This is a genomic window from Rhodococcus sp. 1168 (assembly GCF_002091955.1).
Lineage (GTDB): Bacteria > Actinomycetota > Actinomycetes > Mycobacteriales > Mycobacteriaceae > Rhodococcoides.
Map to the genome: position 1 here is coordinate 5,001 of NZ_MKKY01000091.1, position 57,671 is coordinate 62,671.

At 61.6% G+C, this 57,671-nt stretch carries 50 protein-coding genes, 1 tRNA gene and 1 rRNA gene (1 of these 52 only partly in view); 18 read left to right on the forward strand and 34 right to left on the reverse strand.

All coding sequences use genetic code 11. The features are described 5' to 3' along the window. The 3 genes from BJI47_RS20780 to BJI47_RS20790 all read right to left on the reverse strand — a co-directional run. Positions 1–269: ribosomal RNA gene (locus tag BJI47_RS20780) — 16S ribosomal RNA — on the reverse strand; it reaches 1,249 nt to the left of the window's first position. Between the two features lie 570 nt (positions 270–839). Then, positions 840–2,120 (reverse strand): tyrosine--tRNA ligase, encoded by a 1,281-nt coding sequence (gene tyrS, locus BJI47_RS20785; RefSeq protein WP_088945523.1) that lies wholly within the window; start codon positions 2,118–2,120, stop codon positions 840–842. 38 nt (positions 2,121–2,158) lie between these two features. Next, a complete protein-coding gene (locus BJI47_RS20790) occupies positions 2,159–2,749 on the reverse strand; it encodes a DNA-3-methyladenine glycosylase (protein ID WP_088945857.1) in 591 nt (196 codons plus the stop codon). Between the two features lie 138 nt (positions 2,750–2,887). Between BJI47_RS20790 and BJI47_RS20795 the strand changes: the two genes are divergently transcribed. The 3 genes from BJI47_RS20795 to BJI47_RS20805 are packed head-to-tail and all read left to right on the forward strand — an operon-like array spanning position 2,888 to position 4,997. After that, positions 2,888–3,628 carry an ABC transporter ATP-binding protein gene (locus BJI47_RS20795; protein ID WP_088945524.1) on the forward strand — a complete coding sequence of 247 codons (741 nt, stop codon included), beginning with the start codon at positions 2,888–2,890 and terminating at the stop codon, positions 3,626–3,628. Continuing rightward, positions 3,625–4,380, forward strand: a complete 756-nt coding sequence (locus tag BJI47_RS20800; protein ID WP_088945525.1) for an ABC transporter permease — start codon at positions 3,625–3,627, stop codon at positions 4,378–4,380. The genes BJI47_RS20795 and BJI47_RS20800 overlap by 4 nt, the downstream gene beginning before the upstream one ends. Continuing rightward, entirely contained in the window at positions 4,377–4,997 is a 621-nt protein-coding gene (locus BJI47_RS20805; RefSeq protein ID WP_176224992.1) for a TetR family transcriptional regulator, read from the forward strand. The genes BJI47_RS20800 and BJI47_RS20805 overlap by 4 nt, the downstream gene beginning before the upstream one ends. Here the strand turns inward: BJI47_RS20805 and BJI47_RS20810 are convergent. The 17 genes from BJI47_RS20810 to infC all read right to left on the reverse strand — a co-directional run bounded on the left by BJI47_RS20810 (position 4,994) and on the right by infC (position 23,654). After that, a complete protein-coding gene (locus BJI47_RS20810) occupies positions 4,994–5,200 on the reverse strand; it encodes a Trm112 family protein (RefSeq protein WP_088945527.1) in 207 nt (68 codons plus the stop codon). The two genes, BJI47_RS20805 and BJI47_RS20810, sit on opposite strands and share 4 nt — an antisense overlap. A 106-nt stretch (positions 5,201–5,306) precedes the next feature. Beyond that, the gene (locus BJI47_RS20815) at positions 5,307–8,333 is read right to left on the reverse strand and encodes an AMP-binding protein (RefSeq protein ID WP_088945528.1); all 3,027 of its coding nucleotides are present in this window, start codon (positions 8,331–8,333) and stop codon (positions 5,307–5,309) included. A gap of 94 nt (positions 8,334–8,427) precedes the next feature. Beyond that, positions 8,428–9,876 (reverse strand): argininosuccinate lyase, encoded by a 1,449-nt coding sequence (argH, locus tag BJI47_RS20820; RefSeq protein WP_088945529.1) that lies wholly within the window; start codon positions 9,874–9,876, stop codon positions 8,428–8,430. Then, entirely contained in the window at positions 9,870–11,069 is a 1,200-nt protein-coding gene (locus BJI47_RS20825; RefSeq protein ID WP_088945530.1) for an argininosuccinate synthase, read from the reverse strand. The genes argH and BJI47_RS20825 overlap by 7 nt, the downstream gene beginning before the upstream one ends. A gap of 58 nt (positions 11,070–11,127) precedes the next feature. Next, complete coding sequence (locus tag BJI47_RS20830; RefSeq protein WP_088945858.1) at positions 11,128–11,616, reverse strand: arginine repressor; 489 nt, start codon at positions 11,614–11,616, stop codon at positions 11,128–11,130. Positions 11,617–11,648: 32 nt separating this feature from the next. Then, a complete protein-coding gene (gene argF, locus BJI47_RS20835; RefSeq protein ID WP_088945531.1) occupies positions 11,649–12,584 on the reverse strand; it encodes an ornithine carbamoyltransferase in 936 nt (311 codons plus the stop codon). A gap of 2 nt (positions 12,585–12,586) precedes the next feature. After that, positions 12,587–13,786 (reverse strand): acetylornithine transaminase, encoded by a 1,200-nt coding sequence (locus tag BJI47_RS20840; protein WP_088945532.1) that lies wholly within the window; start codon positions 13,784–13,786, stop codon positions 12,587–12,589. Continuing rightward, positions 13,783–14,691, reverse strand: coding sequence for an acetylglutamate kinase (gene argB / locus BJI47_RS20845; protein ID WP_088945533.1), 909 nt, complete (start codon positions 14,689–14,691; stop codon positions 13,783–13,785). Before argB ends, BJI47_RS20840 begins: the two co-directional genes overlap by 4 nt. Then, a complete protein-coding gene (gene argJ, locus BJI47_RS20850) occupies positions 14,688–15,914 on the reverse strand; it encodes a bifunctional glutamate N-acetyltransferase/amino-acid acetyltransferase ArgJ (RefSeq protein WP_088945534.1) in 1,227 nt (408 codons plus the stop codon). Before argJ ends, argB begins: the two co-directional genes overlap by 4 nt. After that, positions 15,911–16,981, reverse strand: a complete 1,071-nt coding sequence (gene argC / locus BJI47_RS20855; RefSeq protein WP_088945535.1) for an N-acetyl-gamma-glutamyl-phosphate reductase — start codon at positions 16,979–16,981, stop codon at positions 15,911–15,913. Before argC ends, argJ begins: the two co-directional genes overlap by 4 nt. A 55-nt stretch (positions 16,982–17,036) precedes the next feature. Further along, positions 17,037–17,555 carry a hypothetical protein gene (locus BJI47_RS20860; protein WP_088945859.1) on the reverse strand — a complete coding sequence of 173 codons (519 nt, stop codon included), beginning with the start codon at positions 17,553–17,555 and terminating at the stop codon, positions 17,037–17,039. Positions 17,556–17,617: 62 nt separating this feature from the next. Further along, the gene (gene pheT, locus BJI47_RS20865) at positions 17,618–20,104 is read right to left on the reverse strand and encodes a phenylalanine--tRNA ligase subunit beta (RefSeq protein WP_088945536.1); all 2,487 of its coding nucleotides are present in this window, start codon (positions 20,102–20,104) and stop codon (positions 17,618–17,620) included. A 73-nt stretch (positions 20,105–20,177) separates the two neighbouring features. Further along, complete coding sequence (gene pheS / locus BJI47_RS20870) at positions 20,178–21,248, reverse strand: phenylalanine--tRNA ligase subunit alpha (RefSeq protein WP_088945537.1); 1,071 nt, start codon at positions 21,246–21,248, stop codon at positions 20,178–20,180. A gap of 72 nt (positions 21,249–21,320) precedes the next feature. Continuing rightward, complete coding sequence (locus BJI47_RS20875) at positions 21,321–22,127, reverse strand: RNA methyltransferase (protein ID WP_088945538.1); 807 nt, start codon at positions 22,125–22,127, stop codon at positions 21,321–21,323. Positions 22,128–22,165: 38 nt separating this feature from the next. Continuing rightward, entirely contained in the window at positions 22,166–22,555 is a 390-nt protein-coding gene (gene rplT / locus BJI47_RS20880; protein WP_084346513.1) for a 50S ribosomal protein L20, read from the reverse strand. Positions 22,556–22,642: 87 nt separating this feature from the next. Continuing rightward, a complete protein-coding gene (gene rpmI, locus BJI47_RS20885; protein WP_088945860.1) occupies positions 22,643–22,837 on the reverse strand; it encodes a 50S ribosomal protein L35 in 195 nt (64 codons plus the stop codon). A gap of 106 nt (positions 22,838–22,943) precedes the next feature. Next, positions 22,944–23,654, reverse strand: a complete 711-nt coding sequence (gene infC / locus BJI47_RS20890) for a translation initiation factor IF-3 (protein WP_088945539.1) — start codon at positions 23,652–23,654, stop codon at positions 22,944–22,946. A gap of 478 nt (positions 23,655–24,132) precedes the next feature. Between infC and BJI47_RS20895 the strand changes: the two genes are divergently transcribed. Beyond that, the gene (locus BJI47_RS20895; RefSeq protein ID WP_088945861.1) at positions 24,133–24,495 is read left to right on the forward strand and encodes a DUF1844 domain-containing protein; all 363 of its coding nucleotides are present in this window, start codon (positions 24,133–24,135) and stop codon (positions 24,493–24,495) included. Between the two features lie 69 nt (positions 24,496–24,564). On the opposite strand, the gene uvrA is transcribed toward BJI47_RS20895, so the two are convergent. Beyond that, positions 24,565–27,489 carry an excinuclease ABC subunit UvrA gene (gene uvrA, locus BJI47_RS20900; RefSeq protein WP_088945862.1) on the reverse strand — a complete coding sequence of 975 codons (2,925 nt, stop codon included), beginning with the start codon at positions 27,487–27,489 and terminating at the stop codon, positions 24,565–24,567. Between the two features lie 197 nt (positions 27,490–27,686). Between uvrA and BJI47_RS20905 the strand changes: the two genes are divergently transcribed. The 3 genes from BJI47_RS20905 to BJI47_RS20915 all read left to right on the forward strand — a co-directional run bounded on the left by BJI47_RS20905 (position 27,687) and on the right by BJI47_RS20915 (position 32,169). Continuing rightward, positions 27,687–28,376, forward strand: a complete 690-nt coding sequence (locus BJI47_RS20905; protein ID WP_088945540.1) for an MBL fold metallo-hydrolase — start codon at positions 27,687–27,689, stop codon at positions 28,374–28,376. A gap of 136 nt (positions 28,377–28,512) precedes the next feature. Then, entirely contained in the window at positions 28,513–29,718 is a 1,206-nt protein-coding gene (locus tag BJI47_RS20910) for a DoxX family protein (RefSeq protein WP_088945541.1), read from the forward strand. 216 nt (positions 29,719–29,934) lie between these two features. Beyond that, positions 29,935–32,169, forward strand: a complete 2,235-nt coding sequence (locus BJI47_RS20915; RefSeq protein WP_088945863.1) for an ATP-binding domain-containing protein — start codon at positions 29,935–29,937, stop codon at positions 32,167–32,169. Positions 32,170–32,276: 107 nt separating this feature from the next. On the opposite strand, the gene BJI47_RS20920 is transcribed toward BJI47_RS20915, so the two are convergent. After that, positions 32,277–32,729 (reverse strand): universal stress protein, encoded by a 453-nt coding sequence (locus BJI47_RS20920; RefSeq protein WP_088945542.1) that lies wholly within the window; start codon positions 32,727–32,729, stop codon positions 32,277–32,279. Positions 32,730–32,972: 243 nt separating this feature from the next. Here BJI47_RS20920 and BJI47_RS20925 point away from each other — a divergent pair, with 243 nt between their 5' ends. Then, positions 32,973–35,834 (forward strand): alpha/beta fold hydrolase, encoded by a 2,862-nt coding sequence (locus BJI47_RS20925; protein ID WP_254900725.1) that lies wholly within the window; start codon positions 32,973–32,975, stop codon positions 35,832–35,834. Next, entirely contained in the window at positions 35,831–36,688 is an 858-nt protein-coding gene (locus BJI47_RS20930; protein WP_088945544.1) for an ABC transporter permease, read from the forward strand. The genes BJI47_RS20925 and BJI47_RS20930 overlap by 4 nt, the downstream gene beginning before the upstream one ends. A gap of 13 nt (positions 36,689–36,701) precedes the next feature. Here the strand turns inward: BJI47_RS20930 and BJI47_RS20935 are convergent, their stop codons facing one another. Then, entirely contained in the window at positions 36,702–37,565 is an 864-nt protein-coding gene (locus BJI47_RS20935) for a hypothetical protein (protein WP_088945545.1), read from the reverse strand. A gap of 92 nt (positions 37,566–37,657) precedes the next feature. Next, the gene (gene uvrB, locus BJI47_RS20940) at positions 37,658–39,820 is read right to left on the reverse strand and encodes an excinuclease ABC subunit UvrB (protein ID WP_084346522.1); all 2,163 of its coding nucleotides are present in this window, start codon (positions 39,818–39,820) and stop codon (positions 37,658–37,660) included. A 91-nt stretch (positions 39,821–39,911) separates the two neighbouring features. On the opposite strand from uvrB, the gene BJI47_RS20945 reads away from it, so the two are divergent. Continuing rightward, positions 39,912–40,460, forward strand: a complete 549-nt coding sequence (locus BJI47_RS20945; RefSeq protein WP_088945864.1) for a DUF402 domain-containing protein — start codon at positions 39,912–39,914, stop codon at positions 40,458–40,460. Here BJI47_RS20945 and coaE read toward each other — a convergent pair. Beyond that, positions 40,457–41,674, reverse strand: coding sequence for a dephospho-CoA kinase (coaE, locus tag BJI47_RS20950; RefSeq protein ID WP_088945865.1), 1,218 nt, complete (start codon positions 41,672–41,674; stop codon positions 40,457–40,459). The two genes, BJI47_RS20945 and coaE, sit on opposite strands and share 4 nt — an antisense overlap. Positions 41,675–41,805: 131 nt before the next feature. On the opposite strand from coaE, the gene BJI47_RS20955 reads away from it, so the two are divergent. After that, positions 41,806–42,015: a hypothetical protein gene (locus BJI47_RS20955; RefSeq protein ID WP_088945546.1), complete on the forward strand. Its 210-nt coding sequence runs from the start codon at positions 41,806–41,808 to the stop codon at positions 42,013–42,015. A 177-nt stretch (positions 42,016–42,192) separates the two neighbouring features. Here the strand turns inward: BJI47_RS20955 and rpsA are convergent, their stop codons facing one another. Then, positions 42,193–43,671 carry a 30S ribosomal protein S1 gene (rpsA, locus tag BJI47_RS20960; protein WP_084346524.1) on the reverse strand — a complete coding sequence of 493 codons (1,479 nt, stop codon included), beginning with the start codon at positions 43,669–43,671 and terminating at the stop codon, positions 42,193–42,195. 278 nt (positions 43,672–43,949) lie between these two features. On the opposite strand from rpsA, the gene BJI47_RS20965 reads away from it, so the two are divergent. Further along, positions 43,950–44,807 carry a class I SAM-dependent methyltransferase gene (locus BJI47_RS20965; protein ID WP_088945866.1) on the forward strand — a complete coding sequence of 286 codons (858 nt, stop codon included), beginning with the start codon at positions 43,950–43,952 and terminating at the stop codon, positions 44,805–44,807. Here the strand turns inward: BJI47_RS20965 and BJI47_RS20970 are convergent. From BJI47_RS20970 to BJI47_RS20985, 4 genes are all read right to left on the reverse strand, one after another. Further along, positions 44,804–45,556: an amino acid ABC transporter ATP-binding protein gene (locus tag BJI47_RS20970; RefSeq protein ID WP_084346526.1), complete on the reverse strand. Its 753-nt coding sequence runs from the start codon at positions 45,554–45,556 to the stop codon at positions 44,804–44,806. The genes BJI47_RS20965 and BJI47_RS20970 overlap by 4 nt on opposite strands. 5 nt (positions 45,557–45,561) lie before the next feature. Then, positions 45,562–46,530 carry an amino acid ABC transporter permease gene (locus BJI47_RS20975; RefSeq protein WP_088945547.1) on the reverse strand — a complete coding sequence of 323 codons (969 nt, stop codon included), beginning with the start codon at positions 46,528–46,530 and terminating at the stop codon, positions 45,562–45,564. 40 nt (positions 46,531–46,570) lie between these two features. Then, a complete protein-coding gene (locus BJI47_RS20980) occupies positions 46,571–47,485 on the reverse strand; it encodes an ABC transporter substrate-binding protein (RefSeq protein ID WP_088945548.1) in 915 nt (304 codons plus the stop codon). Positions 47,486–47,649: 164 nt separating this feature from the next. Then, on the reverse strand, positions 47,650–48,738 hold the full coding sequence (locus tag BJI47_RS20985; protein ID WP_088945867.1) for an isocitrate/isopropylmalate dehydrogenase family protein: 1,089 nt from the start codon (positions 48,736–48,738) through the stop codon (positions 47,650–47,652). A 20-nt stretch (positions 48,739–48,758) separates the two neighbouring features. On the opposite strand from BJI47_RS20985, the gene BJI47_RS20990 reads away from it, so the two are divergent. From BJI47_RS20990 to trxA, 3 genes are all read left to right on the forward strand, one after another. Beyond that, positions 48,759–49,283: a 2'-5' RNA ligase family protein gene (locus BJI47_RS20990; protein ID WP_088945549.1), complete on the forward strand. Its 525-nt coding sequence runs from the start codon at positions 48,759–48,761 to the stop codon at positions 49,281–49,283. 186 nt (positions 49,284–49,469) lie between these two features. Beyond that, on the forward strand, positions 49,470–50,468 hold the full coding sequence (locus tag BJI47_RS20995) for a GlxA family transcriptional regulator (RefSeq protein ID WP_088945550.1): 999 nt from the start codon (positions 49,470–49,472) through the stop codon (positions 50,466–50,468). Between the two features lie 92 nt (positions 50,469–50,560). Next, positions 50,561–50,938, forward strand: coding sequence for a thioredoxin (gene trxA, locus BJI47_RS21000; RefSeq protein ID WP_084346531.1), 378 nt, complete (start codon positions 50,561–50,563; stop codon positions 50,936–50,938). A 74-nt stretch (positions 50,939–51,012) separates the two neighbouring features. Here trxA and polA read toward each other — a convergent pair whose 3' ends face one another. Continuing rightward, entirely contained in the window at positions 51,013–53,754 is a 2,742-nt protein-coding gene (gene polA, locus BJI47_RS21005; RefSeq protein WP_088945551.1) for a DNA polymerase I, read from the reverse strand. 150 nt (positions 53,755–53,904) lie between these two features. Continuing rightward, positions 53,905–54,516, reverse strand: a complete 612-nt coding sequence (locus tag BJI47_RS21010; RefSeq protein WP_088945552.1) for an ANTAR domain-containing response regulator — start codon at positions 54,514–54,516, stop codon at positions 53,905–53,907. A 119-nt stretch (positions 54,517–54,635) separates the two neighbouring features. Between BJI47_RS21010 and BJI47_RS21015 the strand changes: the two genes are divergently transcribed. Further along, positions 54,636–54,712, forward strand: a tRNA-Leu gene (locus tag BJI47_RS21015). 92 nt (positions 54,713–54,804) lie between these two features. On the opposite strand, the gene BJI47_RS21020 is transcribed toward BJI47_RS21015, so the two are convergent. Next, positions 54,805–55,335 (reverse strand): hypothetical protein, encoded by a 531-nt coding sequence (locus BJI47_RS21020; protein WP_254900726.1) that lies wholly within the window; start codon positions 55,333–55,335, stop codon positions 54,805–54,807. After that, positions 55,293–56,459, reverse strand: coding sequence for a DUF2249 domain-containing protein (locus BJI47_RS21025; RefSeq protein ID WP_088945553.1), 1,167 nt, complete (start codon positions 56,457–56,459; stop codon positions 55,293–55,295). The genes BJI47_RS21020 and BJI47_RS21025 overlap by 43 nt, the downstream gene beginning before the upstream one ends. Positions 56,460–56,505: 46 nt before the next feature. Here BJI47_RS21025 and BJI47_RS21030 point away from each other — a divergent pair, with 46 nt between their 5' ends. After that, a complete protein-coding gene (locus BJI47_RS21030; protein ID WP_217808570.1) occupies positions 56,506–56,931 on the forward strand; it encodes a group III truncated hemoglobin in 426 nt (141 codons plus the stop codon). A gap of 35 nt (positions 56,932–56,966) precedes the next feature. Next, a complete protein-coding gene (locus BJI47_RS21035) occupies positions 56,967–57,629 on the forward strand; it encodes a metalloregulator ArsR/SmtB family transcription factor (protein WP_088945554.1) in 663 nt (220 codons plus the stop codon). The last annotated feature ends 42 nt before the right edge of the window (positions 57,630–57,671 follow it).

Consider the following 57,671-nt stretch of genomic DNA (forward strand, 5'->3'; position numbering starts at 1 on the left):
GCCTTGGTAGGCCATTACCCCACCAACAAGCTGATAGGCCGCGGGCCCATCCTGCACCGATAAATCTTTCCACCCACCCCCATGCGAGAGCAGGTCATATCCGGTATTAGACCCAGTTTCCCAGGCTTATCCCAGAGTGCAGGGCAGATCACCCACGTGTTACTCACCCGTTCGCCGCTCGTGTACCCCGAAGGGCCTTACCGCTCGACTTGCATGTGTTAAGCACGCCGCCAGCGTTCGTCCTGAGCCAGGATCAAACTCTCCGTAAAAGACTCTAGATATCACAGCCGAAGCTGCTAATCAGTCAAAGACATAAGAGCCAAATCACTAGCAAAAAAACTCAACTAGCTATAAAACAACACCCAACCATAACCACCACAAGCGGATGATCATCGACATCGGATGCTTTCACCAAATATAAAATTCGGCACTGACATTCATCGACACACTGTTGAGTTCTCAAAGAACACGCACACACCACACACCCACGAAAACAATGTTCTCGCAGCGCCTGGGGCAACCGTTCCAGTCTAGCTAATCCAAGCGACCGAGTCAATAACCCCGTCACATCGGACCACCCGGACACGACAACACCATCTTGCCGAACCAGGATTTTCAGTGCAAACCCCGTACAACCTCGTGTCCCGGTCCGTTAAGACCAGGTCGGTGTCCGGCTCGCTCTGACTTGGATAAAGTTACGCGAAGGAGAACAACGCGTCAAATCCCCAGGTCGTTGAAAGTCCGCAGGACAAACTCCGTGGTGGCGGGAGGTCCGGGCTAGTCTGTCCAGCGCATCCGCCCGAATCACACGGATGTGACTCCGGCCACCACATTGCCGCCTACAACGTTCCGGTGATCTGGACTCCGGCAAAATTTCGCTTACCACGGCGTACCACCAACCATTGCCCATGAAGAAGGTCGCCGGCACTCGGTGTCCAGTCCTCGGTTACGACCTTCTGGTTGTTCACCGATGCACCGCCTTCCTTTACCGCCCGCCGCGCCGCACCCTTACTGTCCGAGAGCCTGGTGGCTACGAGAAGATCGACAATCGTCTTGGGCTCGCCCTCGTGAACCTGTGCAATCGACGCTTCACGCAGTGCTGCAGCAAGAGTTGTCTCGTCGAGCTCTCCCAGTTCTGCGCGGCCGAACAACGCCTGGCTGGCAAGCTCCACCGCACGCGTGTTCGCTTCACCGTGAACCAGCGTCGTCATCTCGGCCGCAAGGCGCCGCTGCGCCTCGCGGGCATGGGGTCGCTCCGTGGTTGCGAGGTCAAGCTCATCCAGCTCGGCTCGGTCCAAGAAGGTGAACCAGCGGAGGTACTTCACCACGTCGGCGTCGCCGGTGTTCACGAAGTACTGGTACCAGGCGTACGGGCTGGTCATCTCGGGGTCGAGCCACAAGCTGCCGCCACCGGTGGACTTGCCGAACTTCTTTCCATCTGAAGACGTGACCAATGGGACCGTCATCCCATGCACGGACTGTGCGTCCTGACGCCTGTTCAGTTCCACCCCTGCGACGATGTTCCCCCACTGATCGGACCCGCCGATCTGTAGCGAACATCCGTACGTGCGCCTCAACTGCACATAGTCGTTCGCTTGTAGAAGCATGTAGCTGAACTCGGTGTACGACATACCGTCGCCGTCCAGGCGCTTCTTCACCGTGTCCCGCGCAAGCATCACATTGATGGAGAAATGCTTGCCGATGTCACGAAGGAAGTCGATCGCCGACAGCTCGCCGGTCCAGTTCAGGTTGTTCTCTACGATCGCGCCCGTCGGAGTTTCGTCGAATTCGACGAAACGCTCGAGCTGACCACGGATGCGATCGGACCAGTCACGCACGGTGTCGGAGGAGTTCATGGTCCGCTCCCCCACATCCCTGGGGTCGCCGATGAGGCCGGTCGCGCCGCCTGCCATGACGATGGGGCGGTGTCCTGCTCGTTGAAATCGTTTCAGCGCGAGCAACGGAACCAGGTGACCCGCATGCAGGCTGGGACCAGTCGGATCGAAGCCCGCATACAGAGTGATCGGACCCGCCTCGGTCGCCTTCTTCAACTCGTCCACATCGGTGGACTGCGCGATGAGCCCTCGCCAGGTCAATTCGTCGATTATGTTCTCACTCACGCGTTCGATTCTCCCGCATGTGCGTTACGACGCCGTCGTCAGGCCTCCGGCTCACCCACGAGTCGAGCCTTCGGACTCCGCCGGTAGCTCGATACCGCCGAAGACCCTCGAATCCAGAATCGCCATTCTCTTTCTGCCGCAACACTGACTCCTACGCGCGGGCCGGCGGCAATCTCATCGGGGCTCGCAGCAACCAAGGGCAGTGCCAGAGTTATCGGCGAATCTGCGTCGAGCAGCGCAGTTCCGTTGTCCTCGAGACCGATTCCGAGTGCGCTGCCGAGATTCCCGGGCCCCCTCGCCAAGGCGGCAGCCGATCGTGCCGCTGGACGCCGGGCCGTCACGATGTCGTGGCCGGCGACAACCTCGCCTGCCCGGAGGAGCACGGCGGCCGGCGTCCCGTCGGGACCACAGCTGACGTTCATACAGAGATGCATCCCGTAGCTGAGGTACACGTACAGGCGACCCGCCGGCCCGAACATCACCGCATTGCGGTTCGTCTGCCCGCGATACGAGTGTGCGGCCGGGTCGAACCACGGACCGTCGATCGGTCCGCCGTAGGCCTCTACCTCGACGATTCGAACAGTGACGCCTCCGGCGGTCAAAGTGCCACCGAGTATTCGTCGTGCCATCTCCGAGGGATCACCGTATTCGAGTTCTGCCAGGTCCACGCGTCCTATGATGCCGCCTCTTGACCGCCGACCGTCGACGGGGTTATAAATTCATCATGCGATGAAATCATTCAACGATGAGATCCAGGAGGCGCCGCCATGTCCGTCGATTCGGTGAATGCCGTCGATATAACGAACCTCACTGTTCGGCGGCGTAAGAAAGCAGCTCTCGATGATGTGAACTTGTCCATCCCGCGCGGCACCATCACGGGGCTTCTCGGACCCTCCGGTTGCGGAAAGTCAACGCTGATGCGGGCCATCGTCGGTACTCAAATAATCGAGAGCGGAACGGTCACCGTGCTCGGCTTGCCTGCCGGGTCCAAACAGCTGCGTTCCACTGTCGGCTACGTCGCGCAGACCCCCAGCGTTTACGGGGATCTCACCGTCCGCGAGAACGTCACATACTTTGCCGCGCTGTTCGGGCGACCAGCCGCTTCTGCGGACTCTGCCATCGAGTCCGTCGGGCTGACCGACCACGCGTCGTCGTTGGCGGGTGAATTGTCGGGCGGTCAATTGGGTCGGGTGTCACTGGCGAGTGCATTGGTCGCGCAGCCCGAATTCATCGTCCTCGACGAGCCGACCGTCGGACTGGATCCCGTCCTCCGTGCTGAGTTGTGGAAACGATTTGCTGACCTCGCCGCATCCGGCACCACCATTCTGGTGTCCAGTCACGCAATGGAAGAGGCCGATCACTGCAGTCGACTTATCTTGATGCGCGAAGGAAAAGTGCTGGCTCAGCTCAGTCCAGCCGAACTCCGCTCCAGGACGGGCGAAACCAGCCTCGAAAAAGCATTCCTCTCGTTGATCCTCTCCTCGGGAACGATCGAAGCGGCGTCATGAGCACGCGCGTCTACGCCGCGGGTACCGGTCGGATCCTGCGGCAACTGCGAGCAGATCGTCGAACCGTCGCGATGATCTTGCTGGTCCCATCCCTACTGATGGTGTTGCTTTACTTCCTGTACGCCAATGTTCCGACACCGGTCGGCCAGCAGTCGTTGTTCGACCGCATTGCAATCACGATGCTCGGCATCCTCCCGTTCGTGGTGATGTTCCTGATCACCTCCATCGCAATGCAACGCGAACGAACCTCGGGAACCCTCGAACGATTACTGACGACTCCGATGTCGAAGTTGGAGTTGTTGGCCAGTTACGGGTCGGCATTCTCCGTGGCCGCACTCGTTCAGGCCCTGCTCGCCTGCGCGGTGGCTTTCGGGGCACTCGGATTGACGACGGCCGGACCAGTCGTGTGGGTTCTCGTCATCGCCGTGCTCGTGGCGATGTCGGGAGTGTCGATCGGGCTACTGTGCAGCGCATTCGCGAGAACCGAGTTCCAAGCAGTTCAGTTCATGCCATTGGTAGTGCTTCCGCAGTTCTTCTTGTGTGGCTTGCTGGTTCCGCGGGATCAGATGCCGGACTGGCTGCACATCATCAGTAACTTTCTGCCACTCACCTACGCCGTCGATGCACTGCAAGAAGTCTCGCTGCACACCGGCGTTACTGGGCAAATGGGGGCCGACATCGCGGTAGTCGCCGGCTTCACCGTGCTCGCTCTTTGCGCTGGAGCGGCAACGCTGCGACGGAGAACCCCATGACCGAATCGGACGGTGTCGGAAGCAAACCAGGGCGAAGGCCCGGGCAATCGAAAACCCGGGAGGCGATCCTTGCGTCTGCTCGCACCCGGTTCGCGCGGTCCGGTTTCGATACGACCTCCATCCGCAGCGTCGCTGCCGACGCAGGTGTCGACTCTGCACTCGTCCACCACTACTTCGGCACCAAACGAGGCCTGTTCGTTGCAGCCATCGCACTCCCCGCAGACCCAGCAGAAGTTCTGGAGCCTGTCGCAGCTGCCGATAACGAAGACCTTGGACGCGCCCTGGCAACGGCAATTTTGGGAGTGTGGGACTCGGAAGACGGTGAAGCCGTAATCGCGGCGTTCCGATCCATGATCGCATCCGGGGACACCACGTTGATCAGTACATTTCTATTGCAGGTCGCACTCCGCGACGTCGCGAAGAGAGTCGACAGCCCAATCGGATCGGCGCTCGAACGCGTGAACCTCGTCGCGTCACAGATGGCTGGACTGCTGCTCACCCGACACATACTCGCGCTCGAACCACTGGCGTCGATGCCCGTCGCTCGGGTTGTCGACTGGGTAGCCCCAATCCTGCAGCGGTACCTCACAGGGCCGATGCCCGAAGGTAGCGACTAGGACTGTGCCCGCGCCACAATAGACTCGTGCTCGGCCTGGTCAACGTCGCGCGCCTCATCTACCAGCAACACCGGAATCCCATTCTCGATCGGGTAAGCACGCTGCAGCCGGGGGTTGTACAACAGTTCGTTCTCTACGAGTAACAACGGCCCCTTGTCCACGGGGCAAGCAAGAATGCTGAGAAGCGTCTGATCGATAGCCACTGAAGTCCTTCTCTCGGTGTTGTCCTACCTGGCCGGAGCGAAGTCCGTGCGATCAACTTATCCGATGACCGCTCCATCGCACCCTCGAGTGCCTACAGAGGGTCTGTCAGCTCTTCGTGAACTGTTCGGCTACAACCGCTTTGGTCAACCGTCGGTAAGACCCCGAGTCGGTGTCGTAGTACCAGGACCTGACACCCGGAGCCGGAACCCCAGCCTTCTGCAGTTCGGTCATCTTCGGCCGGAACGCACGAGAAAGCGAAATCTCGTCGACGATGTGGACGATGTCGGGACGCTGAGCCGGCAATAACACTGCCAGCACATCGCTTATGGTCTTGACCGGCAGCGAATTGTCCCCCCGCATGGACACCCCGCAGACTGCAATCTCGTCGACACGTCGATCCGACCGGTGATGTTCTCTGCTCGAGCCGATCGGATCGACGCCGTACACCACAACCGACACGACATCCTCCACGTCACCGAACGCGTCGATGATCGGCTGAGTGAAGACCGGTCCGCGTCGAGCCTTCACAACGGTGTCCTTGCGGTCGACGAGCCAGAAGTCCCCGTCGGAGTCGCGTCGGAATAGATTCTCCGTCGGAATCCACGAGTCTCCTGGCTGAAAGACATCGCGCATCAACGGACTGGTGACCTCGCCGTCGCTTCCCGGACGACCGAGTAGAAGGCCGACCTCGTCGTCTCGACACATACGAACGAAACCGTCTTCGTCCTCTTCGAGTCGACCGTTGATCGGATCGTAGGCGGCAAGTGCCACCCTGGCGCTCCCCGGAAGCGGTCGGCCCTTGGAGCCGATTTTCGAACCGCCGACGTTGGCGAGGATGACGTCGTTCTCGGTGGAGGCATAGAACTCGAGCACCCGGGCAGGCGCAAACCGCTCCAGCGTCCGCTTCCAAAGACCGACGGGCATTCCGGACCCGATGAAGAGTCGAACCGGATGAGCGAGGTCCAGAGCCGATAGCTCGTCGTCGAGGATCGCCTGCATCATCGCCCAGGTGTAGCTGATGACGGTGACCCCGTACCGAGATACTTCCTCGGCGAATCTGGTCGGTTCGAGACCACGCGAGAGCGCTATTCGCGAACCGCCGGCGAGCGCGCCACCCACGCTGACCAGCAATCCGGCGGAATGATGAAGAGGGGCAAGGCAATACACCGTGTCGCCACTACCCAAAGCGGCAGCGGTCGCAGTGCCGAACGCGGACAAAGCCCAACGATGGTTGGTGATGAAGCGCGGTTCCAACCCACGTTCGGTCGGGTTGAACATCACCACCGCGAGTTCCCGGGCACGGCCAGGATCCGGTGAATACCACGCGGGCAATCGCACCGAATCCGGATCGAACAATTCGAGATCGACGACATCGGAACCCGAGGGAATATCGAGAGTGCGAGCGTCGCCGCCACCTAGAACGAGCACGTTGGCGGCCAGCGAAGTCGCTGCCTTCATATTCTCGGGATCAGCGATGACGGTATCGACGTCGATCGCGCGCAGTGCGTTCTCGAGATCTCCACCCGGTGGGAAAAGTACTGCAACAGCGCCGATACGAGACAATGCTGCGATGGCTGCCAACGCGCTGGGGCGAGTGTCCATCAGTACACCGATGCGAGCGGATGGCCTGACACCCGAAGCGAGGAGCCCTCGGACCACGTTGTCGATACGAGCATTGACGGCCCGGTAGGTGTGGACCCGGTCGTCGAACAGGAAGCACTCGCCGTTGGGCGACTTTCGTCCCTGTTCCGCTATGAGTCGTCCTAGGCTCACGAGAGTGTGCGGTTGCATCTGACCCAGTCGCGCCAGCCTCGGCAAAGTCCGCACGGCCTCGGTGGAAATCTCGCGAGTGCCACGCACCGCGCCGGCGGCAGCCGAAGCAAGTCCACGACCGACCCCTACTCCAACCTCGGCAATCGAGGCTGCAGTGTGGATGATCCGGTTGCTCACCGACACACCGCTCTCAGTGTCCTGATGTTCGTCGTACATCATCTCGTGCGCCGCTTCGGGCTTGTCTGCCAGACCTTCACGCCAACGAATCCACTCCCCCGTCGTCGGCCACGTCTGCGATGCGGCCAAACTCCCTACTACGAGCCCGAAATGCCCTGCGCGAAGTGTACTTTCGTACACTTCTGCGCGCGGCGCCGCCCGCCTGATGCCCCGCACGGCCAGCGGTTGCCCGATGTCGTCGACCTCGCCGACGAACGCGAGAACCGGAACCGTCAGATTCGACAATGTGAGCAGGCGATCCTTGATGACGAACCCGCCGGTCATCATTCGGTTGTGCACCACGAATTGCTTCAAGAGCTCCGCAACAGCGGGACCCGACCACGCGACCCAGCCGTCGAGCGCCAAGAAACGACGCTGCGGTTCACGCGGAAGCAGTGCCTCGCGGTCGTGTAGTTGTCGGAGAAAATCGAGCCGGGATCGCACGGTCTTGGCTGGATCGAGAAGCTGAAATCCGGTACGGGCCATCCATCCGGACACCGCCAGCCGAGTGAAGACATGGTCGGCAAGGAACTCCGCGCCGCGCGTCGCCACTCCGGCCGGAATACCGAGCGGCAACGCTGCCAGAGTGTCGACGGGAGCGCCGAACGTGATGAGGCTGGCCAAGTTTCGTCCACCACGATAGGCAGCCGCTTGGTAACAGAACATTCCACCCTGGGAATAGCCGGCGAGGTGGACGTCACGTCCGGTGTGCCCGTGAACTTTGTCGATCACCTCACTGATGGCTACGACATGATCGGCGAGGGTACGACTCCAGCCGCCTTCCTCGGTGTCGGGCGAACCGAAATCGACGACCCACGGATCGAGGCCCATCCTGTGCAGAATTCCGGCGGCGCCATGTTCGGTGGTCACGTCGTATACGTCCGCCGACACCATCATCGGCGGAACGAGAACGACCGGCGGCCTGGAATCGCCACCCAAGGCGTCTGGAAAATACCGACGCAACTTGTACATCGGTTCTCGATCGACAATCTTGAAGGGAGATGGATCGACCTCGGTCTCGAGTCCACCCAAACGGAGGACTTCCAGTCCGTTCTGTGCAGTTGCGATCGCACGTCGCAACGGTCCGCGGACCGCGTCTGCATTCAGTCCCACAACTACAACTCCCGGTTCTATCCCCTGCATTTCGGGATACGGACTCCGACCGCCCTCTTGCCATGTTTTCGCAAGCTTGCCACACGCCTGTCCGAAATCCGGCGAACATCATTGTTTTTGCGTCTCAGTGCGCTCCGATGCCCGAATCGACCCAATTCCGCAGGCGCTCCGCCGTCGACCGAACTCCGTCCAACTGCATAGCGACCTGAACCGCAGCAGTCCCACCTCGTGAATCACGAGACGAGATGGACCCCTCGACGGTCAGAACGGTGCGCACCTCCGGCGTCAGAGCCGGGTCGATGGAGGACAACTCCTCATCAGTGAGTTCGTCCAAGCCCACACCGCGTGCCTCGGCTGCCTTGACACACGCACCTGCAGCCTCATGTGCCACCCGGAACGGAATGCCCTGACGAACCAGCCACTCGGCGATATCGGTGGCCAACGTGAAGCCCGCCGGCGCCAGTTCTGCCAGGCGATCGACATGAAAGTCGAGGGTCTGCACCAAACCGGCGAGAGCTGGAAGCAACAGCTCCAACTGTGCGACGGAGTCGAAGACCGGCTCCTTGTCCTCCTGCAAGTCCCTGTTGTACGCCAGAGGCTGAGCCTTCAGCGTTGCCAACAATCCCGTGAGATTTCCGATCAGCCGACCGGATTTGCCGCGCGTCAGCTCCGCGACGTCGGGATTCTTCTTCTGCGGCATGATCGAACTTCCGGTGGACCACGCGTCGGCCAGCGTCACGTAGCCGTACTCCGGCGTGCTCCAAGAAATGATCTCCTCAGCCAGACGGGAGAGGTCGACGGCCGTCATCGCCAAAACGAAAGCCGCCTCAGCGGCGAAATCACGTGAGGAAGTTGCATCGATCGAGTTCTCCGCCGAGGAATCGAAACCCAACTCCGCGGCAATCTTCTCCGGGCTCAACCCGAGCGAGGAACCAGCCAACGCCCCCGACCCGTAGGGCGACACAGCGGCCCTGACGTCGAAGTCCACGAACCGCTGAACATCTCGCAATAAGGGATGAGTGTGAGCGAGGAGATGATGTGCCAGCAGAACCGGCTGCGCCGCTTGCGAATGCGTCTTCCCTGGCATGACGGCGCTCGAATGCGACGCAGCCTGCGCTGCAAGGGAATCCACTACATCGAGCACGCCCGTCGACACTCGACGAACAGCGTCACGTAGCCACATCCGGAACAGCGTCGCGACTTGGTCGTTGCGTGAGCGGCCTGCCCGAAGACGTCCACCGACCTCGGCTCCCACCCGGTCGATCAGACCCCGTTCGAGTGCACCGTGGACATCCTCGTCGGACTCCGCTGCCACGAAGGCACCCGAGGCGACATCGTCGGCCAACCCCTGCAAACCGGCGAGCATCGTCTCGAGATCCTGAGCCGTCAGCAAACCTGCGCCATTGAGGACGCGGGCATGCGCCATCGACGCCCGAATGTCGTAGGGCGCGAGCACCCAGTCGAAATGCGTGGATTTACTCAGTGCGGCCATGGCCGCTGCGGGGCCGGACGCAAAGCGTCCGCCCCACAGCGACCCCTCGTTGGTGCCATGAGCCTCGGCCGAACTCACAATCCCAGATCCCGCTTGTGGGCGATCTTCGACGACAAACCATGAAGCTGAACGAAGCCCTTCGCGGACGACTGATCGAAAGTGTCGCCCTCGTCGTACGTCGCGAGGTTGAAGTCGTACAGCGACTTGTCGCTACGGCGTCCGTTGACGCTGATGGAACCCGCATGCAGCGCAAGGCGAATCTCGCCGGATACGTGCTCTTGGGTGTGCTCGTTGAACGTATCGAGCGCACCCTTGAGGGGGGAATACCACAGACCGTCGTACACCAACTCGGCCCACTTCTGATCGGTGTGCCGCTTGTAGCGTCCGAGCTCACGCTCGAGGGTGACGTGCTCGAGTTCCTCGTGCGCGCGGATCAGAACCATCGCACCGGGAGCCTCGTAGATCTCGCGGCTCTTGATGCCCACGAGACGGTCCTCTACGACGTCGAGACGACCGACACCCTGGGCGCCCGCCCGCGTGTTCAGTTCCTGGATCGCTTCGAGAACGGACACCGGACGGCCGTCGATGCTGACCGGACGGCCCTTGTCGAAGCCGATGATGAGTTCGTCCGGGGCTGTCCAGTTGGCCGATGGATCCTGGGTGTAGTCGTAAACGTCCTTCGTCGGGGCGTTCCACAGATCTTCGAGGAAGCCGGTCTCGACTGCACGGCCCCACACGTTCTGATCGATCGAGAAGGGTGACTTCTTGCTGACGTTGATGGGAATCTTGTTCTCTTCGGCGAACGCAATCGCCTTCTCCCTCGTCCAGGCGTAATCGCGAACGGGAGCGAGGACGTCGAGCTCGGGTGCGAGTGTGTTGAACCCGACCTCGAAGCGGACCTGGTCGTTGCCCTTACCGGTGCAACCGTGTGCGACGACTGTGCCGCCGTGCGAACGAGCAGCCTCGACGAGATGCTTGACGATCAGCGGACGGCTGATCGCAGACACCAGAGGGTAGCGATCCATGTACAGCGCATTGTTCTGAATCGTCGGCAAGCAGTACTCGTCGGCGAATTCGTCTCGCGCGTCGACGACGACGGCCTCGACAGCACCACAATCGAGGGCGCGCTGGCGCACGACCTCCATGTCCTCACCGCCCTGACCCAGATCGATGGCGACGGCGACGACCTCTTTACCGGTCTCTTTGCCTATCCAGCTGATGGCGACGGAGGTGTCCAATCCGCCCGAGTAGGCGAGAATGACGCGTTCGGCCATGATGTATGCGCTCCTTTGTAGCTGTGAATAATTCTCGGTTTTGCCGTCGACGGGACTGCTAATCCGCGCGTCTGGCCAATCTTTCCAGCTTGTCCGCGAGCTCTTGTCCGGTGAGTGGTTCGCGGGCGATCACCAAAATGGTGTCATCCCCGGCAATCGTTCCCACAACCTCCCTCAACGATGCCCGGTCGAGCGCGCTGGCTAGGTAGTGCGCAGCGCCCGGCGGAGTTCGGAGAACAGCTTGATTCCCGCTCCAGTCCGTCGATACAAGCAGTTCGCCGAGCATGCGAGTGAGTCGGTCCGTGCCGCCGGATACGCCTCGAACGGGGCTACCGTCCTCGGGTACCACGTAGACCCCGGCACCGCCGTCGGCCGCCCGAAGTTTGACGGCTCCGAGCTCGTCGAGATCGCGCGAGAGGGTCGCCTGGGTGACATCGATACCTTCGGCGACCAGCAACGATGCAAGCTCCGGCTGACTGCGCACCTGGTGTGTCGACAGCAGCGACACGATGCGCGCCTGCCTGCCCGCCCGCGTAGACGCCGTCAGCGGCATCGACGGCATCGACGACACCTGCTCGCTCACGGCCGTCGCGCCTGCTCTAGCAGCCAGACCAGCAGCGCTTTCTGTGCATGCAACCGGTTCTCGGCCTCGTCCCATACGACACTTCGAGGCCCGTCGAGAACTTCGTCGGTGATCTCCTCGCCTCGATGTGCGGGCAAGCAATGCAGCACGACGGCGTCGGGCTTGGCGAGCGCCAACAGCTCCGCATCGATCCGGTACGGCCGGAACGGTGCGACGCGATCGAGTCCGTCGTTCTCCTGGCCCATCGACGTCCACGTATCGGTAACCAGCGCGTCTGCGCCCGTCGCTGCAGCCTGGGGGTCGTCGGTGATCGTGATCGTGGCCCCCGTCTCCGCAGCGCGCGCCCTAGCCGCCTCGAGCACGTAGTCCCGCGGTGCGAACTCCTTCGGCGCAGCGATCGTCACATTGATTCCTGCGGTGACGCCGCCGAGTAGAAGTGAATGCGCCATGTTGTTCGCTCCGTCACCGAAGTACGCGAGTTCCAGGCCCGTCAACGAACCCTTCTGCTCGGCGAGAGTCTGCAGATCGGCGAGCACCTGGCACGGATGGAACTCGTCGGACAACGCATTGACGATCGGGACGGTGGCCCCCGACGCCATCTGTTCGAGTCGCTTCTGCCCGAATGTGCGCCACACGACCGCCTCGACGTAGCGCGAGAGCACCCTGCCGGTGTCCTGCAAAGTCTCTTCACGCCCTAGCTGAGTGTCGCGGCCATCGACGACGACAGCATGACCGCCGAGCTGTGCAATCCCGATCTCGAAGGAAAAACGAGTTCGAGTGGAATTCTTCTCGAAGATGACGCCGACGCCCTGGGGCCCCTCGAGTGGTCGCTTCGAGAAAGGAGCGCGTTTGAGTTCGGCGGCGATGGCGAGAACCTCGCCCTGCTGCTGCGGAGTCAGGTCGTCGTCCCGCAGGAAGTTGATCATTGCCATAACTATTCCGTTTCCTGTGCTGAATCGAGAAGTGCGGGAAGCGCTGCGACGAACGATGCAGCTTGGTCCTCGGTCAGTACAAGTGGTGGAGCGAGACGCAACACATCGGGCTGCGCCGCGTTGATCAGGAATCCGGCTTCACGTGCGGCCGACTCGACGGCGGGCGCGACGGGTTGGGTCAGCACCACACCGAGCAGCAGGCCTGCACCGCGGACTCGGTCGACGAGAGGGTGATTCAAGTCCTCGATCGAATGAATGAGCAGCTTCCCCATCCGATCTGCATGCGATATCAGATCGTCCTGTGCGATTGTGCGCAGGACAGCGAGGGCAGCGGCCGCGCACACGGGATTGCCACCGAACGTCGTGCCGTGCTTTCCCGGGTGCAGCAAGGTGGCCGCCTCGCCGATACCGATACATGCACCGATCGGCAATCCACCACCGAGGCCCTTGGCGAGCGTGATGACGTCCGGCACAATTCCCACGGCCTGGTGCGCGTAGAACCACCCGGTGCGGCCGATGCCGGTCTGGACCTCGTCCAGAACCAACAGAGCGCCGTGACGGGCCGTGATCTCGCGAGCTGCAACGAGATACCCCTCGGGGGGAACGACAACGCCTCCCTCACCCATGATGGGTTCGAGGAACACCGCTGCAGTATCGGAATCAACAGCAGCCTCGAGTGCCGCGACATCGCCGTACGGCACGTGTTGAACGCCTGCAGGCATCGGCTCGAACGGTGCACGCTTGTCCGGCTGCCCTGTCAACGCCAACGCACCCATCGTGCGCCCATGGAACGCCTTCTCGGCCGCGATGATGTTCGGACGACCGGTCAACCGGGCAATCTTGAAGGCAGCCTCGTTGGCCTCCGTGCCCGAGTTGCACAGGAACACGCGACCCGACGTTTCCGCGCCGAGATTCGCGAGCAGCTGTTCGGCCAAAGCGATTCCAGGTTCGCTCGCATACAGATTCGACGTGTGCCCGAGGGTCGACAACTGTGTGGTCACGGCGTCGATGACGGCGGGATGCGCGTGACCGAGGATGTTGACAGCGATCCCAGCGAGCAGGTCGAGGTATTCCTTGCCGTCGGCGTCGGTGACGACAGCGCCCTGACCGCGGACCAGAGCGACACGTGGCACGCCGTAATTGTTCATCAGCGAGTTCGACCACCGCGCCTGGAGATCGGCGGTTGCGACATGGTCGGTCATAGCTGGTTTTCCTTCTCTGCTAGTTGGGCTGGATGGACCATCGTGCCGATTCCTTCGCCCGTGAAGAGTTCGACGAGAACCGAGTGCGGCACTCTGCCGTCGATGACGTGTGCCGACGGAACACCACCCAGAACTGCACGTAGGCAGGCTTCCATCTTGGGCACCATGCCCGCGTCGAGGGACGGCAGAAGCGCCGACAATGCGTCGACATCGATCTTCGACGTCAAAGACGAACGATCCGGCCAATCGGTGTACAGCCCTTCGACATCGGTGAGGACAACCAGTTTCTCGGCCCCGATGGCTTCCGCGAGCGCTGCCGCAGCAGTATCGGCATTGATGTTGTGCACGACGCCGTCGGCATCGGGTGCGATGGTGGAGACTACGGGAATCCGGCCCGCGGCAATGAGATCGAGCACGGCGTCCGGGTTGACCGAGGTGACGTCGCCGACGAGGCCGATGTCGGTTTCGATGCCGTCGACCATGACCGTGCGCTTCGACGCGGTGAAAAGATGTGCATCTTCCCCGGAGATGCCCACGGCGTAGGGGCCGTGACTGTTGATCAGACCGACGAGCTCACGACCTACCTGGCCGAACAGCACCATCCGTACGACATCCATGACCTCCGGGGTGGTGACGCGAAATCCCCCACGGAATTCCCCGGTCATGCCCAAGCGCGACAGCATCGCAGTTATCTGTGGTCCGCCGCCGTGAACGACGACAGGATGGATGCCGATGGTCCGCAGAAAGACCATGTCCGCGGCGAACGCACGCTTGAGATCGTCGTCGATCATGGCGTTGCCGCCGTACTTGACCACGATGATCTTGTCGTGAAACTTTTGCAGCCACGGCAGCGCACCCGCGAGCGTGTGCGCCTTCTGCGTAGCCGACAAATCCAACCCGGTCACGAGGAGTACGCCGAGTTCTCTTCGACGTAGGCATGTGAGAGATCGGTCGTGCGGATGACCACCGACTTCTCGCCGATACCCAGATCGATGGTCAACTCGATATCTTCTCCCGAGAGATCCACCTCGCGTGCGTCGGGAGCTCCGACACCATCGATGCACACCGGATGTCCGTTGAACGAGACGCAGAGTCGGTCGGGATCGAGCTCGATCGGCGCAATACCGATTGCGGCCAGCACCCGGCCCCAGTTCGGGTCCGAACCGAACAGCGCTGTTTTCACGAGACTGTCACGCGCGACGGTTCGGGCACCGATCAGTGCGTCGTCCTCCGATACGGCACCGGACACCTTGACGAGAATTCGCTTGGTGACGCCTTCTGCGTCGGCCATCAGCTGATCTGCCAGATCATCACAAACAGCAAGTACTGCGGCGTCGAGATCTTCCTGGGACGGCGTCACCCCGCTCGCGCCCGAGGACAGAAGCAACACGGTGTCGTTCGTGGACGTCGCGCCGTCGACATCGAGCCGATCGAAGGACAACCGGGTGGCGTTGCGCAGCGCTGTGTCGAGCTGGTCAGCGGTGGCAACGGCATCGGTCGTGACGACGCACAGCATCGTCGCGAGCGAGGGTGCGAGCATCCCTGCGCCCTTTGCCATTCCACCGACATTCCACTTGTCGACATGGTGAATCGCAGCTTGCTTGGGCACGGTGTCCGTCGTCATGATGGCATGTGCCGCATCGGTACCGCCGGAAATACCACCAGCAAGCTCATGGACCACCTCGGTGACACCGGGTATCAGTTTGTCCATCGGCAACCTGTCACCGATCAGCCCGGTAGAACACACTGCGACCTCGACAGCCCCCGTCTCGGTCCCCCAATTACTGAGCGCGCCGGCAACTTCCTCCGCGGTGCGATGCGCATCCTGAAATCCAGGTGCACCCGTGCAGGCGTTGGCACCACCCGAGTTCAGGATGACCGCACGGAGCTTTCCGGTACTCAGCACCTGTTGCGACCACAGCACGGGTGCAGCTTTGACCTTGTTGCGAGTGAACACGCCTGCCGCAGACAAATCCGGGCCCTCGTTGAAGACCAATGCAAGGTCGGTTCTACCGCTGACCTTGATACCTGCAGGGATCCCAGCGCCGCGAAAACCGGCGGAGGCCGTCACTCCCTGTGTCCGAACGAGCTTGCCCGGCAAGGCATGTGCATCAGCAAGACTGGTCACGGTGCAACTCCCACTGTCGAGAGACCGTCGGTCTCTGGTAATCCAAGGGCAAGATTCATCGATTGCACTGCGCCGCCTGCGGTGCCTTTGGCCAGGTTGTCGATCGCACCGATGACGACGAGCAAACCGGCATCGACATCGACCGACACACTGAGCTGCACTGCATTGGACCCGATCACAGCTCCGGTCTGCGGCAACCTGCCACCACCGAGTACGTGCACGAACGGTTCAGCGGCATAAGCCTTTTCGTACACCTCGATCGCCTGTTCCTGCGTCGCCGTCGTAACGGCCGTGCAGGTGGCGAGAATTCCGCGGGGCATGGGAGCGAGGATCGGAGTGAACGACACCGAGACTGGGACCGGGGACAGCGCAGAGAGGTTTTGAATGATCTCCGGCGTGTGCCGATGGGCACCGGCGACCGCGTAAGCCCGCACCGAGCCCATGACTTCGGACCCGAGCAAGTCCGCCTTCGGGGCGCGTCCGGCCCCCGAAGTTCCTGTTACGGCAACGACATTGACGCGAGGTTCGATAATGCCGGCAGCGACGGCCGGAGCGAGCGCAAGACTCGACACCGTCGGGTAGCACCCCGGCACAGCGATGCGCGTGGCACCGATGAGCTTCTCCCGTGCGCCCGGTAATTCGGGCAAACCGTAAGGCCATGTTCCCGCGTGCGGAGTCTTGTAGTACTTCTCCCAAGCGGATGGGTCGGTGAGACGAAAGTCGGCACCGCAATCGATGATGACGACGGTGTCGGGAAGCTGATTGGCGATTTCTGCGGACTTGCCGTGCGGAAGTCCCAGAAATACGACGTCGTGTCCGGCAAGTTCGTCGATGGTCGTTTCCGACAGCACGCGATCGGCGAGTGGCAGTAGATGGGGATGGAAGTCACCCAGCGCCGCGCCCGCGTTCCCTCCGGCGGTCAGCGATCCGATGGCGAGCGCTCCTGATCGCACGCCCGGATGTCCGAGCAACAATCGCAGAATCTCGCCGCCGGCGTATCCGCTCGCCCCCGCGACTGCAATTCTCAGCGGAGCTGACCGCTCACCGTCTTTCGTAGCATCAACCATGCGTTTGATTATGCACCATCATGCAAGCTCATTCATAGGTGGGGCGACGATCGGCTCAACTGTCCTTCATCGACCGTCGGATCTCCTCGAGCTTCTTTCGCCCCGACTCCTGGCGTTCGTCCCACTGTTCATCCAGCGTACGACCAGCCGGGCTGAGGTGATCGAGTTCCTCGGCGCCCAACGCGGTACCCGTCCGAAGCTCGATTTTGTCCCGAACGCTGTCCCACGTGGGAACACCCTCATCGCTGTACCCGGTCGGCGACTCCTGGGCCGAGTAACCGGAGCTCACACCTCCGGTCGATTGACCGATGCCGCCGTCATCGACAACTTCTGCATCGAGAATCCCCACCGGCGGATCACCGAGCGGTTGGTCGATTCGCGGTCGCGTCAATCCTGGAACGTCGACGTCCGGAACATCGCCTGGCTCGACATCACCAGTGGCCGTATCTATTTCGGTCAGTAAAGCCGATGCCGCGGCATGGACGGGCGCGAGAGCCGGACGGCCACCGACCGAAGCGAGCACTTCCCGCAACACCGCTACATCGGATCGATCTTCTGCACTACCAGTGCCCATGATTCCTCCTCTGTCCTTGACAGTCCGTGCCCCCACGCTACGGAAGAACGACGATTGACGTATCAGCTCCGCCAGCGCGCTCCGACTGCTTCTCCCGCTGCAGCAACTGCCGCATCGCGAGCCTCCGACGCCTGCGCCTCGGTCAACGTTCCTTCCGGACCGCGGAAGACGAGCGCAAAAGCCAGCGACTTCTTTCCTTCGCCGACCTGTTCGCCTTCATAGACGTCGAAAAGCCGAATGCTCTCGAGCAATTCACCCGCGCCGAACTTCAACGCCGATTCCACCTCGGAGGCCGGGACCGTGTCGGCAACCACGACAGCGACATCCTGCATCACCGCCGGGTACGGAGAGACCACCGGCGCCGGGAACGACTCGACGATCGGTAGCGCGTCCAGATTCATCTCGACCGCACACGTGCGCGCAGGCAATTCCGCCCGCTCGAGCACTGCCGGGTGCAGCTCCCCCGCGTAACCCACCACGACGCCGTCGACAACCAACTCCGCGCACCGCCCCGGATGCCACGGCAACTTCTGCGCCGCCCTCAATTCGATCTCGACCCCGGCTGCAGTCGCGACGGTTCTCGCCGCGGCGAAAGCGTCCGACGCCTCCACTGGTCGGCCCGGACCCCACGGACCGGCCGGCACACTGTGACCGGTGAGGACCGCACCAACATGAACGGGCTGATCCGGCAGCGATCCACGAAGGTGAGCAATCTCGGCCTCCGACGGCCGATTGTCTACGGCAATGGGCTCCACCGTGACGGTGTCGTCACCGGGCAGGACGACCTGCGCGATTCCGAACAACAGCACATCACGCTGACCACGAGCAACGTTGCGCGCGAGAATCTCGAGCAAGCCGGGAAGAATCGTCGACGCCAGTTCCGGCCGATCTGCTTCCAACGGATTGAGCACCGTGGTGGTTCGTCGACGTGCATCATCCGCCGGAAGGCCCCACGTATCGAAGACCCCGGCCGGAAGGAACACCGTCGGCAACACCTCGACGTAACCGGCGAATGCGAGCGACTTGCCGACTGCGCGCTTTCTCTTCTGCGTGGGGGTCAGTCCGCGGCCCGCGGGCGCTGAGGGCAATACGGATGGAATCTTCTCCAGACCCTCCAGTCGCAGAACTTCCTCGACGAGGTCCGCTGGCTGCTGCAGATCCGGCCGCCAGGTAGGCGGAGTCACGATGAGTTCACCGTGACCCGACTCGCTGACACCGACCTCGACGTCACAGCCGACCTGGGTGAGTCTGCGCGCCGCGACGCCGTTCGGATACGCCACCCCGGCGATGCGGTCGGGTAGATCGATATCCATCCGAACGGCCGGGAACACCACTGCCGATCCGACGTCGGTCAGCAGTGGTTCGATTCGGCCACCGGCGATGTCCACGAGCAGCTGAGCGGCACGATCGAGCGCCGCGACGGGCAGCGCGGAGTCCACCGTGCGCTCGAAACGCTTACTGGCCTCGCTCACCAATTTGTGACGTCTACCGGTCCGAAAGACCGCCAAGGGATCGAACGAGGCAGCTTCGAGAATCACATCTACGGTCTCGGCCCCGACCTCGGTCGATGCCCCACCCATGACTCCTGCCAGCGAAATCGCGCCGGAATCGTCGGCGATGACGACATCCTCTACGTCCAGAGTCCGCTCGACGTCGTCGAGAGTGGTGAGCTTCTCCCCCGCTTTTGCACGACGGACGACGATGTCACCCGACAACTTCGCAGCGTCGAACGCGTGCAGGGGCTGCCCCAGCTCGTGCAGAACGTAATTCGTCACATCGACCGCCGCCGAAATCGGCCGGACGCCCGCGAGAAGCAGACGACGCTGAATCCACCACGGCGTGACCGCAGCCGGATCGATTCCACTGACCTTCCGCAACGCGAACCGAGCGGCGTTCGAGCCTTTCTCGACCGTCGCAGGCCACGCTTCACCTTCGTTGTTCTGCACCGGGCCACTGGCCGGATCGGCGAATTCGAGGTCGAAGCTACTCGCAAGCTCTCGCGCGAGACCACGCACCGAGAACGCGTATCCACGGTCCGGTGTCACGTTGAGCTCGATGACCGAATCATCCAGACCCAGAACCACTTTGGCATCGTCGCCGGGTGTCGCAGTACCCTCGGGCAGGACCAGAATACCGGCATGATCACGGCCGAGACCGAGCTCCAGCGTCGAGCAGATCATGCCATTCGACGTCTTGCCGTACGTCTCACGCGCAGCAATGGCGAATCCACCAGGAAGCACGCTGCCGGGCAGCGCAGCCACGATCAGATCACCCTCGGCGAAGTTGCGTGCCCCGCAAACGATCTCCTGCGGTTCGTCTGCCCCGACGTCCACCGAACAGAACCGAATCGGCTTCTTGAATTCCGTCAACTCGGTGATCGACGAGACACGGCCGACGACCAGGGGCCCCGTCACCTGGTCGAGCGAATCGAGCTCCTCGACCTCGAAGCCGACCCGAACGAAGCCCTCGTCGAGTTCTTCCGGCGTCACTTTCCACTCCGGCGCCGTGCGCTGTAGAACCTCGGTCAACCAGGATTGTGGAACTCGCACGTCTGCTCAGCTCTTTCTGCGTGTCGAAAACGGTGGTGCCTCGCGGGCAGTCGGTAAAGAAACGTTGCGTCCGTCAGGCCTCGACGCCGAAGGGCAACGTGAAACGAATATCGCCCTCGACGATGTCGCGCATGTCGGGAATGTCGTTGCGGAACTGCAAAGTCCGCTCCAAGCCCATGCCGAAAGCAAATCCCGAGTACACCTCCGGATCGATTCCACTGGCACGCAGAACTTTGGGATTGACCATTCCGCAGCCGCCCCATTCCACCCAGCCGGCTCCGCCCTTCTTCTTCGGGAACCACACGTCCACCTCCGCCGAAGGCTCGGTGAACGGGAAGTAATTGGGACGCATACGCGTGCGCGTCTCGTCACCGAACAGTGCTCGCGCGAACGCGTCGAGAGTTCCACGCAGATGAGCCATCGTCAGCCCCTTGTCGATCGCAAGACCCTCCACCTGGTGGAACACCGGGGTGTGCGTCGAATCGAGCTCGTCGGTGCGAAAGGTTCTACCTGGGCAGACAATGTAAATCGGCAACTCGCGCGACAGCATCGAGCGCACCTGTACAGGCGAGGTATGAGTCCGAAGCACCTGACGTGAACCCTCGGGTGCGATATGGAACGTGTCCTGCATGGTGCGCGCAGGATGATCAGGCAGGAAGTTGAGCGCGTCGAAGTTGAAATGCTCGGTCTCGACTTCCGGACCCTCCTCCACTTCCCAGCCCATTGCGACGAAGACGTCCGCTACCTGGTCGGAAATGATCGTGATGGGGTGGCGAGCGCCCACCGGGCGCACATTCGACGGCAACGTCACGTCGATCGTCTCGGCCACGAGAATCGCCGCATCGCGCTCGGCGAGAAGAACCTCGCGACGCGCGTCGAACGCCCTCTGCACACGATCGCGCGCGACCTTGACTCGTTTACCGGCATCGGCCTTCTGATCCCCCGGAATCGAGCCGAGAGCACGCTGGGCAAGCGCCAGCGGCGCGCGGTTGCCGATGTGCTCGATCTTCACCTTCGACAACTCGTCCAGATCAGGTACGTCGGCGAAGGCCTTCTCCGCACCGTCGACTGCAGCAGCGAGTGCGGACTCCTCGAGCACGCTCGGATCGACAGGCTGGGCGTTGTCGCCATCTTTCTTCGCCACGAGAGGTGCAACTCCTTGATGGTGGTTGATGTCGTTCGAACGACTATGCCGATCCTAAGCGAGAAGGTCGGGTCAATTCTTGCCGGACCTGCGCTGAGCGCGGGCACTCGCGTACAAGCAGATAGCTGCCGCTGTCGCGAGGTTCAAGCTCTCGGCACGACCATGAATAGGAATCCTGACGCGATGATCGGCCGAGGCCGCCACAGCCGCGTCCAATCCGTGAGCTTCGTTGCCGAACAACCACGCCGTCGGCCCACTCAGCAGCTCGTCTGCATCATCGAGATCGATCTCACCATCGGCAGCGGTGGCGAAAATCTTCACTCCGCTCGCCCGCAGAGCATCGAGCCCCTGTTCGACCGAGCGTTCACGAGCGATCGGCAAGTGAAAAAGACTCCCCGCCGACGCGCGCACACACTTACCGTTGTGCGGATCGACCGAATCCCCCAGCAACACGACCGCATCGGCACCAACAGCGTCGGCGACCCGGATGACCGTGCCCGCGTTGCCCGGCTCCGATACCTCCACCGGAACAGCGATCAACGTGGGATCGACCCCGAGGGCATCGCCGAGGCCGACATCGACAAGTCGACAGACCGCAACGATCCCAGGCGGTGTCACCGTGTCGGAAAGAGCCTTCGCCGCTCGAGCGCTGATGGCTTGGGTGCGAAGTCCCGCGCTTCGGGCCGCATCGAGAACGCCGCCGTTGCGGTCCGCGGAATCCTCCGCATAGAACAACTCTCGGACGACGCCCGCACCGAGTGCCTCGGTCACCGAATTGGTTCCTTCGGCCAGGAACAGCCCCGACTTGCGACGCTCCGACGCGCGCAACAGCTTCACAGCCGAAACGACCCGTGGAGTCCGCTCGGTGAGCATGTCCACGGGCCGTTCAGGATCGAGATCGTCGTGCGTCAGCTTGCTCAGGCTGCTTCTCCAGCAGGAGCGTTGACGTCGGCAGGCAGTGCAGCCTTGGCGATGGCAACCAGGCCGGCGAAAGCCGGTGCGTCCGACACAGCGAGCTCGGCGAGGATCTTGCGGTCGACCTCGACGCCCCCGAGCCTCAGGCCCTGGATCAAGCGGTTGTACGTGATGTCGTTGGCGCGAGCTGCTGCGTTGATACGCGTGATCCACAGCCGACGGAAGTCACCCTTGCGTGCCTTACGGTCACGGTATGCGTAGGTGAGCGAGTGGAGCTGCTGCTCCTTGGCCTTGGTGTACAGACGTGAGCGCTGTCCGCGGTATCCCTTGGATGCCTCGAGAATCGAACGGCGCTTCTTCTGGGCGTTGACCGCCCGTTTTACGCGTGCCACTGGTAAATCCTGTCGATCTGGGGGCTTCTGAAAACCCCGAATGGTAATGGGAGACGCCGACCGAGACGGTCGACTACGAAGTCCAGATCAGATGCCGAGCAGGCGCTTGATCCGCGGCACGTCGGCCTTGGTCACAACTGCAACGCCGTCGAGACGACGGGTTCTCCTGCTGGACTTGTGCTCCAGCAAGTGGCGACGACCAGCCTTCTGGCGCATGATCTTGCCGCTGCCGGACACCTTGAATCGCTTCTTGGCGCCACTGTGAGTCTTCTGCTTGGGCATGGAGTCCTCAGTTCTGTGTTGCTCTTCGGTCTTGCTCGGCACGTCCGTGCCGATCTCGTCGGCAAAGAACGTCTTACGGGTCGTACTCGGTTCGGTAGCGCCGTCTCTAGTTGCTCGGCGGCGTTGCTGCTGCCGGAGCAGCCGGAGCCGGCTCTGCAGCGGCGGGTGCCGGAGCAGCCGGAGCCGAGGTGGTCGGCGCCGTGGCACGCTGAGCGGGCGGCGCCGCCGCACTTTCCTGTGCCTTGACGCGAGTCTTGGCTCCCTTGTGTGGGGCCAACACCATCGTCATGTTGCGACCGTCCTGCTTGGCCGAGGTCTCGACGAAGCCAAGATCTGCAACGTCTGCGCCCAGCCGCTGCAGCAGACGGAATCCGAGCTCCGGACGAGACTGCTCGCGTCCACGGAACATGATGGTGACCTTGACCTTCGACCCGGCTTCGAGGAAGCGAACCACGTTGCGCTTCTTGGTCTCGTAGTCGTGAGCATCGATCTTCGGGCGGAGCTTCTGCTCCTTGATCACGGTGAGAGTCTGGTTCTTGCGCGATTCGCGCGCCTTCTGCGCTGCCTCGTACTTGAACTTCCCGTAGTCCATGATCTTGCAGACCGGCGGACGAGCGTCGGGAGCCACTTCTACGAGATCGAGATCGGCTTCGAGAGCCAAGCGGAGTGCATCTTCAACACGCACGATGCCAACCTGTTCACCGCCAGGTCCGACTAAACGAACCTCGGGAACACGAATGCGATCGTTGATGCGAGTCTCAGTGCTGATGGGGCCTCCTAGGTAGTGCGGTGAGGGGTCTAGCCGACCGCCCGCCATTGGCACAGCCCGCCTGCCCGGGTCCTTCGACACTCATTGTCGGAGAACACTCTCTCCTACAACGAAAAAACCCTGCTCCAGCATTCCGCTGGTGCAGGGCCCGATGTCGACCGATCGACAAATACCGCAAACGTCGCAATATCGTCTCCTCCGAAGAGGAAGCCCCAGAAGCATCTCTGCTACTGCGGGCGACCGGACCGGAACCAGCTTGAACACTGAGTACCGGTGGGAGTCGGGCTCCACTTGCTGCCTCCGGACAGTGCACTCTCGTAAGAAAGAACACGCCGAAGACGGTCGATGAGGAACAGTACCAGCCATCCAGCGGTTTGGAGAAATCGACGCCGCCGGGCGCGGACCGAGGGCGTGAATGACGCGTTCAAGTGATCTGATCGTATGGATGGACCATTCAAGCGGTGTGGGCATTGCCGCGGGCACACCTGATGACAGTGCCTCACGCCAACGTGCCATCCTCGTGAGCATGACGAGCACCCCCGAACCTGTCAATGAAAGCGGCGAACCCGAAGTCCGCGAACTCGCCGACGTTCCCGCTGTCGAAGTAATCAGCCGCGCCGCTGTGATGCTGATGAGCTCCGCAGCCGAGAAGCTCGGCCTGTCCGAGCCGGACCCGTCGGAAAGCCCCTACCTCGATCTCGACGAAGCGCGACGAGTCATCACCGCACTCGCAGGGCTCGTAACGGCGTCGGTCGAGTACCTCGGACCACACGCCGGACCGATCCGCGAAGGGCTTCAGGCTCTACAGAAAGCATTCCGCGAAGCGTCCGCGCATCCCGACGAGCCAGGCAAAGGCCCCGGGGAGAAGTACACCGGCCCGGTGTACTGATCCGCGTCCTGCGCCTTTCCACTCGCCGGCCACCTTCGGCCCGCTTCGGCTGGACACCCATTGGGACGGTCAGACCGAAGCGGCCTTACGTGGTCGGCGCTTTTTGACCGGCACCTTCTTCGGCTGCGGCGCGGGTTCACGGGCCAGCGCCTCCTGCAGGAATTTCCCGGTGTAGCTTTCCGGAACTGCTGCTACTTCCTCTGGATTTCCTTCTGCCACAACGATTCCACCGCCATTGCCGCCCTCTGGGCCCATATCGATCACCCAGTCGGATACCTTGATGACATCGAGATTGTGCTCGATGACGATGACGGTGTTGCCCTTGTCTACGAGACCGTTGACCACACCGAGCAGCTTCCGAATATCCTCGAAATGCAGGCCGGTGGTCGGTTCGTCGAGAATGTAGACGGTACGTCCTGTCGACCGCTTCTGGAGTTCGGCAGCGAGCTTCACGCGCTGCGCCTCACCGCCGGACAGCGTCGTGGCGGGCTGACCGAGTCGGACGTAGCCGAGGCCGACCTCGACGAGCGTTTTGAGATACCGGTGGATGGAAGTGATGGCCTCGAAGAAGTCCGCTGCCTCCTCGATGGGCATATCGAGGACCTGCGCGATCGTCTTCCCCTTGTAGTGGACCTCGAGCGTCTCGCGGTTGTAGCGAGCGCCTTCGCACACTTCACAGGGAACGTAGACATCGGGAAGAAAGTTCATCTCGATCTTCAAGGTTCCATCACCGGAGCACGCCTCGCACCGACCGCCCTTCACGTTGAACGAGAAACGACCGGGCTGATAGCCGCGAACCTTCGCCTCGGTGGTGGATGCAAACAAGGTGCGAACCTTGTCGAACACGCCGGTGTAGGTGGCTGCGTTCGACCTCGGTGTACGTCCGATCGGAGACTGATCGACGCGCACGAGCTTGTCAAGTTGGTCCAAGCCGTTGATGCGGGTGTGACGGCCCGGCACCTGCCGCGCCCCATTGAGCTTGTTGGCCATGACGGTCGCCAAAATGTCGTTGACCAGCGTTGACTTACCCGAACCTGACACTCCGGTCACCGCAGTCAGCACTCCCAGGGGGAAGCTGACGTCGATGCCGCGCAGATTGTGTTCCCGAGCACCCACGACAGTTACCTGCCGCTTCTTGTCGACAACCCGTCGCGCATCGGGCAGTGGAATCTGCAAACGTCCCGACAGGTATGCGCCCGTCAACGATTCTTCCGAGGTGAGTAGATCCTCGTAGGAACCGCTGTGTACGACGCGGCCGCCGTGCTCACCGGCGAGCGGTCCGATGTCGACAACCCAGTCTGCAGTTCGAATTGTGTCCTCGTCGTGTTCGACGACGATCAAAGTATTGCCCAGATCGCGAAGCCTGGTCAGCGTGTCGATGAGCCGACGGTTGTCGCGCTGGTGCAACCCGATGGACGGTTCATCGAGCACGTACAGCACTCCGACGAGTCCGGACCCGATTTGCGTGGCGAGCCTGATGCGCTGAGCTTCCCCGCCGGAAAGCGAACCAGCAGGGCGCGACAGCGACAAATATTCGAGACCGACGTCGAGAAGGAAGCCGAGTCGCGCTTGAACTTCTCGAAGCACCTGACCGGCGATGGCTTCCTCTTTGGAACCCAGCGTGAGGCTGTTCAAGAAGTCTGCGGTTTCGGAGATGGATAGTTTGCAGACATCAGCGATCGACTTCGCACCGAAATCGCCCGCTTCGATCGTGACCGACAGAATCTCCGGACGCAGACGGTCTCCCCCGCAGGCAGGACAGGGAACGTCGCGCATGTAGCCGTCGTAGCGTTCCTTCATCTGTTCGGACTCGGTCTGCTCGAGCCTGCGATGCAAGAAAGGCATGACGCCTTCGAACTCTGCATAGTAAGAGCGGGTGCGACCGTAGCGGTTCTTGTACTTGACGTGAACCTGATGCTCGCTGCCCTCGAGAACTGCGCGCTTGACCTTGGCGGGCAGCTTGCTCCACGGCGCATCGAGGTCGAATTCCATGGCGTCGGCCAGCCCGGACAACAGGCGGCCGAAGTACTCCGAAGTCTGGCCCATCGACCACGGGGCGATTGCACCGTCGGCCAGCGAAAGATCCGGGTCAGGGACGACCAGCTCGGGGTCCACTTCCTTGCGCACGCCGAGACCGAGGCATTCGGAACACGCGCCGTACGGAGAGTTGAACGAGAAGGACCGTGGCTCCAGGTCGTCGATCGAGAGTGGGTGCGCGTTGGGACATGCGAGCTTCTCGGAGAATCGACGTTCGCGGTCAGGGGCATCCTCTTCCCGGTCGACGAAGTCGAGGACCACGATGCCGTCGGCGAGACGCAGTGCGGTCTCCACGGAGTCGGTAAGACGCTGTTTGGAGCCTGCCTTGACAGTGAGTCGGTCGACCACGACCTCGATGTCGTGCTTCTCCTGCTTCTTCAGCTTCGGAGGGTCGTTGAGCTGGTGAACTACGCCGTCGACACGGATACGCGAATAACCCTGAGTATTGAGGGAATCGAACAGGTCTACGAACTCACCCTTGCGGGTACGGACGACCGGTGCGAGGACCTGGAATTTGATCCCCTCTTCCATCTCCAACACCTGATCGACGATCTGCTGAGGGGTCTGCCGGGCGATCCTTTCGCCACAGACCGGACAGTGTGCCGTTCCAGCGCGAGCGAAGAGCAGGCGTAGATAGTCGTAAACCTCGGTGATGGTGCCCACAGTCGACCGCGGATTTCGGTTGGTCGACTTCTGATCGATGGAGACAGCAGGCGACAATCCCTCGATGAAGTCGACGTCCGGCTTGTCCATCTGTCCCAGAAACTGGCGCGCATACGCGGACAGCGACTCGACATAACGGCGCTGTCCTTCGGCGAAGATCGTGTCGAAGGCGAGCGAGGATTTGCCTGAACCCGAGAGACCTGTGAAGACGATGAGGCTGTCCCGAGGCAAATCGATGTCGACCCCTCGCAGGTTGTGTTCACGCGCACCCCGCACTATCAGGCGATCCGCCACAGTCTTCCCTTCTTGTCGAACGACCAGGCTGTCAGGCTCGTGTACCACCGACCTGATCAGTCGAACCGTCGCTCCATGGATGCATGCGTAAAGGCGAACCTCACGCAGTAGCAATGCTAGGCCGACCCTCTGACACGTTCTTCTGACTCGGAGGGCCGAACAGGGTTTGTAGTCGCGCCGACGGTAGCGTCCCCTAGATGGACGAGCACCTTATGGCCATCGACGACGACTACACCGGAGCAGTCTCCCCAGGATCATCGCCTGCGCGGCGCACGATCTCTAACGGAACCATCACCAAGATGTCCGTCGGCCCCATGGACAACAATGCCTATCTCATCGTTTGTTCCACCACCGGAGAATCGATGCTGATCGATGCTGCGAACGAAGCACCACGCCTGGCGCAGTTGATCGACGAGAACGCGCCAAGACTTTCACTCATCGTCACCACGCACCAACACGGTGATCACTGGCAGGCACTGGAAGACATCGCAGCGGGCACCGCCTCGCCGACTGCTGCGCACAGTTTGGATGCCGAACCACTACCGGTAACACCGGACCGCCTGCTGCAAGACGGAGACAGCATCGACGTGGGTGAACTCACGTTCGACGTCATCCATCTGCGAGGGCATACGCCTGGGTCGATCGCGTTGGCTCACACCGATGCCAAGGACGGCGTCGTTCACCTCTTCACCGGTGACTCACTCTTTCCAGGCGGTGTCGGAAAGACATCGGGGCCAGAGAACTTCGTACAACTCCTCGACGACGTGACCACGAAGCTGTTCGACCGGTTCGGTGACGATGCCATCGTCTACCCGGGCCACGGCAAGGACACGACGCTCGGTACCGAACGCCCTCACCTCGGCGAATGGCGAGAACGCGGTTGGTGAAACACCGTCACGCTTGAAACCGACCAAGCCTGGGTATGGCTACGCTGGAACAACGTGGTCGGTATGGGGGCCTTACTCCTGTGCTGCGCCGCGCGGAACATCTCCGTTCACTCACGAACTACGCAGGAGGCTGTCAATGCTTGTCCGCCGTATCGCCCGACCGCTGATGTCGACCATCTTCATCGCGGGGGGCATCGACGCGCTCCGGAACCCAACAGGCAGGGCGCAAGCCGCCACACCGTTGATCGAACAGGGCCAGGACGCGTTGCCGGACAGCGTCACTTCGAACCTCCCCAGCGATCCCGAGACACTTGTCCGGATCAACGGCGCGGTTCAGGTCGGTGGCGGTCTTTTGCTTGCCACCGGTAAGGCACCACGGATTGCCTCACTGGCGCTGGCTGGCAGCTTGATCCCTACGACCTATGTCGGCCATGCCTTCTGGAACGAGACCGATCCCGCTGCCAAAGCTGCGCAGCGCACTCAGTTCTTCAAGAACATCAGCTTGCTGGGCGGCCTGCTCATCGCTGCGGTCGACACCGAGGGCAAGCCATCCTTGGCGTGGCGGGGTCGCCGTGCCGCACGCAAGGCGTCCGCATCCGTTCAGTCTGCGCTGCCAGGCTCCCACGACACCGCAGATCGACTCGGTATCGCTTCAGACCGCGTGAAAGGGCTGGCTTCGGTTGCGGCGACTCGTAGCTCGCACTTCGCCGACGCTGCACAGCCCGTCGTATCCAAATGGGCCGACGTTGCAGCAGAAAAGAGCTCGGAATTCGCCGACGCCGCACAGCCCGTCGTATCCAAATGGGCCGACGTCGCAGCAGAAAAGAGCTCGGAATTCGCCGACGCCGCACAGCCGGTCCTCGCACGTTGGGCGCACAAAGCTGAAGACCGTGGCTCCGAGCTCGCGAAGGTCGCCCAGAAGCGCGGTTCCAAGCTCGCCGACAAGACAGCCGACCGTAGCTCCGAGCTCGCAAAGGTCGCACAAAAGCGCGGTTCCAAGCTCGCCGACAAGACAATCGACCGTAGCTCGAAGCTCGCCGATACGGCAGCCGAGCGCGGTGCCGTTTTGGCCGAACTTGCCCAGGACCGTGGCACCAAGTGGGCCAATCTTGCCACTGAGCGGGCAGCGGAATTGGCCGAACTAGCGCAGGACCGCGGCAGTAAGTGGGCCGAAGTCGCCGCCGATCGGACCGAAACACTCAGCAAGCGTGCGCGTAAGCGCGCAGCACAGCAGAGCCGGGACTTCGACAAGGCGACCGAGAAGGCTCAGGCCAAGCTCGAGAAGAATGTCGAGAAGGCCAGGAAAGAGCTGGACAAGCGCGTTCAGAAGTATTCCAAGTAGCCAATTCGACCGGCTGATCGAAAAGGGCCCCGTCCTGAACTGCGGTTCTGCGGCGGGGCTCTTTATTGTCGTAGACTGCTTGGGCGAATTTCGATTCACCGAGATTCGCTGCCGAACTCCCGAGGAGACCCTTTGCCGGACGACGGCCCCACAATCGCCGACAAGTCAGAAGTGGACACCCTGTCCGACCAGGATCGTGAGCAGTCGTACGTCACGATGCTCTACAACCAGTTGGACGCGCTTCGGCAGTACGCAAGCACACGGCTCAGTGCAGTACTCCTTGCAACCGGCGGCACTCCGCAGGCTCGCAGCGAGCGCGAATCGTTCAGTCAGATGTACAACGACGACATCGCAAAGTACGACGCCGCCGAAAACGGACTGTGCTTCGGCCGCATCGACCTCGCGCCCCAGTCCGAGGAGGACGGTGTCCGCTACATCGGGCGGGTGGGAATCCTGGACGAGGCGAACGATTACGAGTCACTTCTGCTCGACTGGCGCGCACCGATGGCCCGTCCGTTCTATCTTGCGACGCCCGCTGCGCCCGAAGACGTAGTCCGTCGCAGACACATCCGGACCCGTAGCCGCCGCGTCACCTCGATCGCCGACGAGTACCTCGATCTGGAGGCAGCCCAGCACGCGCGCCGCGATGCGACGGCGGCCGGAGTTGCGGGTGAGAGCGCGCTGTTGTCTGCACTCGAAGCAGCCCGCACCGGGCACATGAACGACATCGTCGAGACCATCCAGAGCGAACAGGACGCGATCATTCGATCGGAGCACCGCAGCGTGCTCGTCGTACAGGGCGGCCCGGGAACCGGTAAGACGGCCGTAGCCCTGCACCGTGCCGCCTATCTGCTCTACACCTATCGACAGCAGTTGGCGAAGAGTGGCGTTCTCATCATCGGTCCGAACGCCACGTTCCTCGACTACATCGGACAGGTACTGCCCTCGCTCGGCGAAACCGGTGTGCTGTTGTCGACTATCGGGAATCTGTATCCAGGAGTCCGGGCCACGGTGGAGGATTCGATCACCGCGGCCGAGGTGAAGGGCTCGACGTCGATGGTCGCCGTTCTGACCAAAGCAGTGCGCGATCGCCAAGAGATTCCGGCGGAGCCGACGCGCTTGCGCTTCGACACCTACGACATCATCCTCGACAAGAAGATCGTCTCGCGGGCACGCGGACGGGCGCGATCCTCGCGGCGCCCACACAACTTGGCGCGTCCGCTGTTCGTGTCCTCGGTGATCGATGGACTTGCACAGCAGCTCGCGGCAACTCTCGGGCAGAACCTCGTCGATGGTGGTAGTCTGCTCAGCCGCGAAGACATCGCCGACATGCGAGACGAAATGCGCGAAGACGCCGATGTGATGGCAGCAATCGACGCACTTTGGCCGGACCTGTCGCCACAGCAAGTTCTGTCGGAGCTGTTCGCATCCCCGGAGAGAATCGAGTCCGCTACCCCGAATCTGTCGCCGGCCGAACGGAACTCTTTACTTCGCGTGGGACGCGGATTCAGCGCAGGAGATGCACCTCTGCTCGACGAGTTGGCCGAGTTACTGGGGATCGACGATGCAGCCGAACGCGAACGGGCAAATCGGCAGTGGCGCAGTCAGATTGCCGACGCTCAAGGTGCGTTGGATATTCTGACAGGCTCGGCGCCCCAGGATTTGGAGGACGAACTGGACCCTGAGATCCTGATGGCATACGACCTGATCGATGCCAGCCAACTGGCCGCCAGACAGGACTCCGGCGCCCGACTGACCACAGCCGAGCGCGCAGCAGGGGATCGTACCTGGACCTACGGCCATGTCATCGTCGACGAAGCCCAGGAACTGTCCGACATGGCGTGGCGAATGGTGATGCGTCGTATCCCCAATCGCTGGATGACGTTGGTGGGCGATGTCGCACAAACCGGAGATCCTGCAGGCACCACATCGTGGGGGGAAGTGCTGGAACCGTATGTCGCGCAGCGGTGGAAGCGCACGGAGTTGACCGTGAACTACCGGACGCCGTCGGAGATCATGGTCGTTGCACGGGATGTGTTGGCTGCCATCGACCCAATTCAGTCGGTTCCCAGGTCGATCCGCGAATCGGGCTCTCTACCGTGGGCACAGCAGGTCACGAGCACCGATCTCGTCGAGATTGTCACCGAGCGTCTTTCCGAGCACCCTCGCCCCGGTCTCAGCGCCGTACTGGTGCCGCACGGACTTCTCGCCGACTTGTCGCATCTGACATCGGAGTTCGTGACCGTCTCGACAGTCAAGGATGCCAAGGGGCTCGAATTCGATTCGGTGCTCATCGTCGAACCTGCCGACATCGTCGCGGAGTCTCCACGAGGCATGGGCGACTTGTACGTTGCATTGACTCGTGCGACGCAACGTCTGGGCGTCGTTCATGCCCAGACGTTGCCGAGCGAACTGTCGGGATTGGCCTCATTCGCCGTATCGGCCCACTGAAACGACGGCGAGACAGCCGGAAACGACCGATGGCAGCCGACCCGGTTTCCGGGTCGACTGCCATCGAAGCCGTCGAACTGCGAAGTAGTCGAAAAGCGAAAGGCAGCTCAGCGAACCGTGTGAACGATGAGCACGTCGCATGTGGACTTGCGTGCAGCGTCGGATGGAACTGATCCGAGTAGACGGCCCGTCAAGGAGTTGAGCCCTCGATTACCGACGACCAGAAGGTCGGCCTCGACGTCTCCTACCAATTCCAGCAGCGATTCGACGGGGGCCCCGACGATCGCTCGCTCCTCGATCTTCTTGGCGCCGAATTTGATCGCGTGCTCGCGAGCGGTGCGAAGAATGTCATGGGTGGGTGCAGAGCCGGTGATCTGGTAGGCATCTTCGCGAAGTGCATCGGCTGCCTTCGCGTTGTCCTTCGGATCCGACGGGTAGTAGGCGCACGCGATCACGAGTGTCGCGTCGGCGTCACCCGCCAGCGCGGCGGCTTTCTCCACAGCCCGCAAAGACGATTCGGAGCCATCTGTTCCGACGACGACGGTGCGGTAGGCACTCATTCATTCCTCCAGTTGTAGGTTGTGTCACACAAATTCGTGACGCTTTCGTCCGCTGTTTCATGAATCTCGACAAGGCTCGACATGCCAAGCCTCGAAGATCGTTGCGATGACACTATCGGTATCCGTCAGTCGTCACGCGGAGATCGCCGACAACACGATCTCGCGGTCTCACCTACATTGGCTTGTATGCGCATCCCACGGCCGAGACGGTCTACAAAGACCTCCACCTTTGCGATCCTCTTGGTGATTGTGGTTGCAGGGTTCTCGGTCTATTTCGTCAACCGCCCCTCCAGCGCAAAAATCGAGTCGACCACCGTCGATACCACGGTGACGCTACCGGAGAGTCCGGGCAGCACCGAGACCGTGGCGCTCGACACGCGCCTCTACGTACCTCGGACCACCCCGGCCCCTGCTGTCCTTCTCGCCCACGGATTCGGAGGAGACAAGTTCTCGGTGGACGGACAGGCACGAGCGCTCGCCGACGACGGGTTCACGGTGTTGACCTACAGCGCTCGCGGCTTCGGACTGAGTACCGGCTCGATATCGATCAATGATCCGGATCGGGAGGTCGCGGACGGCCGCGGCCTAGTGGATTGGCTCGCGGGTCGACCCGAAGTTCGGCTCGATGGACCCGGCGATCCGCGCGTCGGTGTCGCCGGGGGCTCTTACGGCGGCGCGCTGGCGTTGAGCCTTGCCGGAACCGACGAGCGTATAGACGCAGTCGCGTCGGCCATCACCTGGAACGATCTGGGGCAGGCACTGTTCCCCAATTACGGCGTCACGAATGATGAGGACCGCGCTCGCCTGGATGCCTTGAACACTCCTGCAGCTACGGTCTATGGCGGACAGGGAGTACTCAAACGCGGATGGGCAGGAGTCTTCTTCGGAGCTGGAGCAGCCTCGCGTCCTGGAGGCAATGAGCCCGGCGCCGCAGCGGGATGCGGACGGTTCGCACCCGAGTTCTGTTCCGCATACACGCAATCGGCGGTGACCGGTGAGCCCTCGCCGGAATTGTCGGCGCTACTGACCGCGCACTCCCCCGCGGCCGTAGCGTCGAACATCAAGGCACCGACGCTCCTGGTGCAGGGTATGCAGGACACCCTGTTCGGGCTCGATCAGTCCGACACCACGGCGAGGCAGATCTCCGACGCCGGTGGCGATGTCCAGGTTCGCTGGTTCAACGGCGGTCACGACGACGGTGGAACAAGCGGCGGCGCCGAGAACACGATGAAGGATTTCCTTCGTACACAACTGATGTCGGATACAACCGTCGATGTTGCAGATCAGCCGCGTCCGTTCGTCTACTCGCTCCAGACCCCTGCGATCGAACAGAATCGAACTCGCGGGCGCAGAATGACAGCACCGGAATACCCCGGGCTCTCCGATTCCGACGCCGCAGGCGCACCGAGCGCAACCACAGAAGTACCCGTCGAGCTGCGCCCCTCGGGTCCTACCTCGTCCATGTCGGAGCAATCGGGAGCCCCGAACGAGCAAACCATCATCAGACCGCCAGGGGCATCCCCATCGGCGATCTCATCCGTTCCGGGTCTCGGCTCGGTGCTGGCCACATTGAGCGCCACATCAGCTGGTTCGCAGTTGTCCGCGGACCTCCCCGGTCAAGCTGCAACCTTCACAGGCGATCCACTGACCGAACCGCTCACCATCACGGGCGCATCCCGCATCGATCTACGTATCGGAGCATTCGCACAACCACAGCAGGCGGTCCTGTTCGTCAAGCTGTACGACGTCGGCCCCGACGGCAAGCGCACCCTTCCCGGCGGCGCGGTCGCCCCGGTGCGCCTACCGAACACCGTCGATTCGGGTCCCGTTCCGGTGTCGGTCGTTCTGCCCGGCGTCAGCTATGTAATTCCAGAGGGACATCACGTCGAAGTGTCGGTGTCCACCACCGATCAGGCATACGCAGTTCCGCTCGAGCCCGCGCAATTCGTTGTTGCATTGGATGATTCGGCGCTACGAGTGCCGACCGTGGCGGGGGTGGCGAGCAGCACCAGCACCGTTCCACTCGGCCCGATCGTCGGCATCGGCGTCATCGTCGCCGCACTGGGTGCATTGATCGCGGTCAACATCATCCGATCGCGCAGACGCTTGATCGCCGAAGTGGACGAAGATCTCATCGACACCCCACTGGTGATCACCGATTTGGCCAAGACTTACTCCAACGGATTCAAGGCCGTCGACAACGTCAGTTTCGAGGTCCGTCAGGGGCAGGTGCTCGGCCTACTCGGCCCGAACGGCGCCGGAAAGACGACCACCCTACGGATGCTCATGGGTTTGATCACCCCGACGAGCGGGGACATCCGGGTCTTCGGGCATAAGGTCTCGCCCGGAGCCCCCGTCCTGTCGAGGCTGGGGTCGTTCGTCGAAGGGTCCGGATTTCTCCCCCACCTCAGTGGCACCGAAAACCTGCGCCTGTACTGGCAGGCCACCGGCCGTCCCCTCGAAGACGCACACCTCGAAGAAGCGTTGGAGATCGCCGATCTCGGCACTGCAGTCGAGCGGAAGGTCAAGTCGTACAGCCAAGGGATGCGCCAACGCTTGGCGATTGCCCAGGCAATGCTGGGGCTGCCGGATCTGATGGTCCTCGACGAACCCACCAACGGTCTCGATCCACCACAGATCCGCACCATGCGCGAGGTCCTGATCAACTACGCCAAAACCGGACGAACCGTCTTGGTCTCGAGTCACCTGCTGGCCGAGGTGGAGCAGACCTGTACGCACGTCGTAGTGATGAACCGTGGGTCGGTCATCAGCTCGGGCACTGTGCGGGAGCTGACTGCGGCAGGCGGAATGACCGAAGTACGAGTCGACGACGCGGAGAAGGCATCGGCAGTGCTGAGCGGTCTGGGGTGTTCGCCGACAGTCATCGACGAGTCGGTCGTTCGAGTGGACATCGGAAGCGTCGATCCGGCGATCGTGATCAGGGCTCTCTTCGACGCCGGCCTCGAAGTGCGCGGGCTCTCCCAGTCCACGAGGCTCGAAGATGTCTTCCTCGATCTGGTGCATCGCGACACCGAGCACCTGACACAGTTAGCCGAAATCGACGCTGAAGCCAGTGGAACCGTATCGACGAAAGAACACGAATGAGCACGACGCATACAGACGGGCGAGCCCCCGGATATCACGCGGGCAAGACCCTTCCGTTCCGCACCGAGCTACGTCGACAGTTCGGTCGGCGCCGCACACAGTTCGCTATCGGATTCCTTGCACTGTTGCCGGTAATCCTGGCAATCGCCTTCGCCGTCGGAAGTTCCTCGGCCGATTCCGACACGGGCGGTCTGATAGAGCTCGGGACCCGGGGCGGGGTCAATTTCACCGTGTTCGCACTGTTCATGTCAGTCGGGTTTCTGCTCATCGTCGTTGTCTCGTTGTTCTTCGGAGACTCCGTGGCGAGCGAAGCATCCTGGTCGTCGCTTCGATATCTGCTGGCCATTCCCGTGCCGCGCACCCGGCTACTCGTGCAGAAAGCACTGGTGTCGGCGACGCTGTCCATCGCAGCGGTAGTAGTTCTGGTTCTCGTATCGCTGGTTCTGGGCACCGCGCTCTACGGCGCGGAACCACTCGTCACACCATTCGGTGACGGACTGCCCTACGCCGACGCACTCGGTCGACTCGCCATCGCAGTGGCCTACATCGGGGTCAACCTGTTGTGGGTGGCGGGCCTGGCGATGCTTCTTTCGGTTCTGACCGATGCGCCACTCGGTGCGGTCGGCGGAGCAGTGATGACGTCGATACTGTTGCAGATTCTGGACCAGATCACCGCGCTCGGTTCGCTTCGCAACTACCTGCCCGGGCACTACGCAAATTCGTGGACCGACGCGTTGCAACCAACGGTCAGCTGGAACGACATGTTCGTCGGATCGTTCTCCGCGCTTGCCTACGCGGCCGTCTTCGGAGTGATCGCCTGGCGGGTGTTCGCCACCAAAGACATCACCAGCTGACCCGAACGACGCCCTATTTTTCGACGGCCGGCCCGAAGATGCCGTCCGGGAACACGTTCTGAGAGAGGAATGTGTCTCGCCAGGGCGACGCGAGCTCGACCAGACGTGCGGCGCCGTCTTCACCCAACGAAGCCCACGGTGCAAGCGCCAGATCGTCTGTGATGTCCTCGACAAGTGTGCGGATATCCTGCCCGTGCTCGGTCAACGCACCATCCTTGTCGAGGATTTCACGGTCGGCAAGTGCCCCCACAGCCTCGTCCCACTGCTCGACGGACCAGCCACGACGCTTACGGGCGAACTCCTTTTCGAATCCATACCCCGTTGCGGTGTGAGTGATCAACGCTTCGATGCCATTCAATTCAGCGGTCTGCAAGGCAGCAATATGCCCATCCCCCCGGTGCTCGCGAAGCAGCGTCAGCGCATGCCATAGAACGAGGTGCGGTGCCGTAGGCCATTCGAGTTCGGCGTACGCGGAATACAGCGGCCGTCCATCGTCCCCGGGAATTCCACGAGCTGCTATCGAAGCAAGTTCGGCAGCTTCACTCATCTCGTGTGAAGAAACAACGTCAGCACCCATAAGCCTCGTGAAGGCCGCGTCCAACGCGCGATAGCGGATCTGCATGATCCTCTCCGGGGCACATATCGACCACGCAGCGGGAATCAACGGTGCAATCAGCTCACGGTTGAAGTTGTAAAAAGTGGCCGTCACAACGCCAGCCCCCACTGCTCCCAACGGCGCAGCCCGGCCAGCGAAATAGCAGGCACGGCCGGCCAGGCCCGCGTCCACCAGCCCGTCTCGAGTCTCTGGGACGAAGTACGCCGCCGAATGAAGAAGTTCGAGTGCGCGAGCACTCCGGCCGGCAGTGGATGCGTCCATGTCGTAAACCGTAGCGAACGCCCGGACCCTGCGTTGCGGCGCGTTACTACGGCGTGGTCGCGGCGCGTTGGCACGGCATGGCCGTGTCCGCGTTACTTCAGACCCGCCGCGTCCATCCCTCGGAGTTCCTTCTTCAGGTCCTGGATTTCGTCCCGTAGCCTGCCTGCAAGCTCGAACTGCAACTCGCGAGCTGCATTCATCATCTGGTCGGTAAGGTTCTTCACCAGGGCTGCCAGCTCGGCCCGCGGCATGGACTTGACGTCTTGCCCCTCGTATACGCCGGAACTGACCGCACGCCCCTTCTCGCCTTGGGCACGACGACCCCGACTCGAATTACGCCCGGACCCACCGACTTCCACCGACTCGTCGGTGTCGTCGGCCTCCTCGTACACCTGATCGAGGATGTCCGCGATCTTCTTTCGAAGTGGTTGCGGATCGACGCCCTTTTCCTTGTTGTAAGCCACCTGCTTCTCGCGGCGACGATCGGTTTCCTCGATGGCGTACTTCATCGAATCCGTCATCTTGTCCGCGTACATGTGAACCTCGCCGGACACGTTACGAGCCGCGCGGCCAATTGTCTGAATCAAACTGGTGCCGCTACGAAGGAAGCCTTCCTTGTCCGCGTCGAGAATCGAAACGAGTGACACCTCCGGCAGATCGAGCCCCTCACGTAGGAGGTTGATACCGACCAGAACGTCGTACTCTCCGAGCCGCAGTTGGCGTAGCAACTCAACTCTTCGCAGAGTGTCGATGTCGGAGTGAAGGTATCGGACTCTGATGCCGAGCTCGAGCAAATAGTCGGTGAGGTCCTCGGACATCTTCTTCGTCAGTGTGGTGACCAAGATGCGCTCGTTCTTGTCTGCACGAATGCGAATCTCGTGAACGAGATCGTCGATCTGCCCCTTGGTCGGCTTGACGACAACCGCTGGATCGATGAGTCCGGTGGGACGAATGACCTGTTCGACGAATTCTCCACCGGTCTGCCCCAGTTCGTACTTGCCCGGCGTCGCCGACAGATACACGGTTTGCCCGATCCGCTGGGTGAATTCCTCCCATGTCAATGGCCGGTTGTCCGTCGCCGACGGTAACCGGAAACCGAATTCGACCAGGTTGCGTTTGCGGGACATATCGCCCTCGTACATCGCGCCGATCTGAGGGACGGTCACATGGGACTCGTCGATTACCATGAGAAAATCCTCGGGAAAGTAGTCGATGAGCGTCGCGGGCGCTGTACCTGGGCCTCTGCCGTCGATGTGCCGCGAATAGTTCTCGATACCGGAGCAGAAACCAACCTGTTTGATCATCTCGAGGTCGTACTGAGTGCGCATGCGCAGTCGCTGAGCTTCGAGCAGCTTGCCCTTGCCCTCAAGCTCGGCGAGCCGATCCTCGAGTTCCGCCTCGATGTTCTTGACTGCCTTCTCCATACGCTCCGGGCCTGCAACGTAGTGCGTGGCGGGGAAGATCCGGACGGAGTCCACCTGACGGACGACATCACCGGTCAGAGGGTGCAGGTAATACAACGCCTCGATCTCGTCTCCGAAGAACTCGATCCGAATCGCCAGCTCCTCGTACGAGGGAATGATCTCGACCGTGTCACCTCGAACCCGGAATGAACCACGAGTGAAGGCCATGTCGTTGCGGGTGTACTGCACATCCACCAGAAGCCTCAACAGGGCATCGCGTGGAACCTCGACACCTACCTGCAGCTCGATGGACCGATCGACGTAGGACTGCGGGGTGCCCAGACCGTAGATGCAGGAAACCGAGGCGACAACCACTACGTCGCGCCGCGAGAGCAAGCTTGCCGTGGCAGAGTGCCGTAAGCGCTCGACGTCGTCGTTCACCGAGGAATCCTTCTCGATGTAAGTATCCGTCTGAGCGATGTAGGCCTCGGGTTGGTAGTAGTCGTAGTACGACACGAAATATTCGACCGAGTTGTTGGGAAGCATGTCTCGTAGCTCGTTGGCGAGCTGTGCGGCCAAAGTCTTGTTCGGGGCCATCACCAACGTGGGGCGCTGCAGCTTCTCGATGAGCCATGCCGTCGTTGCAGACTTACCGGTACCGGTGGCACCGAGCAACACGATGTCCTTCTCGTCGGCCCTGATCCGGCGCTCGAGCTCGGCAATGGCGGCCGGCTGGTCTCCAGCCGGCTCGTACTCACTGACGACCTCGAATGCGGGCCCCGTGCGTTCGATGTCTCCGACGGGGCGGAAGTCCGAGTGAGCCACCACGGGATGTTCGGATGCAAAGGCCATGCTTTACAGGTTAGACGCGACTACTGACACGTTCGAGGCGATGCTGCGTTCGACCGTGCAGATCGGAACCGAACAGGTAACTTGGTCAGTCATGGACGGACACGCCGCAGAGGCTACTCGAGTGCACGTGCACGCCCCCAAAGTCGAATACTTCGACCTCGACGCGTCGACGAACACCGACCCCAAGGGCTTCGTTCGCCCCGTTGACGAGTACAGCGCCGAGCCCTGGGGTTTGTACATGGCCAGGCCGTCCGATCATCCCCAGTTCGACTATCTGCAGTCCTGGTTGCTCCCGAGCCTCGGATTACGTGCGTCGATATTTCACTACCTACCGGGCCACCGACGTGATCAAAATTACTATGTCGACATCGGTGACTTCGTCGCTGCGCCGCACGTCTGGAAGTCGACCGACCACTACCTCGACATCACGGTGAGAACTGGGCGCGGATTCGACCTCCTCGACGCAGACGAACTCTTGCAGGCCCGCGTGGAGCATCACCTCGACGCGGCAACGGCGGAGCTTGCGATGCACCGTGCTGTGACGGCCATCGATGGACTTGCTCGGTTCGACTACGACCTGGACGCGTGGTTGGCATCGATCGGGATGCCGACCACGTGGCGCCCGCAAGCTGCCCGTTAGGCCTGCCAACCGGTTTTTTCGGCCCATTCCCACGCACGAACGTAGGCGCGATCGAACCATGGCGCCTTCGAATCCGTATACGCGGTGACAGCTTCCTGATCGTCGGCAATCCCCTCGGCGACTGCGGCTGCTTTTCTCTTGATATCGAGGTATTCGGCAGCGGCCGCAGGATCAGCGCGAAGCCAATCACAAAATACGAGCGCGAACTGCTGAGCCGGCCAGCCGTCGACCCTGATGTAGATGTTGGCCGTTCGGCCCGGATCGGCAGCTCCGTGAAATCGCATGCCCCACACCGCAGGATCTGATTCTCCCCCGATGCCGTACGCGGGCTTCGGATCGTCCGATTCGATGTGCTGGATGCGAGGAAAGCCGATCCGGTTCAACGGTTCTGTCAGCGAGTCGGCGACGCCCAGGCTGGTGACCGTGATCTGAATGTCGATGGAGTCGACTGCTTCCATATCGGCAACAGCAGTCGATCCGATGTGATCGATTCTTACGGCTGCACTTCCACAGGCAACAGCAATACGGGCCGACAACCTGCCTGCCTGGTCCGTCCAGGTTGAATCCGATGCCACGAGGGTCGGATGGGTAGTAACGACGGTGCCCTCTCGTATGTTGCGCTCGAACGGTACGAGGCGGTCGAACCACAGGCTGCGCGCCACATCTTCGATGTCACCGTGCGCACCACTGTTGTCTATCCATACGTCGGCCGCGGCACGTCGTGCATCATCGGTCGCCTGGGCCGCGATCCGTGCCCGGACGTCCTGCTCGATCATCTTCCGCTGCCCGACCAAACGATTCACGCGCTCTTCCGCGTCGACATAGACCACGGCGACGAGATGGAACAGTGCACCCATCTTGCCCTCGACCAACAGCGGAATGTCCTGAACGATCACTGCGTCCTCGGGTGCGCCCTCGACGAGTTCCGAGGTTCGCTGCCCCACCAGAGGGTGGACGATCGCATTCAGTTTACCTCGCGATTCGTCGTCTCGAAATGCCTTGGCCGCGAGTGCAGCGCGGTCGAGAGCTCCGTCCGGCCCGAGAATATCCTCCCCGAAAGTATCGACGAGTTGCGCTAATCCGTCCGTCCCTGGCTCGACAACTTCTCTTGCAATGACGTCGGCGTCTACCAAAACACCACCGAGCCCGGCGAGAATCTTCGACACTGTGGACTTCCCTGCTCCGATGCCTCCGGTGAGGCCGAGTCTCAACATGGTGTCCAGTCTGTCATCGAACACGCCGAAGCACACCAGCCCCAAATGCACCAGCTTTACCGTCAGGTCCGTTATCTTCGACGTGCGAGATAAATATCTGCCGACCCACTGCTAGCGAAAAGGACCCTTCGATGCGAAGCAATCAGATCCACCAGGGTCGGCACCGTCTCGGCATGGACTTGGGTGTTCACTGCGTGCTTATCCCCGAGATTGCCTTGGCGCTGGCCGACCATCGGCGAAACTGGTTCACCGCTTTGCTGAGCCCGGCTCGACACAGCTTCGCCACCATGCGCAAGCGGACGTCCACCGTTGGTCAGTGGAGTCCCGCCGTCGCAGGCTGAGTCAGACCCCGCAGAACTCGAAATAGGCCCGAATCCACCTGGATCGGGTCTATTTTTGCGTGCGCATACCGGGGCTGATAAAACTCGCAACACAAGTACTGTCGACGAAGAAATGCCCCGGCTCTGAGTACAGAACCGGGGCATCACTCTCACACCCTCACGGGTGGACTACTTCTATCAGGCGTTGCCCGACAGCTTCTCGCGCAGCGCAGCAAGCTGTGCGTCGCTGGCAAGCGATCCACCGGTCGAAGCCGGAGCCGACGCTGCGGGAGCATCGCCTTCTGCTTCGGCAGGGGCCTGGCCCGACTCCGAGGAGTAGTTGGTGTTGGCAGCCTCGGCAGCTTCGTCCTTGGCTGTCTTCTCCATCTGAGCGGTGTGCATCTTGTGACGACGCTCAGCCTCGGCGTAGCGGCCTTCCCACTCTTCACGCTGCTTCTCGTAACCTTCGAGCCATTCGTTGGTCTCGGAGTCGAAGCCTTCGGGGAAGATGTAGTTACCACCCTCGTCGTACGAGTCGGCCATGCCGTACTTGGACGGATCGAACTCTTCTGCGTAGTCCTCGTTGGCCTGCTTGAGGCTCAACGAGATTCGACGACGCTCGAGATCGATGTCGATGACCTTGACGAGTGCGTCGTCGCCGACACCCACGACCTGGTCCGGAACCTCCACGTGGCGCTCGGCCAACTCGGAGATGTGCACGAGGCCCTCGATGCCCTCTTCGACGCGAACGAACGCACCGAACGGAACGAGCTTGGTGACCTTACCGGGAACGATCTGACCGATCGCGTGTGTGCGAGCGAACTGGCGCCACGGATCTTCCTGAGTCGCCTTGAGCGAGAGAGAAACGCGCTCGCGGTCCAGGTCGACGTCGAGAACCTCGACGGTGACCTCGGTGCCGACCTCGACAACCTCGGACGGGTGATCGATGTGCTTCCAGGAAAGCTCGGACACGTGCACGAGTCCGTCGACGCCGCCCAGGTCCACGAAGGCACCGAAGTTGACGATGGAAGAGACGACGCCCTTGCGGACCTGCCCCTTCTGGAGCTGGTGCAGGAACTCGCTGCGAACCTCGGACTGAGTCTGCTCGAGCCATGCGCGGCGCGACAGGACCACGTTGTTGCGGTTCTTGTCGAGCTCGATGATCTTGGCCTCGATCTCCTTGCCGACGTACGGCTGGAGGTCGCGGACGCGACGCATCTCGACGAGCGAGGCGGGAAGGAAGCCACGGAGACCGATGTCGAGGATGAGTCCACCCTTGACGACCTCGATGACGGTGCCCTTGACGGCCTCGTCCTTCTCCTTGAGCTCTTCGATCGTGCCCCAAGCGCGCTCGTACTGAGCTCGCTTCTTGGACAGGATCAAACGGCCTTCCTTGTCCTCCTTGGTGAGAACGAGTGCTTCGATCGCATCTCCCACGGAGACGACCTCGTTGGGGTCGACGTCGTGCTTGATGGAGAGCTCGCGGGAAGGAATGACACCTTCGGTTTTGTAACCGATGTCGAGCAGAACCTCGTCACGATCGACCTTGACGATGGTGCCTTCGACAATGTCACCATCGTTGAAGTACTTGATCGTGGCATCGATCGCCGCGAGAAAATCCTCTGCGGAGCCGATATCGTTTACGGCCACCTGCGGTGAGGTAGTAGTTGAGGGCATGTGTTGAGTTGCTCCGGACGGGTTGGGTATCGGTTGATGGATGTTCGGTCGGACTTAGCGAGTGTTGAAACAAGTGCTGAACTGTAGATCCGGTCAGTGGAACAAACGGCGGACAAGAATCTTCCCTGAGAAGTTCTGCAGAACTGCTGCACCCGGCATTGCTCTCGAATCCGAGAATCGAACACTAGAACCGCGCTGGCCCGCAGCATGTACACACTCGCGTCCAACAGGGTACGCGAGATGATCACACTCCGGCAAACCCGACTAACGTGTCGTCGATGACCGATAGTTCGCTCCCTCCCAACACCCCACCGGCGGAACCGCAGTTACCGATTCACCCTGGTCGCGGGAGGCTGAGCTCCCAAGCCAGCGATCGCGCAAGCCGCTCGTGGTGGGACTCGGATGCGGACGAGTACCACCGCAGTCACGGCGAGTTCCTCGGTGTCGAATCCGAACAGGGCGAATTCGTCTGGTGCCCGGAAGGACTTCACGAGGGTGACGCCCACCTCCTAGGTGAGATATCCGGCAAGCGCATCCTCGAGGTGGGCTGCGGATCAGCGCCGTGCGCCCGCTGGCTGGCCGCTCACGGCGCACATGCCGTCGGTCTGGACATCTCCGCCGGAATGCTTGCTCGGGGACTCGACGCGATGGCCGCCTCGGGTACACCTGTGCCGCTGATTCAGGCGAGCGCAGAGTCCTTACCCTTCGCAGACGAAAGTTTCGACATCGCCTGCTCTGCATTCGGGGCGGTACCCTTCGTCGCCGACTCGGCGAACGTGATGGCCGAGGTCGCGCGAGTCCTCGCACCGGGCGGAATCTGGGTATTCGCCGTCAACCACCCGATGCGATGGATTTTTCCGGATGACCCGGGGGAAGCCGGGTTGACCGCATCCATTCCATACTTCGACCGAACGCCGTATGTCGAGTTCGACAGCGAGGGCATACCTACGTACGTCGAGCACCACCGCACGATCGGCGATCGGGTCCGCGAAATCGTTGCAGCAGGCCTTGAGGTGCGCGACATCATCGAACCCGACTGGCCCGAATGGCTCGATCAGGAGTGGGGACAGTGGAGTCCGCTCCGTGGGCAGCTTTTTCCCGGCACCGCTATCTTCAGCTGCAGGAAGCCCGACTAGAGCAGCTTGGACAGAAACAGCTTTGTGCGATCGTGTTGCGGGTTCGCGAGCAACGACCGCGGCTCCCCGGTTTCCACGACTACTCCGGCGTCCATGAACACGAGCTGGTCTGCGACTTCGCGTGCGAAACCCATCTCGTGGGTGACGACGATCATCGTCATACCGTCCTTGGCGAGTTGTTTCATGACACCGAGGACCTCGCCGACCAATTCGGGATCGAGGGCCGAGGTCGGCTCGTCGAACAGCATCAGCTTCGGATCCATGGCAAGGGCCCGCGCAATGGCAACGCGCTGCTGTTGGCCACCAGAGAGCTGAGCCGGATACGCGCCCGACTTCTCACTGAGCCCGACCCGGTCCAAGAGCTCCATGGCCCGTGCGGTCGCGTCCTTCTTCTTGATCTTTTTGACCTGAGTCGGAGCTTCGATGATGTTTTCGAGCGCAGTTCGGTGCGGAAACAAATTGAAATGCTGGAAGACCATTCCGATGTCGCTGCGCTGCTTGGCAGCCTTCTTCGGATGGAGTTCGTAGAGCTTGCCGTTCTTCTCCTCGTACCCGACAAGTTCGTCGTCTACGTAGAGACGGCCTGCATTGACCTGCTCGAGGTGATTGATGCACCGCAGAAATGTCGACTTTCCCGAACCTGAAGGCCCCACCATGCACAGGACCTGGCCCTTGTCGATTTCGAGCGAGATCCCGTTGAGAACCCGTAGCGCACCGAAGCTTTTGCACACCTGGTCGGCCTTGACCATGGGACTCACATCGCACCGCCCTCGGAGGATCGCGGCACCATCAGTGGCTTGCCGCCCTGGGCATCAGCGAGAGCCTGCAGTTGACGATTCGTCAAGGTTCGCGACACGCCCTTCGAATAGTGACGCTCGAGAAAATACTGACCGACCATCAGCACACTCGTGATGACGAGATACCAGGTCGATGCCACCAGGAGCAACGGAACCGGCTCGAAGTTCGCGCCAGAAATATCCCGTGCGCGGCCGTAGAGATCACCGCTGAACGGGACGGCTACGACGAGCGAGGTGGTCTTGAGCAGACTGATCAACTCGTTGCCGGTCGGCGGAATGATCACACGCATCGCCTGCGGCAGCACAGTTCGGCGCATCGTCTGCGACCAGGACATCCCGAGCGCCGTCGATGCCTCGACCTGTCCTTCACCAACAGAGTTGACACCCGCGCGGACGATCTCGGCCATGTAGGCGGCCTCGTTCAGCGCCAAGCCGATGACTGCGAACACAAATGCGTTACTCAGCGTCTGCAGGTTGAACGTGGCGAACTGCACGCTGAACGGTATTCCGAGCGCCACCTCCTTGTAGATCGACGGAAGGAGGCCCCAGAACACGAGCTGGACGTAGATCGGAGTTCCACGAAAGACCCACAGATAGACCAACGCGGCGCTTCGAAGAATCGGGTTCGGCGACAACCGCATCACGGCCACCACGACGCCCAGCACGACAGCGATGATCATCGAGTACACGGTGAGTTGCACCGTCAAACCGACACCTGTGCCGATCCTCGAGTCGAACAGGTAGCGGCCGTACGTGTCCCAAGCGAAGGCTGGATTTGTCGCTGCTCCGTAAGCGAACAGCGCAAACAAGACAATCACGACCAGTGCCGCTGCCCACCTACCCGGATGCCGCAACGGAATAGCCTTGATGGGTACCTGATCGGCACCCTCGCTGTGTTCGGAGGGATTCACCGCAGAGGTGGACACTGGGCGCCCCCTCCCCCACAAATCTGGATCGATATCGACATCAGCTGACTGCGCCGTTGATCTTTGCTTCCTTGATCACGCCGGCTTCGACGCCCCAGTTCTCGGCAATGGTCTGGTACTGACCGTTGTCGATCAGGTATTGCACAGCCTGCTGCAACGACGCGGCCAGCGGCGATCCCTTGGCAACCGGGTAGCCGTACGGAGCGGAGTCGAAGACCTCACCCGCAGCTTCGAGCTGGTCACCGGTCTGCTTGATTGCGTAGGCAGTCACCGGCGAGTCCGCGGACATGGCGTCGACCCGCCCGAGAACGAGAGCATTGGCCGCGTCGTCCTGGCTGTCGAACTTCAGAATGTCGATGGCGGGCTTCCCCGCTGCCACGCACGCTGCACTCTTGCCGGGAACTTCTTCTTGGTCTTGGATCGTGGTCGTCTGGACTGCGACCTTGAGTCCGCACGCGTCGGTGGGGTCGACCTTGCCGCCCGCTTGCTGCGCCCACTGGGTGCCGGCGTTGAAGTACGTCGTGAAGTCGACCGAGTTTTCACGTTCTTTGGTGTCGGTGAACGACGACATACCCAAGTCGTAGGTTCCGGCCTGCACCGACGGAATGATCCGATCGAAGTCGGCCTCCTCGTATTGGGCGGTTACTCCCAGAACACCTGCGACGGCATCCATCAGGTCGACATCGAATCCGATGATCTTGCCAGTGGCGTCCTTGAACTCGTTGGGCGAGTATGGAACGTTGACACCGACGACCAACGTGCCGGAGTCCTGGTTCTTCTGCGGGAGCGTCGCGGCAACTTCGGCCACCTCGCTGATCTCCACCGCTGCCTTCTCGTCGGCGGCCGGAGCGCCTCCGTCCTCGGTGTTCTGAGCGCATGCCGTCAGCAGAAGAGCCCCGGTTCCACAGAGCGCCAGAATGATTCGCGCGGGCCTCGAATACGAGCGTGCAAACAAGAGATTGCCTCCAGAAATCGAAACGGCATATCACGGCGTGCGATGTTGCCAGAAATACGAACTTAGACGACAGCTGTCACCTATGTAGTGCAGGTAATCGAACAGTAACGCGAGGGTCGAGCGTACGGCGTCGTTTCCGTCTGCCATATTCTCTTGTGCGTCGCTCAGACACGCAACGTTCTGGCGACGACGGTCTCGGAGAACTCGCTCGTCGATGCCCTACCGCCGAGATCTGCCGTAGCTACACCAGAGGCGAGGGTGCCCTCTACCGCGTGACGGATGCGATTGGCAGCATGACGAAGCCGATTGTCACCGCTGTGATCACCGAGCCAGTCGAGCAGCATCGCGGACGAAAGAAACAGTGCGGTCGGATTCGCACGGTTCTTGCCCGCGATGTCCGGAGCCGAGCCGTGGGCTGCTTGGGCCATCGCTTTGGACTCCGAAGAGTTGAGTGACGGCGCCATTCCCAGCGACCCGGACAGTTCTCCGGCAAGATCGGAGAGGATGTCACCGAACATGTTCTCGGCGACGATCACGTCGAAATCGCCACCCCGCCTGACGAGATGAGCGGCCAGGGCGTCGATGTGTTCCTCGTCTACGGTGACATCCGGGAAGTCGTCGGCGACGGTTCGGCAGGCATCGCGAAACAGACCCGTCGTCATCGACAGAACATTCGTCTTGTGCACGATGGTGACGTGCTTGCGGCGCGTGCGCGCCAACGCGAAAGCCTCGCGCGCAATCCGTTCGCAGGCGGTACGGGTGAAGACTCCGACGGCGAGTGCAACGTCGGGTGTCGGCATGAACTCCCCGCTACCGAGGAACATGTTTCGGTCGGCGTAGAAGCCTTCGGTATTTTCGCGGACAACAACGAGGTCCATCTCCGGTGACGGTGCCCGAACGTCCGGGTACGCACGCGCAGGACGGATATTGGCGAACAGATCGAACTTTTTGCGGACGACGCCCCCGGGCGTGAGTTGCGAACGAAAAGGCTCGGGATACGACGCACTGTCGTGCGGCCCGAGAATCCACGATTCCAGTGTCGCCAACTCGTCGAGCGTCGAGTCCGGGATCGGTGTCCCGTGCGAGTCGATCGCTTCACGGCCGAGAGGTAGTTCGACCCACTCGACCCGCAGCGAAGTCTCCGCGCCCACTGCGGCGTCGACGACGCGCATCGCGGCAGGCACGATCTCGTGGCCGATCCCGTCGCCGAGCATCGACCCGATTCGCAGTGTCCGAGCCTCTTCGTGCGCCATGTGAGACATCATGACTCACTATGGTCCAGTCATTGGAATTGCTCCTCGACGACACGCTCGACGCTGCTGTCAGGCGGGAATGGCAACTGTTGCTCGACGCAGACCTACCCAGCCAAGGTAGGCACAAGGGCATCTCGAATCGTCCACACATCACGTTGTCCGTTGCCGACGAGATGAACGAGTTCGACACCCAGGTGCACGACGTTTACCTGAAGATCGACATGCCCGTCAGACTGGGTGCATTCGTTATCTTCCGAGGCAAACACGCGACGTTGGCTCGGTTGGTCGTGCCCTCGAGGAGACTCCTCGATCTTCATGCGCGCACCTCCGAGGTGATCGGCGACGCGGACGGTTCTCGTTCGCATACCGCACCCGGAAAATGGACCCCACACGTCACGCTCGCACGACGCATGACTCGCGTCGAACTGGCCGAGGCGCTGCTTCGTCTCGATTCTGCGCAGCCCGATCTTGTCGGCACCACCTCGGCGTTGAGAAGATGGGACGGCGAAGAGAAGCGCGAATGGATCGTCCGTCAGAACCGGTAGTCACCGAATTGGCTCTCCTCCCGGTGTGTGTCGGGAGAGTATCCGAGGGATATCGCCCCGTGAATTACCGCCAGAACAGCCAGGATGAGCAGTGTGATGGTCATGCGGTAAGCCTGCTGCCAGGCGATCTCGCGCAACAGTGGCGGTTATGACACGTTACCTCGTTTTTCTGCCATACTTGATTTTGTGCTGAAACGAGTAGTCGTGCCACTCCTGCCGCTGACCGAGCAGTTCCAACTCGGAGTGGCGTGCGAGGTCTTCGGCTTCGACAGATCCGACGAGGGTCTACCTACTTACGACTTCTCGATCATCGCCGGTGTAGCCGAACCTATCCGGACCCGTTTCGGCTTCACCATCGACGTTGCCCATGACCTGTCACAGCTGGATGAGGCCGATTTGATCGTCGTTCCGGCTGGGGGCACATACTCGTCGGAGGACGGCAGCTACCTGTGCACCAGCGAGTACGACGCCTCGATCGAGCCGCTGCTCGTCAAATTGCGTGCCGCGGTCGCACGCGGCGCCAGCGTCGCCAGCCTGTGCAACGGCGCATTCGTGCTCGGCAAGGCTGGACTTCTCGACGGACGAAGATGTACGACGCATTGGCGCAACTCGGCCAGGCTTGCCGCCGAGTATCCACTTGCCGAGGTCGACCGCGACGTTCTCTATGTGGGCGACGGCAATGTTTTCACCAGCGCAGGCATCGCAGCCGGAATCGACTTGTGCCTGCACATCGTTCGCAAAGAGCAGGGCAGCAAGGTTGCCAACGGGATAGCTCGCCGCATGGTCGTACCACCGCACCGTGACGGCGGGCAGGCCCAGTTCGTCACCACTCCGCTCCCCACCACCGAGACCGAAACGCTTGCTCCGCTGCTGGACTGGATGACGGAGAACCTCGGCGACGACCTATCGGTGCAAACACTGTCTGCGCGGGTCAACATGTCCGCCCGGACTTTCGCGCGCCGGTTTCAAGCCGAGACCGGGACCACTCCCGCCCGGTGGCTCAGCGACCAGCGCGTTCTCGCAGCGCAGCACCTACTCGAAGATTCGGATCTGTCGATCGACGTAATCTCCGAACGTGTCGGGTTCGGCAACGCAGCGGTGATGCGTCAGCATTTCGTGCGTGTACGGTGCACGACACCCAATTCTTATCGGCGAACGTTCCGCGCATCACCGCAACCGGCTTGACTTTTGGGCGCAGCCTGCGGGGTCGGGAAGCTTTCGGCACAGTGTTGCGTTGAGGGACTTTAGAGAACGAAAAAACCGATGAGAGGGCAGGCGTGGCTACACAGACATTGACTCAGCAAAACTTCGACGACATCGTCGGAGGCAACGATGTGGTCCTCGTCGACTTCTGGGCGTCCTGGTGCGGCCCGTGTCGCCAGTTCGCACCGACATTCGAAAAGTCCTCCGAGGAGCACCCAGACGTGGTGCATGCCAAGGTCGATACGGAAGCAGAGCAGGGACTCGCCGCCGCTGCCAACATCAAGTCGATTCCCACGATCATGGCGTTCCGCGAGGGAATTCTCGTGTTCGCGCAGCCGGGCGCACTGCCTGCGGCAGCACTGGAAGATCTGGTAGTACAGATCAAGGCACTCGACATGGACGTGGTGAAGGCACAGATCGAAGAGCAGAAAGCCGACGCTCCAGCCGAATAATTCAGGCCTGAACGAACAAGAAAGCCGGTCGCAGATGCGACCGGCTTTCTTGTTCCCTGCATGCAGGCGACGGTCTAGTGTGCAGCCTGGTCCCAGCTCGTTCCGGTGCCGACGGACACCTCGAGTGGAACGGAAAGCTCGATGGCCGAGGACATTTTGTCTCGAACCAAGTGCTCGATCTGCTCGCGCTCGGATTCGACGACTTCGAGGACCAATTCGTCGTGCACCTGCAACAACATTCGTGATCGGAGCCCCGATTCCGCCAAAGAGTTGTGAACGTCGATCATCGCCACCTTGATGATGTCCGCTGCTGTTCCCTGAATCGGCGCGTTCAGCGCAGCGCGCTCGGCAACCTCACGACGTTGACGGTTGTCGCTGTTGAGGTCGGGTAGGTAGCGCCTGCGGCCGTAGAGAGTCGAGGTGTATCCGACCTTTCGCGCCTCCTCGACGGCGTTTCGCAGGTAGTCCCGAACCCCACCGAATCTCGAGAAGTAGGCCTCCATCTGCGCTTTGGCCTCTTCTGTCGAAATCTTCAACTGCGCGGCCAAGCCGAAAGCACTAAGTCCGTAGGCAAGTCCGTAGGACATGGCCTTCACACGGCGGCGTAGTTCGGGGGTGACATCCTCGATGGGCACGCCGAACGCGCGCGAGCCTACGAAACTGTGCAGGTCTTCACCGGTGTTGAACGCCTCGATGAGGCCGGCGTCGCCGGACACGTGGGCCATGATTCGCATCTCGATCTGACTGTAGTCAGCGGTCAGGAGCGTGCTGTACCCCTCGCCCACGACGAAGCCGTCTCGGATGTGGCGTCCAGCCTCGTTTCGAACCGGAATGTTCTGCAGATTCGGGTCGGTGGACGACAACCGGCCGGTGGCTGCCACGGTCTGATTGAACGTGGTGTGGATTCGTCCGTCGTCGGCGATCGACTTGAGTAACCCGTCCACAGTGACCTTCATGCGTGTCGCATCACGGTGATCGAGCAGGAACTTCAAGAACGGATGCTGGGTTTTCTCGAACAACCCTTGCAGCGCATCGGCATCGGTGGTGTACCCGGTCTTGGTCTTTTTGGTCTTCGGCATTTCGAGTTCGTCGAACAGCACCACTTGCAGCTGTTTCGGAGAGCCGAGATTGATCTGCTTGCCGATGACTTCGTAGGCAGCGTTGGCGGCTTCGCTCACCTTGTCGGCGAACTGGCTCTGCAGCTCACCCAGATGCGTTTCGTCGACCGCGATGCCGGTCGCCTCGAGGTCCGCAAGCAAGGACAGAAGCGGTAATTCCATCTCCGAAAGCAATGAACTCGATTCGATCGCCGCCAACTCGTCGTCCAGTGCGGCAGCAAGATCCAGAATTGCTTGCGCCCGCAGTATCTCGCCCTCTGCGACAGCAGCTTCCGCGACGTCCTCGGTATCGAGCAGTGAAAGCTGGCCTTCGACGGAATCCTCGACGCGCAGTTCACGCTTGAGATACCGCAGCGACAGGTCGTCGAGGTTGAACGTCCGTTGACCCGGGCGGACAAGGTACGCGGCAAGTGCAGTGTCGCTGGTCAAGCCGCCTAAGGTCCAACCGCGACCACGCAACGCGTGGATTGCCCATTTTGCTTCGTGGAGCGCTTTCGGTTGACCGGCATCGGCCAACCATGCCGCCAGCGCCTGCTCGTCCGATGAATCCAAAGAGCTGGTATCGACGAAGCCACCTTCGCCGTCGGATGCGGCAATCGCGATCGACAGCGCATCACTGTCGAACGGTCGTCTCGGGCCGACGACCGAGAGGCCGTGACGCTCCCCCGTGGAGGCATGAGTCGCGAGCCACTGTGCGAGCTCACCCCCCGGGACGGCGCCACCACGTACGTCGAAGCCTTCCTCGGCTTCGGGTTCTGTGGAGGACAGTGTGTCGAACAACCGATCGCGCAACACTCGAAACTCGAGATCGTCGAACAGCGCATGGATCTTCTCGCGATCCCACGGCGCCAGCTCCAACTGATCCGGCGCGTACGGAAGTGGAACGTCACGCACCATCTCGGTGAGTTCGCGGTTGAGTACCACGCCGGACAGGTTGGCTCGCAGCGAGTCACCCACCTTGCCCTTGACCTTGTCGACGTTGTTGACGAGCTCTTCCAGTGAGCCGTACTCGACGATCCACTTGGTAGCCGTCTTCTCGCCGACACCGGGGATGCCGGGCAGGTTGTCGCTCGGGTCTCCACGCAACGCAGCGAAATCCGGGTACTGCGCCGGCGTGAGGCCGTACTTGGTGGTGACCTCTTCCGGGGTGAACCGAGTGAGCTCGGAGACACCCTTCTTCGGATACAACACAGTGACGTTGTCGGTGACGAGTTGCAGAGCGTCTCGGTCCCCCGTCACCACGAGAATCCGATAGCCCAGTGCTTCGGCTTGCGTCACCAATGTCGCGATGATGTCGTCGGCTTCGAAGCCGGCTTCGGCCATCACCGGGATGCCCATGGCACCGAGGACGTCCTTGGTGATGTCCACCTGACCGGCGAACTCGTCCGGCGTCTTACTTCGGTTCGCCTTGTAGGCAGGGAACCGCTCAGCCCGGAACGTTTGCCGAGACACATCGAACGCCGCCGCGATATGCGTCGGCTTTTCGTCTCGAAGCAGGTTGATCAGCATGGAGGTGAACCCGTACACCGCGTTGGTGGTCTGGCCGCTGGTGGTCTTGAAGTTGTCCACAGGCAGCGCGAAGAACGCGCGAAAGGCGATGGAATGACCGTCGATCAGCAACAGCGTCGGCTGCTCACCGTCGGCGGAACTGCCGGTCGAGGGTTTCGATGCTGCGCTGTGCTCGGTTATGGGGCTCACGGTTGACCAGTCTAAGTAGACGCTCCGACACCGCGTCAGTGGATGCGACTCCCGGCCCGAACCACCGGCTCGTGACCTGACTGTGACCTGACGGGCATAAGTTTTACGTAGCCGTAGCCTGAGCACTCCACCGAAGCCGAAAACCCTCGCTTACGCCGTGTTGTCCAGAGTCTCGATGATGATGAGTGCCACGGCTTTCATCGTCGTTCGACGGTCCATCGCTGCGTGCTGAATCCACTTGAACGCCGCGGGCTCGGTCAGCGACTGAGACTCCATCAACTTGCCTTTCGCGCGCTCGACCAGCTTCCTCGTTTCGAGTCGCTCCTGCAGATCGACGATCTCGCTCTCCAGCGACGAGATCTCCGTGTATCGACTGGCCGCGAGTTCGACGGCAGGTATCAGATCGGCCTTCGAGAACGGCTTCACCAGATATGCCATGGCACCCGCATCGCGCGCCTTCTCGACGAGTTCTCGCTGACTGAACGCGGTCAGGATCACGACAGGTGCGATGCGTTTCTCGGCAATCTCCGACGCGGCGTCGATGCCGTCGCGGCGAGGCATCTTCACATCCATGATCACCAGATCCGGTCGGAGTTCGATGGCCAGATCCACCGCCCGTTGACCGTCGGCCGCCTCACCCACCACCTCATACCCTTCCTCGCGAAGCATTTCCACGAGGTCGAGGCGAATCAAAGATTCGTCCTCGGCAACTACGACACGAAGTGCGGGCTTGCCACTACCTTGCGCAACAGGAGCATTCATACGTACCAGTCTCCTTCGACAGTCATCGCCCATCAGGGCTCTCGAGCCTTTGAAGGGTACCGGTGCAACACCCCCGCGGCGCATCTTCTAGACTCGTCAATCGTTGCTTGAAGATGCCAGCCCTCGTATCCCAATTGGCAGAGGAAACGGATTCAAAACCCGTCCAGTGTGAGTTCGAGTCTCACCGAGGGCACCACGTGTACAGATCAAAAAGTGATTGTGAACCGACACCCGCCAGGGTGTCGTGTTTCGCCCCGGCGCCTTTCCCAGCATCGGGTGCCATACCTGTTACCAGGATTCGATCGCGGCATGAGCGAGTTCGGCGGGCGCCGCTACGGCCCGAGCGTGACTCAGAGTCACTCCGATCGGAATGCTCGCGATCAGTACGAGAAGTACCAGTCGATAGCCCACCGCAAGTATCCGCCGGCGAGCGTGCCGGGTCGATCGAAGAGTGAGCACCAGCGCGACCACCAACGGGACCGCTCCGATATCGACGAGAATCGGAACCCGAAGTAGCGCACCGACAATCACCAGCAAATTGCCCAGATTCCAGCCGGCAAGCCGAATCCATGACATCTGCGACGTCGGGGCGGGGGCACCGGTTACCGTGTGGCCGACCGCGAGCGCGCATTGTGCGACACCGCCCACCAATACCGAGTAAGCCGCGAGCCAACTACCTCGCGCGAGGTCCAGTGGGCCCGTCACCGCAGCGACGAGCCCACCGGCGATGACGAAGCACACGCCGAGAAAGTAAGTGACGCGTAGCGCGTCGACCTTCATCCGTCGCGCGAGGCGGTGTTGGACAGCTGCAGTCGCCACGCTTGCGGGCCGCGTTCGAGGTAGCTGACCTCGAACCGGCCGGGCGTCCGTTGCTCGATCTGAGCCAGCAAGGGCAACGGATCATGTGGTGCGATCAAGATCATTCCCGCCCCGGCATGCACGGCGTCGAGGGCGCCGAAAACAGTGGCATGACGGATGGCATGCGGAACGGTGCGCACATCGAGTTCGGGCAACTCCGGTTCGTCCACGACACCGCATTCACAGACATGGTCGGTCGGCGGATGCCCCTCTCCTGCAGCGACAGTCGACGCCTTGGCTTCTACATTCGCCCACAGCGTAGCCAAGGATGTCGCTTTCGCCTGAGCGAGAGCAGGCAGCACGCGGCTTTCGAAGGTACGCAGGTACTGGCCGAGGTGTACCCGCAGACCCGCGACCTCGGCAGCACTCTCCGCAGCGGACTGCGCGTCCGCTACTCGGAGGCTCGATGCAACGACCGCGTCGCGCTCGTGGACGACTCGATCTGCCAATGCCTCGTCGATCTCGCGCAAAGCCCGACCGAATTCTGCTGCCTCGGCGTCGAGTAGATCGACCAACGGACCGCTGCACCACGCGAGGAGTTCGATACGAGTCCCGACGGCCGAGCCCTGATCCCCCGCACTCGCGGCGTCGATCACACGCGTCGCGTAGCCGGACAGCGCGCCGGATACTTCAGCGTGCCGATTCAGGACTGCCTCGATAGCGGCGGCATCGGCGCCGGTGCTGGCGAGGACCACATCGGATCGCGCCGGCTCCTGAATGGCTTCTGGTGTCTTCGCCTTCTCGGACGGAGCCCGTTCGAGCAAGAAGAGCAGTAGGTGAGCTGGGGTGATCGCTTCGACAGAGTGCGGTATGTGTGCATCGACATGAACTATCGCCCCGGCCGACATGTCGATCCGCTCGCCGCCGACCTCGATCACGGCATCTCCTGAAATAGACTGCAACACAATGGGTACCGCCGCGGTGTGCTCGGTCATCACGGCACCGGAATCGATGGTCAAACGAATCATCGTCACACCCGGCCCCTTGAAGACGCGACGAGTCTTGACCTTGCCCTTCTCCACCGGACGCACCTGCTGCGCGCCATCAGTATTCCTGGCTACCAACGTATGAGTTGCAGCTTCCATGACTAGAAAGTATCACAATGCTTTTTAATCACCTAGGATCAACAGCATGATGCGCGACTTGAGAGACCGGCACGACGTCGAGACCATGGTCGGCGAGTTCTACGAACGAGCATTCGCTGATCCGTTGATCGGTCCGATATTCACCGAGATCGCAGTAATGGATCTAGGCCATCATCTGCCGATCATGTGCGACTTCTGGGAAACAGTGCTGTTTCGCGCAGGCAAGTACAAGCGCAACGCATTTCAACTCCACGTCGCACTGAACGACAAGTTCCCACTGGAGCAGGAACACTTCGACCGGTGGCTCGAAATCTGGGTCGCCAACGTAGACGAGAGCTTCGCCGGACAGAAGGCCGAGGCAGCCAAGACCCAGGCGCGCCGAATCGCCTACTCGATTCATCGACGGCTTCACGCGAGTTCACGTCGCGAGAACGAATCCGTGAGTCCGCGCAGTGTCCAAGCGGGTCTGTGATGTCTGAATTCAACGGATAGTGATACTTTCAAACAATGGCTGATCGGAGCGACAACGCCCATCACGCCGCGCTCGCATCCGAAACGCGGCGGCAGATACTCGACATGCTCGTCGAGTCTCGCGATCCTCTCGATGCGCTGAGCATAGCCACCAGAATCGACCTACATCTCACCACTGTTCGGTTTCATCTCGACCATCTCGAAGGCTCTGGAATGGTTCGGCGCCAGCCGGTCTCGGAGAAGCGTCGCGGACGGCCCCGGATTTTCTACACTGCCACGCCAGTGGTGCGGAGCGAGAGTTCGCAAGTACGACTCATCGATGCACTGGCCGAGGCGTTGGCGACCCACGACGACGGTGGCCGTGCGAGTGCGGAGGACGCTGGGAGGCAGTGGGCGGACGACCTCGTCGCCCAGAACGCGATGCCGGGAACGAACAACGCTGGGCTGCTGACCGTCCTCGACCAACTCGGCTTCGACCCACACACCGATGCCGAGGGAACGATTGAATTGAGAGCCTGCCCGTTTCGCGACTCGGCGGCGGCACATCCACAAGTGGTGTGTTCGGTGCACCGCGGACTGATCGATCGAATACTCGAGATCGAAGAAGACTCCAGTCCGAACGTCGCGCTGCTCCCCTTCGTGCAACCCGGTCTGTGCGTGATCACAGGAACCGGACGACCGAAGCTCCATGACGAATAAACCATACCTAAAAACGCCTGGTAAACGGCCCTACAGATAGGG

Bases quoted from the DNA above. Each gene is read 5' to 3' on its own strand.
- BJI47_RS20790 (WP_088945857.1), bottom strand. From the start codon at position 2,749: ATGGCACGACGAATACTCGGTGGCACTTTGACCGCCGGAGGCGTCACT.
- BJI47_RS20795 (WP_088945524.1), top strand. From the start codon at position 2,888: ATGTCCGTCGATTCGGTGAATGCCGTCGATATAACGAACCTCACTGTT.
- BJI47_RS20800 (WP_088945525.1), top strand. From the start codon at position 3,625: ATGAGCACGCGCGTCTACGCCGCGGGTACCGGTCGGATCCTGCGGCAA.
- BJI47_RS20805 (WP_176224992.1), top strand. From the start codon at position 4,377: ATGACCGAATCGGACGGTGTCGGAAGCAAACCAGGGCGAAGGCCCGGG.
- BJI47_RS20815 (WP_088945528.1), bottom strand. From the start codon at position 8,333: ATGCAGGGGATAGAACCGGGAGTTGTAGTTGTGGGACTGAATGCAGAC.
- BJI47_RS20825 (WP_088945530.1), bottom strand. From the start codon at position 11,069: ATGGCCGAACGCGTCATTCTCGCCTACTCGGGCGGATTGGACACCTCC.
- argF (WP_088945531.1), bottom strand. From the start codon at position 12,584: ATGGCAATGATCAACTTCCTGCGGGACGACGACCTGACTCCGCAGCAG.
- BJI47_RS20840 (WP_088945532.1), bottom strand. From the start codon at position 13,786: ATGACCGACCATGTCGCAACCGCCGATCTCCAGGCGCGGTGGTCGAAC.
- argC (WP_088945535.1), bottom strand. From the start codon at position 16,981: ATGGTTGATGCTACGAAAGACGGTGAGCGGTCAGCTCCGCTGAGAATT.
- BJI47_RS20860 (WP_088945859.1), bottom strand. From the start codon at position 17,555: ATGGGCACTGGTAGTGCAGAAGATCGATCCGATGTAGCGGTGTTGCGG.
- rpmI (WP_088945860.1), bottom strand. From the start codon at position 22,837: ATGCCCAAGCAGAAGACTCACAGTGGCGCCAAGAAGCGATTCAAGGTG.
- infC (WP_088945539.1), bottom strand. From the start codon at position 23,654: ATGGCGGGCGGTCGGCTAGACCCCTCACCGCACTACCTAGGAGGCCCC.
- BJI47_RS20895 (WP_088945861.1), top strand. From the start codon at position 24,133: ATGACGAGCACCCCCGAACCTGTCAATGAAAGCGGCGAACCCGAAGTC.
- BJI47_RS20905 (WP_088945540.1), top strand. From the start codon at position 27,687: ATGGACGAGCACCTTATGGCCATCGACGACGACTACACCGGAGCAGTC.
- BJI47_RS20910 (WP_088945541.1), top strand. From the start codon at position 28,513: ATGCTTGTCCGCCGTATCGCCCGACCGCTGATGTCGACCATCTTCATC.
- BJI47_RS20915 (WP_088945863.1), top strand. From the start codon at position 29,935: ATGCTCTACAACCAGTTGGACGCGCTTCGGCAGTACGCAAGCACACGG.
- BJI47_RS20920 (WP_088945542.1), bottom strand. From the start codon at position 32,729: ATGAGTGCCTACCGCACCGTCGTCGTCGGAACAGATGGCTCCGAATCG.
- BJI47_RS20930 (WP_088945544.1), top strand. From the start codon at position 35,831: ATGAGCACGACGCATACAGACGGGCGAGCCCCCGGATATCACGCGGGC.
- BJI47_RS20935 (WP_088945545.1), bottom strand. From the start codon at position 37,565: ATGGACGCATCCACTGCCGGCCGGAGTGCTCGCGCACTCGAACTTCTT.
- uvrB (WP_084346522.1), bottom strand. From the start codon at position 39,820: ATGGCCTTTGCATCCGAACATCCCGTGGTGGCTCACTCGGACTTCCGC.
- BJI47_RS20945 (WP_088945864.1), top strand. From the start codon at position 39,912: ATGGACGGACACGCCGCAGAGGCTACTCGAGTGCACGTGCACGCCCCC.
- coaE (WP_088945865.1), bottom strand. From the start codon at position 41,674: ATGTTGAGACTCGGCCTCACCGGAGGCATCGGAGCAGGGAAGTCCACA.
- BJI47_RS20955 (WP_088945546.1), top strand. From the start codon at position 41,806: ATGCGAAGCAATCAGATCCACCAGGGTCGGCACCGTCTCGGCATGGAC.
- rpsA (WP_084346524.1), bottom strand. From the start codon at position 43,671: ATGCCCTCAACTACTACCTCACCGCAGGTGGCCGTAAACGATATCGGC.
- BJI47_RS20965 (WP_088945866.1), top strand. From the start codon at position 43,950: ATGACCGATAGTTCGCTCCCTCCCAACACCCCACCGGCGGAACCGCAG.
- BJI47_RS20970 (WP_084346526.1), bottom strand. From the start codon at position 45,556: ATGGTCAAGGCCGACCAGGTGTGCAAAAGCTTCGGTGCGCTACGGGTT.
- BJI47_RS20985 (WP_088945867.1), bottom strand. From the start codon at position 48,738: ATGGCGCACGAAGAGGCTCGGACACTGCGAATCGGGTCGATGCTCGGC.
- BJI47_RS20990 (WP_088945549.1), top strand. From the start codon at position 48,759: ATGGTCCAGTCATTGGAATTGCTCCTCGACGACACGCTCGACGCTGCT.
- BJI47_RS21010 (WP_088945552.1), bottom strand. From the start codon at position 54,516: ATGAATGCTCCTGTTGCGCAAGGTAGTGGCAAGCCCGCACTTCGTGTC.
- BJI47_RS21025 (WP_088945553.1), bottom strand. From the start codon at position 56,459: ATGGAAGCTGCAACTCATACGTTGGTAGCCAGGAATACTGATGGCGCG.
- BJI47_RS21030 (WP_217808570.1), top strand. From the start codon at position 56,506: ATGATGCGCGACTTGAGAGACCGGCACGACGTCGAGACCATGGTCGGC.
- BJI47_RS21035 (WP_088945554.1), top strand. From the start codon at position 56,967: ATGGCTGATCGGAGCGACAACGCCCATCACGCCGCGCTCGCATCCGAA.